This is a genomic window from Pseudoalteromonas sp. MMG012, assembly GCF_018100875.1.
Lineage (GTDB): Bacteria > Pseudomonadota > Gammaproteobacteria > Enterobacterales > Alteromonadaceae > Pseudoalteromonas > Pseudoalteromonas aurantia.
In genome coordinates, this window is sequence record NZ_JAGJEF010000025.1 from 1 (window position 1) to 57,671 (window position 57,671).

A 57,671-nucleotide genomic window follows, 5' to 3' on the forward strand; every position below is an offset into this window, starting at 1 on the left:
AGTTCGTGCAAAAATCAATCTCTAACCCTGATTTTCATATAAAAACGCTCTAATATCATACAGAAATACAAAGGTTCTCTATAAATAGAAGAAAGGTCAACTTTAAAAGCGAAAAAATTGACCTTATTTATACAATGCGACTATACGATTTACCGTTTAAAACGGTGCCAATAGATAAACATTGATATCTATATCCCTTATATTCGTATAATACTGCCGAGCGATACTGCCTACCTTGTCTAACCGTACGGTAACTTCTTGACAGCCAGCAGGGATATGAACAGAGCTTTTTACAATACTAGGCTTAACTCTGTAACTGACTCGCTCATATCTAACACCAAAAGTAGTGTCTTCCCCAATCTTTGTGTCATTGCAGTATAATGAAGCGGTCATACCAAAATTAGATGAATACCATGCAGACGTAACCGAGCCACTCAAATGGACATCCAATTGAGATATACCCGCTGTATGTACAAGCGGTAATTTAACTTGATACGCTACTTCTGCATACCTGTCTACGCCACCTTCAGAAACAAAAAGTTTCTTTTCATGAGTAAAATCTGACTTTGTAAGTGAAGTCGTTTCACCACTCACAATGATTGGTAAAGCTGAAGCTGTACATGTAAATAAGCTCAGCAACAGCAAAGGTGCATATTTCATTTTACATATCCTCAATAGAAGACTAGTTTGGCTGCTTCTCTATAATGTGCACATTAAATTGTAGATCAGTCACTCTAGTGTAAAACTGCCGACTCAAATGGCCCACTTTATCTAGTCTAACCGTCATAGTCTGGCACTCACCACCGGTATTCAGGTCATTAGAAAAACTCGGATTAGCTTCGTATGAAGTTCGGTCGTAGCGGAAGCCTGTTGCTAAATCTTCACCAAGAAATATTGGCGCTGCAAGGCCAGGTCCAGTGCATGTAGCCGATAGTGATACAGCCATAGAACCAACGAACCATCGTGTATGGTACTTGCCACCAACTTTATAAGTAAGGTCTTGCCCAAAATCACCATCCATCTCAAATGTCGCTTCATATGCCACAACAGCTTCCCGGCCTGCATATGGTTTTGTTATGGGTGTGAAGTCTTGAAAACGAAGCTCGACAACATTACCACCAACAGACACACTACCAGGGTCAGCAAACGCATTTACTGCACATAAAAGACTACCTATCGCTAATATTTTTTTCATAAATTTACATCATAATTTTTAAAAGTGGGAATTGACGTTGAATCTTTAAAGCGAACAACGCCTGTAATAATGGCATCATTAGCACCATTAACTGTACGTACATTGACATTAAGATCTGAGCACTCAATCCGATTAAGCTTTATTTCAGAGTGAACAAATGCAAGCTGACTTGCCGTCGTCACTATTTCTTCATTAGTAAACTCAATATTGTTTTTGGTTTTCTGATAAAGAGCTTGACCGTTGCATTCCACAGAAACGTCAACTTCGTGCAAGAACTCACTATGCAAAATATCTTTTGCTGCCCCAACACAAGTACTGCCTTGCCACTCAGTACAAGCTGGTAGCATTTGAAAAACTGAGTCTCCTTCACCTTGGATTCGAATATCAACTTCTAATACCGACGCATTAATCGTATTCATGGTCTCTAGCGCATAAGAATAAGTTGCACCGTTTTGCACCATATCTTTATTTGTAAATGAGACTTCCATTTCAGATGCGTTAATTGCTGCGCTAGTCGTCATAAACGCTAGTCCTATTGCGGCTACTTTAAACATAATCAAACTCCTCCCGATGTGTTGTTGAGCCCTTTAACTGACAATGAGAAATTGATGTCTTGGATTCGAGTGTAAAATTGGCGGCTAATACTGCCTTCTTTGTTAAACTCGATCTTCAGTTGAGTACATGCACCCACATTATGTCTAAGTTCTGATATCTCTGGGCTAGCTGGCGTTGACACTCTGTTAATACGGTAGCCATACACTTTATCCATACCGATGGGAATCCCACTGCATGATACTTTTGCGGTCATCCCAAAATTAGAAGCAAACCATCTAGCCGTTAGCTCACCTTTGCCCTGAAACACCAAACTTGACTCGGCTCCCACAACATCGATTAAAGCTTGATATCCCGTTGTCACTTCACGATTAGCCCAATTTGTTGTAATAGGCTGAAAATCTGCCATCGATAACGTAATTACATCTTGGTTTACGGTCACTACTTTTTGTTGTTCTAGTGCATATGCTTGGCTCATACATCCAATCATACCGACTAAAATACATAGTTTTTTCATAAATAATTTCCTTATACTTTCACTTATTTGAAAGACTTAAATACTTTCTAAATTCGTTAAAATCGGATCTTAATGATCTTTCCTCAATACCTCTGGCAACGAGGAAAAGACAAACTTTATTTATTAACAAATCAGTTAGCGCCACGCAATATGAATTATATAAAACAAGTTAAGCTAATTAACAAATAAAAAACAAAAGCACCACACATAACCATTTAAAAATAAATTGACATTCAAAGAAAAATTAAAAATAAATACAAATGATTTAAAAAATATAAAATCAGCACCTCGTACGTAGTAAGGTAGCTACGACGAGGAACAGAAATTAATTTATTATATTTCTTCTGAAATAGTAACATTAAGATTAATATAACTCGGTGCTGACCCCGTAAATCTAAATTTAACATGCATATTTTCACAGCTTCCACCGGTATTTTTACGAGTAGAAATGACATATTTACTACCTGAATCAGACCCTGAGAAACTTCCGCACGATGCCGATAGCGACATTGATTTATTTGAGCGACCTACCAGATCATAAATTAGGTCTTGACCAAAATCCCCATCAACTGGGAATGACACTTCATACCCAACAAGTTGGCGATAAGTGCGAGGTGGTTCAAAATAACAAGGATCGTAAATTACACGTGTTTCATAGACAGGGTTAAAATTAGACTTAGTCAATGTATAGCGAGCGCCTCCAATATAAATAGGGGCTGATAACATTGAAGGTTGTGCCGCAGCGAGCATTTCCGCATCTGATACAGAAGCAAATCCTGGCTGCCCTGGTTGCCCTTGACAACCTGGACGACCTGGACGACCTGGTTGTCCAGGTTGGCCTGGGTTTTCATAACAACAGTGAGGTCCGAACACAATATCGTTAAACTCAGCTTGCTCTGTATTGTTTAATTCTACTTGCGCGGAATGGTCAATTTTCGATAGTGCTAAATCACTCTCTTGCTCATTTGCAGCAGATTGAAAAGAGATGGCCCCTACCGAAAGTACAGCCAATGTAATAAGATTTTTCATAAAGTAGTCCTTTTATTTTTTATTTTAAATGTAACTGTTAAAAAACGCTCTGTTGATTTTATTTTTAACTTTAGTAGCCAAAGTAAACAATTAAATCAAAATTGAAATTATCAACATAAGCTTCTGTATCAGCAACTGAGCTGTGAATCTTTTCAATTTTAACATTCAAGTTTTTACAAACTCCATTTGTACGTAATCTATTGTAAATAGAGAAACGTGCATTTCTAACAACTCCTGCTCTTTTAATAATAATGTCAGCATCACGACCAATATCAACGCTTGATGCATCATCAGAACAAACAGCTGACATTTCGGCAAACATTGGGGCTGCCCCAATACTGCCTTTGACTTCAGATTTCATATCGAAAACCAGCTCTGGATAACCGTAGAACGGGTCTTCTAGATCCACATGTACTGGAATATTAGCTTCATAACCAATGACATGACCTCGTTCTATAATAGGGTCAAAGTCACTTTCATTATATTGAAACTTCTCACCACTCACATATATAGGTACTACGGCATTAGCTGAAATAGATATAAACAAAAAAAGCATAGATAGATATTTCACTTTTAATTTTCCTTATTGAAAAGTTAATTACAGATATTAATTATATTAACTGCCCCAAAATCAGGAGCGTAATATATAGTTTTAGTCGATTCCGATGGCGATATAGTTATATTGTCATCGGTCGTTACTTCGTATGTAGCTGTTGCTGGTAAAGAGATTTTTTTATTACCTTCAACAGTAAATAGAAATGATTTTTCAAACTGGGCTGTGAATTTGTCCATGGTAGGGAAAGTCTCTACCATTTTAAATTTAATGCTTACCTCTTGTGGCCCGGTATAGCCAGCACAACCCCAAATATAAGTATCTACAACCTGATTCACTGGCACAAATGACTCACCCACATTTACAATAAAGTCATTTTGACTGATATGAGTCGTAATATGCTTAGCACTGACCAAGCGCTCATCGTGTGTCTCAAGCGTTATTACTGCGCCATTTTCCACTTTTACTGGAAATTCATAAAACCCGTCGCTACCGGCTGTGTGTAACTCGTCATTTATCTTAAATACCGCATTTGGCACACCATTTAATACAGTATCAACTACACGACCTTTTACTGTCCCTGACAGGAGATCATCCATTTGCTCTGTGACCGTAACAGTGACTGTACTACTGGTCTGCAACCCGCCTGCGTCTGATACGGTTAAATTAACATCGTAAAGCCCTGCTATATCAGGTGTGAAGTTCAATAGCCCAGTACGACTATCATCCATGACGGTGTTTGAACCTGCTGGTGCAACAAGCTTCCATTGATAAACCAGTGCTTCGCCCTCTGGGTCATAGCTAGCTGTTGCATCAAGGGTAACTTGATCTCCAAGACGTGCACTTTGGCTATCTCCACCGTGAATATTAACCACTGGCGCTCTATCTTGTGTTACTAAAACAGTTTGTGTAACTGTATCGGAGTATTGTGTGCCATCGTGGGTTTTGAGTGAAAATACATAGGTGCCCGTATGACTGGCTTGCAACATTGCTTTACCCACTACAGATGTATCAAGCACCTCATTAGCTGGCTGCGAAACAACCTGCCATTCATAGGTAAGGTCTGCACCTTCAGGATCTGAACTGCCCGTCCCATCCAAAACTATCTGAGAGCCGAGAGCGACTGTAGATATAGGCGCTATTTGCGCGATTGGTTTTTGATTTGCCTTTACATCAAACATTTGAGTATTAGACGTTGTAGAGTGCAGTCCATCTGAAACTCGCACTGCAACTAAATATTCCCCATCAACGTCCGGAGTAAACTCTGTAACAGCTGACTGACTTGACACTATCTGCGCAGCGCTACTTTGCGGAGCACCTAATAATAACCACTCATAGCTGAGCTGTTCACCTTCTGGATCAAAGCAAGATACACAGGATAAAGACACGGTTTCAGATAGTTTAACCACTTTATCCGAACCTAAAACGGCAATCGGTACCTGATTTTCTGATTGAACTATAAATTGATGCACCACCTCATCCTGAGCTCCATGCTGATCGGTAACCGCTAATTGCACATCGTAAACACCGTCGATATTCGAGGAGAAAGATGCTCTCTTTGCGGATGCTTTACTCACAACCGGTTGACTATTCTCAGGAGCCGATAACACAGACCAGCGATAGCTCAAACGATCTAGGCGGTCCGGATCATGGCTTTTAGAACCATCTAATCTAATAATCTCATTAGGTGCTAATGTTGATTTTTCAACATTAATTATTGCCATTGGCGGCGAGTTTACATCAATGGCATCACTGGTGATCACAACCGAATCCTGTGCCGTCAACCCAGCTTTATCCGTCACCGATAATTGCACTATAAATGTACCTACAGCATCCGCGACAAAATTAGTTTTAGTACTTTGGTTTCTAAAGATCCGTGCACTACTATCCGCTGGTTTATCAAGAATTTTCCAGTGATATTCCGATATTGTTCCATTACTTGCTTTGCTATTTGCCCCGCTTAATGAAATCACCTGCCCTTTTTTAACAGTAAAGTCTCTGCCCGCATCAGCAACAAGTGCAGCTTGCTCTGGTACCAAAAACTCAAACTGAGCTGCAGTGCTATCTTCATGCCCATCATTCACATACAGTCGCAAAGAGTAATTACCTTGCTCCGCGACACTGACGGCTATTTCATTGCCGGTATTTTGTTCTAGGGGGATCACTTTCTGATCGATCACTCGCACTAAGCTCCAGTGATAAGTTAAGGCATCACCATCAGCATCGGAACTATCCGTGCCATTGAATTTCAATGGCGTTTGAATCGCTTTAATCGGAGTCATATCTACAATTTTCGCGACTGGCTTAATGTTACTTACAAGTACTGTGTTTCCGGTGTCACTGTGGCCTTCGCTGCTGCCACATGCTGACACAACAAAACAAAGGGGAACTAATATGCTTTCTGTCCATTTCATTTACTTCATCTCCTTAGTGGCTACTTATTGTAGGCCGCTTCTCTAATCGCTTGATTCAGCGCCATAGCTTGCTGTCCTAGTACTCTTGCTTGCGCCAACAAAATATCCTGTTGCTCCTTCAAGGCACTATCAGCACCACTATCAATATTTTTTGACAATGACACTTGTTTATTTCTTTCGCTCATATGTGCACTAAACACACTCACTTTTTGCCGCTGCTCTTTAATCGCATGTCGATATGTATTGACGTCTTCAGTCAACTCAGGGAAGTTTTCAATAATGAAGTCGTAATATTTGTCTTCTTCGCTGGTATCGATATCAATGGCGTTTTGTACTATATCCTGTACATTCGTCTCTTGTTCTACGCTGACTTGAGCACCTTTCTCTCTACTTTTAATACCAACAGGTTTAGCTATCTCTTTACTCGTAGTAAGTTCAATATCTTCTAAGGCCACTGCAGTTGTTGAAGTGGAAGTTACTGCCTCATTGGTTAAAGCAATCTCTTTACTGGAAAGCCCCACATAACCAATAATAGATACGGCGATAACAGCAGCAATTGCTTTGATTTTCATATCCAAATCCTAAAATTAAACATGATTAAAAGGGGGCAGAACCCCCTTTAAAAACGCAAATTAATTACATTGCGTGTTATCAACACATACCTTAACTTGTACTAATGCACTGCCTTCTTGTACATTCCATATTTTCTTATCAAAACGTTTATAAATTTTTCCGTATTGACGAGAAACATGTGACGTTGTACCCGTTGCTTTAGTACCACCGAGTGCATTCAATGCTTTAAGAACAATGTTGCTATAACGACAATATGTATTTCGACTGTTACATATCTCAGTTAACCCAGCTTCTTTCTTAGGATCTTGGAGCTCTGGCTTTTCTAGCTCAACATCATAAGATTTAGCATAGATCGACAAGAACATTTGCCACATATCGCTGTACATCTCTCTTTCGATTTCTTCTGCGATACGCGCAGCTTCATCAGGGTCATTTGTTTGTGGTTTAAGATCCAGCTTACATTCCATTCCCATATTGTCTCTTGCCGTCTCAACAGTGTTATCCCAGCTCGATGTTTTACGCTTAAACCAGCTCCAACCCGTAGATTTTCCTACACTTCTCCAGTAACTATTCATACGGTCAACATTAATAGAACACTCACCAGAAATTGGACCAGGATAGGCATAGTAGTTATACGACAACCCTAAATTAGCAACAAATACTGCGCGATTTGGTTGTGGTTCCCAAAGTTTACGTGTGACTTTCCAAGAAACAGATACATTGTTTTCTGTACCTGAATAATTCTCTTCTACTGTCTGGCTGTAATCACCACAACGTGCATCACGAGTAACAAAGAAATCAATTCCGCCTGATGCAAATGACCCTTCATCCATTGCATCAAAGTGGATAGTGTCACCTATTTCTTCACGCTCAAACGGCATTGCCCAATCATTCAAGATATCTTTATTGATCAGGGTATCCGCTGGGTAACTCCAAACATTACGTGAAAATAAACTCTCTCCAGATGCCGTCACATTAGGGTTATTTCGTGTGACCCCTGAGTTCACCCGCACATTAAACAAGTTCAACTGTTTAGCTGAGAATTGGTGGTTATTTGAATTTCTCAATGCAGTTGATAACAGGTCTCGTTCTTTATCCCAAATGTTATAACCCGCACTGGCTAATCCAACTAAAGCCTTACCATGTTCTTTGACAACGTCAGTTTCTAATGTCCAAGCATTTTTAGAAATAACAGATTGCGAGTTAATGATTAAACTATGGAAATTGACATTACTTTCAGCCAATACCAGCTTTTCTTTGTATGCGTCGTATGCCCCTTTCGCTGTTAGATAGCTCGTTCTGATATTGCCAACTTGCGTTTGCAAATCACTAATCGTCGAGGCTACAGCCGCTTCAAGAGGCTGGTACTTATTGGTCACTTTAGTAATACATTCAAAGTACTTGGCGAAATCACCACCGCTACTCGTAAAGCACCCTTGACCTTCCGATATTCTTGCTCGCTCTAACCTGTCACGCTCAGCAAAGGCTGCACTTAATTCAATGTTTAGCTGATTCCACTGTGCTTTCAATATATTGTATGTATCAATTAAACCTTGATTCGCTAGCGCTGCATCAGTAATCACCTTACGCGCCTTCTTGATCTCATTAAGACCTTCAAAGTTGGCGCGTGGAATACCATAAGTCAGCTGATACCAGTTACTAACAAAATCACCTTTTAAATACGCTTGCTCTTGTAATACCGGTGTTGCCAGCTGACGGTAGGCTTGAGTTTTAGTATTTACATAGTTATCACAACCAGGGCCTGCTCCTCCTAATTCTGCGTATAAACCATTGATTTGTTTCACAGGTACCGGTGCGACATGCAGCGTTAAAGGGTTCTCACTGTCAGACATAATATTGCCAACACCTGCTGGCGTTGACATGCCAAGTGCATCAAGTGGATTACCTGTCGTTAAATCCGGTAAAGCATTTGCTGCTGTACTTTGCAGTAACGCAGCGACAACCGAAGTTGTTATTAATTTTCCGTACATCTTTCATTTCCTTTATTACGGTTTGGGTGAATAAATCCTTACTCTTTAAAATCAGTTACAAGCGGCTACGTAATCTGTTAACCGCATTTGTAAGCACAAGCGCGTCTCTGCCGATTGATTGACCAGATAACCAACGCGTTTGCTCTGACAAATAAGTATGCAAACTTCTAATTCCAGCCTCGTTCCAACTTAAATTACCTTGTAAAACTTGACGCAAACGCGCAAGCTCTACTGTACATAGAGATGAAGAACTTCCGGCACGGCAGTTATTTGTAAAAACAGCCTTTGAACGCTCTAAATCGGCTTGGGCGGTTGTGATTTGATCAAGGAATATTGGATCTTCAATATCAAACGTTAAGTTGCTTAACAGATCTAACGTGTTATCGATTGAGCTGATTAATTGAACGCTGTTAGTGGATGGTTGTGCAATACTGACTAGCGATTTTATCACGCCATTATGTGTCACTAAGTGGGAGGCTAACTGGCCAAAATAGCTTGGCTCAGGATAAGTCAGCAACTGATTAACATTGAGTTGACAGCCGGGCTTTATTGCCTGAAAACCCAAAACACCATCTAATCCATTGAAAACTAAATCAGCATCATGGTTTCCATGCACCATAGATAAGGTATTAATTTCATCAATGCGTGAACCGGCAATTCTATTGGTCTCGGATGCATCGGAGCCAGCACTCAACGTATAACGTACAGACAGAGGTCGTAGAGACTCACAGACAAAGTTATAATTCAAAATAGTTTTAAAAGAACCATTCCTGACAAGTCCGTCACTCGAGTACGCTGTATTGCGGTCGGCTGTCATATTGTGTGAAGAGAACTGACAAGGAGGAACAAATCGTTCTCCCGTGCCCGTCATTCTTGACGCACACTGTGTGTCTGCATTAAAGACTTCTACTGGAGCTGCTTGAGCTAAGGTAGCACCTGTCAAAGACAAAGTGGCTAGCAGTAACATTTTCATAATATATCCTTTATTAATACTTATAGTTGATCGAAATTAGCGGTTAAAACTTGACGACTGACGGTGCCTTGTCCATCAGTCACTTTTACAACGGCATTTATCGTGGCATTATTTGCAGAACAAGCATGGAAAGCACTTTGGCTAAAGGTAATTTGCAAATTATTTAGTTGAGAATTTGCAGTTACTCCTGAAGGTAAAAGCGACCCTGACATTGTGCCGGCATGGTATATGGAAGGAAAAATTTCAGAGATCGTTCTTGACATGTTCGGTGTCCAAAACATGCCATTGTATTCAAGATACTCCAACTCAATAAACTCTCGTGAATGAGTTAACGCTGATGCTTCAAACAAATCCCAATCAATTGTTACTAATCGGTCTTTATCAAACATTTCGACATTGCTAATCACTTGACTTCGAGCAGCGAGTTGATTCAAACGAGCGATTATTGTCTCTAACTGAGTCAGTAACTCTGCCGTATACCCGTCACGAATCATAAGTGAAAGCAAACTTCTTGCTTCTATGGCTAACGTAAAGCCCTCATCCTGAATTGCTGCCATTTCAGGGTTTATTTTTCTAAACTCCTGACACAATAAAATAGGCTGTGTACCAAAAGCGCTTAAACTGGTGACACCCATATTATCTGTAACGTCACTGCGCTCAGTTAATGCAGCCAATACCGCTTTACCCGTTTGGTTTTTCGACAAATAAGCTATGTCTATTGCTGTTGCTAAACGTTCTAAATTAGCCTGAGAACGTAGAGCCTTATAATCCACTAACTTGCTACTCACAAAACCGGCAAAATCTGGCCGTCTCAATAACCTAGGTTCGATCACCTGATAATTGTCATTATAAATATTAGTTAATGCAGATGCTTCATTGTTAAGTGCAGTTAGTACTTGCTCAAACTTCAGCAAACGATAATCAAATTCAGGATAGAACGGCATCGCTTCAGGTGCTGTGATCTTCGTATAACAAATACCTGTGTCACATTTTTTCAATTCAATATCGATATGTGGTGTAAGTAATTGCGATTTTTCGAGCATTTTATCTTGTAGAGCAAGCGGCAAAACATTAATCAGCCTAGACAATGTTCTGACTCGTCTATTCAAATGACCCACACGACTACTGGCAATTTGAGCTGGTGTATAGCGCTTTAATAAATCCCAATAACGTAGTTTCACAGTTAATACAGAATCAATTTCTGCTTTTAACGATTGACGCTGAGCTGTATTAAAATAAGGGTACTTATCAATATTAAATTTAATATCTATGATTGATCTATTTAACTGTTCTTCCAATAATAGACCTAACGAATAGCGTCTATACAACCCAGCAAAACGTAAAGGAGCGGCTAAAGAGTCTAGTTTAGTAAGAACATCCAACCTAAAGTTTACCCGTCGGAATTCATCACTTGCTGGACTAAAGCCAAAATATTTTGGTTTATTGACAAACTCACCATATAACTCATCAAACAACTCTTGCTGAAAAATATGAAGTTCTGAAATAAGTTCTGGGTAAGTCAGTAAATCAGATACATGAAACCACGAATAATCATCACGACTTTGAAAGCCTTTGCCAGTGGAATGCAATCCTGAAATCACGTCACACGGTAAATCCAGTGATTTAAAACACTGTGGGCTATATTCCGGATCAGCTGCTGCACACACATCGGTACAATCTGACTCACTAAACTCCGAGTAACATTTTTGAGGTGAATAATTTACCAATTGAAAGCTTGCGCTACACATAGGCTCTTGTGCATAGGCAACCCCTAAGTTAAGTAACCCTATCGTGAGAATTTTCAACTTTAATCGACTTTTACTTTGCTTTTTCAACACAAAATCCTTCTTCATATTCATAAAAATACAATTTGATATTAAGGGAAAAATACTTATATGCGTTTAAGTTAGGGGTCCATCCTAATTGACAAAAACGGGAAAGTAAACATGCCGAAAACAACGAATTAACACCACATTAACCTTATTTTTGTATGCATACTATTGTATGCAATAAATAAAAACATCATGAAATTTGTAAGGAGAAGCGCTGTTTCTTTCAAGGAGCCGTATCTACCACGACTATGTTTAGTGTAATAATTAATCGAAAGGGAGTTGTTTTTACTACTTATTTTATTAAGTCAAAACCCCCACACCTTGGGGGTAACAAAACTATAGTAGTACTTACTCTAAGCCTGTATTCTTTAAAGAAACATGATTTAATTACTCGAAAAATGGAATTATTCATCTGAAAATAATAATGAAAATATTAATTTTTTATCGATAAAGCAAGATTAGAAACATTGGAGTAGCATAAAAAAGGCTGGTTATCATACTTCCTTAAATAAAAAGTGGCATAACGCATCTTTTAAATTAAAAGATTTAAAGAGATTAAATTGAATATAAATTTAGGCTGTTCTTTAAAAATCCGAACTAGATAAAATTAATGATGTACAATGAAGAAAACCAACATCGCAATTACGCTAATAACAAATCTAAACAGCTAATAATTAGTAACAAGGCATTGCATCACAGGTAAAAATAATCATACGATACGCTAAATAAAATCACACAATTAAACGGAACATTGCTGAATTTGAGATTGAATACAACTGCTTTGTAAAGGCTTAGAAGTGTTCCCCCTTCATTAAAACCTATCTTTATCAGTAACATTGTAGCGACTGTAATCCAGGGAAAATAGATTATAAACTAGATCCTCTGGTATATTCATTTAATCACACTGATGGCGACAAGGGTTCTAGAAACACTTACGGTATTGATAGTACCATTCGACTTATAGAAAATTACGGAAAATACACGAATGGCTCATAGTCGCAGATTCGAGTTCAAAGATGTTGCTGACAGCAAAAAAATAAACGTCTCTAAAACAAGGTAAATTGTTGGTCATACAAAATACGAGAACACCAATTATTACATTTTTATTAAAAATATAATTCAATGAAGGTACCTCTATAAAAAAATGTATTTCCTAAAAATAAAAACAGGCCCCTCGTAATTTCAAGGCTCTTACATAATTGATTTTTGTTACATAAATATTAAGAATAATATGAAACTTAGCTAGTAAATGGCATAAATAAGTAAAACTCTATTTATTCATAAGGTTTATTGATCAACGTCGCATTAAAATGTGCCTCTATGCCTAGCATATTAAGCTTAAGCAAGCTGCTTGTAAGGGAGTTAAATAGTTCAGCTACTTATGTATTACAATGAATTGAATCACTTAAGCTGTGATAGGAAACAATTATTGTCAGAAATTAACAGTGAGTCACTGCTAACCTCCGAAATAATATATTAGTCTTTATAACCCCATGGCGCTTTTGGTGGCGTAATAGGCTTCGTTAAATCAAAATCAACTCTAAACTCTCGACCTTGACGCACTAAGCGGTAAGTGAACTGCTCATCATATATATACATTTGCCATGTATTGCCCATCGACTGGGGAATGCCTTGACGAGCAAATGACTCTTTTGAATACTGATCAGCAGGGAACGACTGTACATTTGCAAAACCTGCATCTGTTGTGTGACCGCCATACATGGTTGAATCATCATCAGTACCATCTTGATGGCGATGGTCATGCTTAAGGCTCAAACCGCTGCCCGTTTTAGTGATCAACCAAGTACGTGACGCATCACTGCCTACATGAAAAGGCACTTGCAATTCGCGCTCATTACAACGACGTACGTGCATTACTAACTTTTTACCTGCAAATGAATTTGGTCCAGTTGCATTATCAACTGTGATTTTACCTTCATACGCTTTACCACAGTGCGCTGCTATATTATCAAAAAAAGCGTCATGGCTAGGGATAGAGACCAAAGGTGCTGGGCGAGCGATAGCGACACTGCCCATTAACGTCAGTGCGGTTGCAACCACAAATTTCATAGTAATGTTCCTAAAAATTAAAAACCAAAGGGTAACTAGCCCTTTGGTTGTTTGCAATTAAATGCGCTTAACCCACTGCTTGATATAGTGGACCGCTAAAGTCACATTATTGCCATGGTCGCTCAGATTCTAATTTGCTCTCAAAGGCACTAATCGCGTCATTGAGCTGTTCTGTTTCACCAATAAAGTCTAGCCCACTTAATAGCCGGGCTTTTATATCGGCCCGAACATCAAAGTTAATCGCATCAAAATAAGGACTGCGTAACTGTTGTTGTACTAAGTCTACTTCAACTTGCATATCATCATGCTGTTCAGCGAGTGAGAATAAAGATTCTAATGTGTCAGCCGCGAGCGCGATACACAGCATTTGATTGTTGCCACAATTATTAAAGAAAATATCGGCAAAACTTTCGGCTAGTATAATACTGAAACCATATTGCTTAAGCGCCCATGGTGCATGCTCTCGAGATGAACCACAACCAAAGTTATCACGGGTTAGTAAAATTGATGCACCTTTATAGCACGCTCGATTTAATACAAAGTCAGGATTAGACGCACCATCATCTAAATAGCGCCAATCATAAAAAAGGGCTTTATCAAAACCATCACGGCTCGTCGATGTCAGAAACTGTTTAGGAATAATCTGGTCGGTGTCCACATTATTTTTATCCAGCGGTGCTAATAGGCCTTGGTGATATGTACTCATGATGCCTCCCCTCTTATATCCGTGAAGTGACCGGCAATAGCCGCCGCTGCAGCCATCGCTGGACTAACTAAATGTGTCCGCCCACCGCGCCCTTGCCGCCCTTCGAAATTTCGATTTGATGTTGAGGCACACCGCTTACCGGCGCCAAGTTTGTCATCATTCATAGCTAAGCACATCGAGCAACCAGGCTCACGCCATTCAAAACCAGCAGCTTTAAATATATCTGCTAGGCCTTCTTGCTCAGCTTGCTGTTTCACCAAACCCGACCCTGGCACAATCAACGCTTCAACACCGTGCGCAACTGTTTTACCTTCGACCACTGATGCCGCAGCACGCAAATCTTCAATACGGCTATTGGTACAAGAACCAATAAATACAGTATCCACTTTTGCATCTGTTAATTTTTGCCCAGCTTCAAGTCCCATGTACTGCAAAGCACTGCGGATCGCATCAGCTTTAATTAAATCGCTTTCTTGCTCTGGGTTCGGCACAACCTCATCAATACCAATCACCTGTTCAGGGCTGGTGCCCCACGTCACTTGAGGCTGTATATCTTGCGCATTCAGCTCAACCACTCTGTCAAATTGCGCCCCTTCATCTGAATGAAGCGTGCGCCAGTATGAAACAGCCGCTTCAAACTCTTCCTCACTAGGTGCAAACGGGCGGCCTTTTAAATACGCATATGTGATGTCGTCTGGCGCAATCAAACCGGCTTTGGCACCCATTTCAATGCTCATATTGCACAGCGTCATTCTCGCTTCCATCGATAGTGCTTCAATACCAGCACCACAGAATTCAGCCACATAACCAGTACCACCAGCAGTACCAAGTACGCCAATCACTGCCATGATCAAATCTTTTGCTGTCACTGTTGGGCGAAGCACACCATTAATTTGTATTTTTAACGATTTGGCTTTTTTTTGCTGTAAAGTTTGTGTTGCTAATACATGTTCGACTTCAGAAGTACCAATACCATGTGCCAATGCACCAAAAGCACCATGGGTAGAGGTATGACTGTCACCGCATACAATCGTCGTGCCAGGCAGAGTGATCCCTTGCTCCGGCCCCATAACATGAACAATTCCTTGGTTTATTGAATTTAAGTCATACAACACAATGCCAAATTCTTTACAATTTTCAGCTAATGCCATCAACTGGTTTTTTGATACCTCACTGGCCGCATCTAAAGACCGGCTTTTAGTAGAGACATTATGATCCATTGTCGCAAAGGTTTTTTCAGGGCAACGTACTGGACGATTTTTTTCACGCAAGCCTGAAAATGCTTGAGGTGACGTCACTTCATGAACTAAATGTCTGTCTATATAGAGTAAGTCGGTTTGTTCATTGATCTGTGCAACCACATGTGATTGCCAAATTTTGTCATATAAGGTTTGAGCCACGTGCTACATCCTCAAATAGAGCGGTAACCTGACGGAAGTCACCGCATTCGTTGCAATTAAATTCGCGATACTATGGCTTGTGCCACATCTTGTGTGGTGTAACCACCTTCTGGGTATATATCTGGTGTACCGACACCTGCTGCAACCGCCTCAGCGACAGCCTTTTCTATGGCGCGTGCAGCTTCATCTTGACCCAGCGAATAACGTAACATTAGGGCTGCACTTAGAATTTGTGCTATTGGGTTAGCAATGCCTTTACCGGCAATATCAGGCGCAGAGCCGCCAGCAGGTTCATATAAGCCAAAACCTGATTGATTCAAACTCGCCGAAGGGAGTAATCCCATGGAGCCGGTGATCATGGCACACTCATCAGATAAAATATCGCCAAACAAGTTATCGCATAACAACACGTCAAACTGACTTGGTTGCTTTACGAGCTGCATTGCAGCATTATCAACATAGATGTAATCCAACTGAACTTCAGGGTAATCTTGACTCACCTCTGTGACCACTTCACGCCAAAGTACACTGGATGCCAATACATTAGCCTTATCAACCGACGTGACATGATTATTACGTAGTTTAGCTGCTTCAAACGCAAAGCGAGCAATTCGCTCTATTTCTTTTCGAGAATAACGCTGGGTATCAAAAGCAGCTTCTTGATCACCTTCCCCGTCACGACCTTTTTCACCAAAATAAATCCCGCCCGTTAACTCTCGTACACACAAAATATCGAAGCCTTGCTCGCTAATATCTGCACGTAATGGAGAAGCACCACTTAATGCAGGTAATAATTGTGCAGGACGTAAATTACAAAATAATCCGAAATGTTTACGTAGCGGTAATAAAGAAGCACGTTCAGGTTGCTCACTCGGTGGTAAGTGTTCCCACTTTGGGCCACCAACTGAACCAAATAGAATAGCATCCGCAGCTTCACACGCTTCCAATGTTGTCTCGGGTAATGCTTTACCAAACTCATCAATGGCTGCACCACCAATCGCGTGGGTTTGACGATTTAACTTGAACTCAAATTTTTCACTCACAGCATCTAGCACTCTATCTGCTGCTGCCATAACTTCTGGGCCAATGCCATCTCCGGCTAATACGGCAACTTGGTAACTTGCTTGGCTCATCCTGCTTTCCTTTGTTGTTTCAAATCAGAGACTTTTTGCGCTCTGTTAATAAGATTATAAACACGGACCATAGCCCGTACCGATGCTTCAACAACATCAGCAGCAAGACCTGCACCGTGATATTGCCGTCCGTTGTACTTTGCAATGATATCGACTTGGCCAAGCGAGCTTGCACCTTGCCCCGTCGCGTCTAAGTTGTATTCTATGACTTCAACAGACATACCGATAATTCGCTCAATGGCTAGAAAGGACGCTTCTACCGGACCATTACCCGTTGCGGCTTCTTGTTTAGATTGACCTGCGACTGTCATACCAATAGTAGAACTGGCAACCGACTGGGAATTCGAGGTTGAATTGACAAATTCAAGCTTAAATTGATCATCATCATCACCCATTTGGTTAAAGTGGATCATGGCCTCAAGATCATAGTCATACACGGTACCCTTTTGGTCTGCCAATGCTAAAAAGCTAGTATATAGACTGTCCATATCGTAATCCGACTTTTGATAACCCAATTCAGATAAGCGATGCTCTATGACATGGCGACCCGAACGAGAAGTCATATTGAGTTGATTGTTTGGTACACCAACACTTTCTGGTGCCATGATCTCATAGGTATTCTGCGCCTTTAAAACGCCGTCTTGGTGGATCCCAGAGCTATGAGCGAACGCATTTTCACCCACAATTGCTTTATTTGGCTGCACTGACATATTACAAATTTTTGCGACCTGTCGGGATGCTCGGTAAATTTCTTCACTGCGAATAGCAGTATGCACTTTTAAGTAGTCTTGACGCATCTTCATGATCATGGCCACTTCTTCTAATGAACAATTACCTGCGCGCTCTCCAATACCATTAATGGTACATTCGATTTGTCTCGCACCCGCTTGCACCGCGGCAACAGAATTGGCCACCGCCAAACCTAAATCATTGTGGCAATGCACACTTAAGCGTGCCTTATCTATATTCGACACGTTATTCATTAAATGACGGATCATGGCTGAATATTCATCAGGTGTAACGTACCCTACAGTATCTGGCAAATTAATGGTCGATGCACCGGCATTAATCGCAGACTCGACAATACGACATAAATCTGCATGTGGGGTGCGCCCAGCATCTTCACATGAGAACTCAACGTCATCAGTATAATTACGTGCTAATTTAATTGATTTAACAGCCATAGCAGTCGCATCATCCAAGCTCATACGTAGCTTGTGCTCTAGGTGCAAGGGGCTGGTTGCAATAAATGTATGGATACGACCACGCTCTGCAGGTCGCAGAGCTTCGCCACATGCTTCAATGTCTTTGCTTACCGCGCGTGCCAAACCACAAATGATTGGATTACGTACTTCAGTCGCAATACGCTGTACGGCTCTGAAGTCAGCGGGGCTAGATACAGGAAATCCAACTTCCATAACATCAACATTGAGGCGGCTTATCACATGCGCAAGTTGCAATTTATCATCTTCTGTTAAACTGGCTTTTAATGCTTGCTCGCCATCACGCAATGTCGTATCAAAAATCCAAACTTTATCCTGCATACCCTATTCCTCGGCCCAAAAAATAAAAAACCCCGCAATGTGCGGGGTTGAAAGTAGTTGCTCAGTTACGCGCACTACGCCCCGCTCTTACATTTAATGAGTAAGAGGTTAAGCAGTAATGACAAGCGCGTTGTTTTTTTCATTGAGCAAAGTTGTCCTGTTGATGGATTAATTATGTTTTATCATGCATTCAAAACCAAGATCAAGCATATTTTTTTCAAAAACAAATCTAATATTCTTTTTTTAAGAAAAATAAAACCAATAAAAAAACAAATAAAGACTATATTAACCACTTCGTGTATCTAAAAAGAATAAATCCTAATCTTTATTTTTGATCTGTAGTAGATTTATAAAGCAATTAAATATCTATAAAAAGCAATATGCCGTTGTCAGCTCTGCTAATTAACTCTACTCGCTTCATTTGTGAATAAATTAGCTACACTCCCCAAGCCATGGCCTCTGCTGACATGTTTCTCGCAGTACGCTTAATTCAGATAAATTCTGAGTTGCCATATCATATTCAATTTGCGCATCATCATACTCATTATCAGTCGCTATAGTAAGAAATGCTTCAGCACGTGTATGTCGTCGGACAGCATCTCCAAAACGCGCTTCAACTGAGCGCCATATGTGATCATATTGGTGGTCAACTCGTACCTGTGCAGCATCCATCAGCTCATAGTGACCAGAATCTTGATAAGAACGCGTCGCCACACTACGAGGGACTTTCTTTAACTTATTTAAATCACTCGTAAATCCAGTATCCCCAAATACATAATCGGATAAACGCTGTAACGTATTCAAACAAGGCGTGATATCACTTCCTCTGCAATGCTGTTTATTACTATTTAATAATTGTGTCAAACCTGCGGGGAGTGGAGCATTTGAATTCGCATCAATACTTAACACTGCATTTGCTGCATATTTTTCAATTAACTTCACTTTAGTGATGGTTTTCTTAAAAAATAATAGACGTATTTTAATTTTCGTGACAAAACGCTTAAAATCAGCTTCAGAGCGAAAGTGTAAACGTGTATTAATAAATATATCTCGGCCATAATTAAGTTGATAAATAAATGCACCCCCACATGCTTTTTTATCATAATCCGCCACCAGCGAGCGGTTTTCTAATGTGCTATACCCTTCATCAAGCTTAAGGTGTAGTTGAGACGTTAAACTCAAATTATCGGTTGAATTTCGGTGATTAATCGATGTTGAAACGCTACCTGCAACAATAAATAAGTTTACCCCTGCATGGATCTCACCGAACGTTCTACGACTTATTGCTACAGAGTTCTGATGCTGTAAGTAGTCAAGCTCGCCAGACATCGCACTATGAAATTTTAGATCCCCCGTAACACAACTGTCCTGCTCTTGGTGTAACTCTTGGTCAAACCCTTTCCCTAAATCAGATTGGCTATATCGTTCACTATAATAACGCTGGGCTACAACACCGCACGAAAAGCACAATATTAAAAAGCTAAATAATAGTCTCATGCTCAGTCCTTGTTAGAGCCAAAGTCTCTGACTTTAGCTCTATCATTACTTTAGTCTGTGCCAAATACCGTACCGTAAGTACTCAATGCACCCTCACATAATCGCCAGTTTAATATACCTACTGCAGGTGTCTTGGCATTTATGAACGTTGGCGCCCAGCGCATATTGCGATATTTAACACTCTCATCTTCACTGATCACCCCCGCACGAACGGCTTCCTGTCGAGCTAATTCACACTGTTTCCAATCCAAACGATCTGATGAAGGTAGCTGTAGTTGCGTAACATCGTAACTTGCAGGACAGGTTTTTCCACGACGCGTACAATCATCTTTCATTTTTTGCACTTCAACCTCACATGATGTACCAAACGGGTTATCTCGGCAAAACTGTGCGGCATTGAATAAAAACCATGCATTGTCATACGCCAATTTTTGGATTTGTTCCACTGCGTTACTTTGCGAATCCGGTAAATAGGCGTAATAACTGGTTAAAAGACTCGTAGCGCGCTGCTCATCTAGCACGGCTTGCTTAAAATCATCTTCCAACTCACTGATCATCCATTTCGTTGCATTACGTACTTTCTGATAATCAGCAACTAATGGTCGAATAGCTAATGAAGCACTGTCGTAACGTGTAGTGTAATAACGCACTACATTGTAATCACTCAATGAGTTAAGCTGTGTTCTAAAGCCATCTTTTGAATACTTCACGGCCTCATAAAACATATCAAAACACGGCTTAGGGTTATCCAAGGAGCACGTAATAATATTATTAGGTATAATACTCAGTAGCTGTTTTGGATCACCGCCATGTTGAATCGCTCTCACGGTGATTTTTACTGATGACTTTGTATCATCTTGCAAATATTTAAGCTGTCCGCCTACGTTAAATACACCGCCATATAAATCAACATCCAGATAACCACCAATTTCAGATTTATCGCGATTACTGCCATAATCTATTTTTAAGTTGACCATAATGTTAGCGCCATACTCTATTGCACTCACAAACTCGTCACCTGCTAACTGTTGAATGCGCGCTTGGTGCTTATTCGCTATTTCACTCCCTGCATCAGTAAGCGTATACCCCACATTACTATCCTCAGGCAAAAACAGTCGTTTTTTAGGCGTACTCGTTGCGCTAAATGTATATGAACTAGAATATGTGCTCGATGCCATTTCTTTCGCTAACGACGCACCGGCCGAAACTCGCACGACGGGAAAGTTAACATCAATATCAACACTGCCATTCAAGGTACTGAGCAAATCATCATAGCTCATGTCAATTCCGGTTTTGAATTTAACTTCTGTATTTCCAAACGTTTCGTCCACACGTCCAGATATTGGTTGCACATTCAAAAAACGCTTGGTCTGGCTATCATATGCAGTGCCGATTGACACATGATCATTGATTAACCCCGATATAGTTGAGCCTGCATTTGACTGCTGACTTGCTAGTGATGACTCTTTTGCTAATGCATACTGGCTAGTCAATCCTACCACCAGCATTGTAAAATATATTGATTTCATGGTTGCTCCTTAACGAATTGTCACTAGGTAATCTTCAACTTCACCATAATGGATACGGTTACACGCATTGTCAGAACCACCTCCAGAGTCAGTGGCTACACGCATTAACGTCACTCCTTCTGGCTGCTCAGTCGGAACACTAATTGCAAATTTAAACACTCCGTCTGACGCCGATTTATACACCATTTCTGAGTCTGAAAATTGACCGTCTTGGTCCCAATCAACCCACACTCTTGCCGCAACATAAGAAGGGTATTGCGGCTCTTTATTACCCGGTGTTATCGTCATAGAAGCCTCTCTTCCAGCTGATAACGTAATCACCTTACCTGACACAGCTGTGTAACTGTGGCGTGCCGAGTCATGACTAAAGTCATCAAGCGTTACCTTATCAATCCATTCCCACTCACTATCAAACGCAACATTGTCACAATATGAATTTTTTAAAATGGTCGTCTTTAAAGCAACTGGTACATATTCAGGTGGCATCGTGCTGCATGCATCTGCTACATTCGCCCCAGCATGCCAATTATATGGATTAGTAAAATCTGAATTAGCAAATGTGAGGTATTGCGCATGCCCTTGAGCAAGACGTTCCGGGGATAACCATAACGCCCTTAATTGCGCAAGCTTCTGCTCTTTGCTGATGATATCGGTTGTATCAAACGCACGTTCCCACACCTCAACAAGTAAACCGTCATAGCATTTCTCTAACCAAGCGAATCGACCTTGCGCCTGTTGAACCGTTAACAGATCTCCTAATTCATTATAATTTGCGCTTGTTTCTGATTCTGTGTTCGCTTGAACCGTTGCTGCAATGCACATCAATAATGATGCGGCTATAAGTTGTCTTATCATGATCATATCCTTATTTTAAAACCTGACTAAAGCTGCTGTAATCTCGGTAATAACTCAGGTTTTCAGCCTCGTAATCCAAACAATAACTCCCTTCAGGGTTTTGCTCACAATAATCCACCATATCTGCAAATAAGTTGGCATTACTGCGGCTTGAAGTCTCAATTTCGTGCAGCTGATTTAGCTCCAAAGTGGAAAATTGAGAAGCATAATAGCGTTGTAAGTTTTTGGCTCTACGATAAGTTAACCGTTCTGTTATCCAGCGATTTGTTAACTCTTTTACAACCAGCTTGGTTAAGTAATTTACGGCAACATAACCTTGAGCAGGTACCAGTTGCTGTAACATTGGGCCTGAGTCTTGATAATTCGCAACATATGTATCGGTAATATTGTAATCATCCAATGAATTAAATTGATTGATATAATCGGTTTTCAAATAATTCACTGCAGACTCAAATAATGCAAAACATGGCTCTGGATTTAGTAATGTACACCGCATAATGCCATTAGGAATAATCGTCAATAATCGATTCGGATCACCGCCACTTTGATAACCACTTACGGAGATTTTAATGGATTGCCGCTTACTATCATCGAGCTTTTGAAGCTCACCATTGACTTTCACTTTGCCAATCCAATCAACACTTAAATAGCCACCAATAGACCGTTTATCTTCTTCATTTCGGTAATCAATTTTCATGTTAATAACGACGTTAGACCCATATGCAAAACCGTGAACGAAGCCATCACCTAAGTTGCTTGCTTTATTACCTGGCTCAGCAATAGCCAAGTCTTGCGCGGCCAATGTAGGCTGGTAACCCATTGTTGATGCAGGCATTAACATACGTGATTTGGGCTTAACGGATGAATACACCGTGTAAGTCCCCGTATACTTATCCGCGCTAATATCTTTGGCATAATTGGCGCCAGCATCAATGCGAACAGCCGGAAACTTGAAGCCTGCGTCCACCTTCCCATCAATAAGTTTAAGCGCTTGCTCGTAACCCAAATCGACGCCCACTCTAAAATCAATTTTTGAATTACCTAAATCTTCGACTTCCGCCCCTGTTACTGACTGTAACCCTAGGAAAACCTGGCCCTTACTTTTATAAGCCGTGCCTAGTGGAACTGAGTCAATATTATCGCTACTGTTTGATAATATCTTAGGCTTAGCACCTTCTTCAAAAGAGGGCGTTATACTTGCGGCAAAACTCGCCGTACTGAACAAAGCCAGCAATACTGGGGTATAAACAAAATTTCTCATAATGTCTCTCCGTGTGTTCGGCCCCAAAAATCATCAGAGCCATTCCTTGATTAGCGTAAGCTATTCAAATAATCTTTATGCCAAGTTTCTGGTATGCGATTCAGTACATCTTGCGCTGTTTCAATCACATTTTTGAATTCGTTGTTACTTTGCATTGCTAAATCGCCAACCTGAATCCCATTTGCAAACATGCTAAAAGTTTCCCCTTCCAGCTCGACAGGATCTTTCTTGGTTCGCTTCAAACGCAGGTTATAAACATTGCCATCAAACTTTACCTGCTCAATTTTGCTAATAAATTGCATTGCCCCTTGAGTATGAATATGCTCACCTAGCTGCAAGTCTTTTGCCCATACCGACTCTCCTGATTGCGTAATGACAGGGTGAGACTCAGTTAATAGCAGTGTTTTTCCATCTTTGGTTGTTAGCTGGATCATGGGAATAGCCTCAACGCCAATTGAAATATCAGCAATTTCAAGATTCAACTTTTGAGTCGGATGATATTGACTTGCCCCTAGAACGGTATCGCCAACACTTAATGTTTCTATCGGTAATTGACTGCCATCTGGTAAGGTAATCAGGCTACCTTCAGCCAAGCAGCTATAAACGATTTGCATTTGTGGGTGGTCAGTATTTTCCCAAGACCCCGCTAACCCAGCGGATCCAATAACAATTGTTTCAGCGCGTGGCGTTTGGTTAGGTCGAGGCGCATTATCTACCGCTATATTCATCACCCAATTCGCATCTTGATAGCGACCATAAAGTGATGCGTCACCAAAAACCCCTTGGTTTCGAGGGATATTCCAAGATAACTTAGTCGTGGTACGTCGCCCGACGGTGATGTACTCAACATTGAGGTTGTCAGCAAAGAAGTTCTGTATATCGCTATACTGATCCCCTGAAATAGTCGTTGCCCCACCCCCCTCTTTCGTTTGAATAAAAATATTAGTACCAAAGTCAAGTACAGCTGGCTTTTCAACTTGTCCGCCCGGCACCAACTTGGTTGTACCATCTGGGTTTTCTATTACGTCTAACACACTCCAATCAGAGCGGTAAATACGTGACACTTTGCCAAGCATGGTGTATTCGCCCACAAATGGGATCTTTAACTTAAGCTGATCATTGGGTGTATTAGTTGGGTAAATATTCTCATAATCACAATCGCCGTAATTTCGATTGAGACACACGATAATTTTTTGATCTGGCGTTGTCGGGCCTGCAGCTGAGCGAACATCCCTCGGGTGAGACACATTCGCACCATATGCACCATTCGATGCTCTCAATATATCCATATCGAAGTTTTGCTGTTCAAGTTCAGCTGCTGAACTAACCAACATATCTGGTGCTACGTAACCCAACAGCGCTAATATGGTGTCTTTTGAATATTCTACTTTAGAGTTGCGGTCTTCAACGACTTCTTTACCACTGGCATCCGTATAGATTACAGTCACCCAGGCATCGGCATAAACACGTTCAACCGTTTTCAGTTTTTGTAAGGCATCAGCAACTTTCACTGAAGAGTAAATTGATTTTCGTTTTTTTTCTGGCCCATCCCCAAAATACTCAGCATAGCGCGGCAACGTAATTGAACTGCCCTTTTCATCCACTAATGTAATATCAATAAAAGTATAATCAGTGGTTTTATTCTCACTATTTAACGCAGAGATCACTAAATGCTCTTCATCTGTTCCTGGAAGCGTGAGAACTTCAACTCCCATATGCTTGAAAAATGAACATAAGCTGACACGATGTGCATCACATTCCTCAGCCGTACTTTCAAGACCCTGTGCACCGAAAAACGAAGAAGATGTATACCCTGATTCAAGCTGTTTGTTTATTAAAGAAAATAAGTGTGGGCGGTTGTGTTTATTCAACCCATATTTATTTAATCGATCTTTTAAAGCCTGATTGTTTTCTTTTGTTTTAAGGTTTGTACGTGCAAAACCATGTTCAACATTAAAATACGGCGCAGCGGCAGTCATGGCGATATCTGACTGCGAAGCGTGCGCAGAAATTGAAGCCCCACCTAACGCCAATGCAATAGATAAACTTAAGATTTTCATCTGTTTTCCTTATTATTTTATAACAAAACACATTGAATTTTGAGCTCACGCTCAGGGCCCTTACATCTATCTATGTAAGGACCTTACGGCTATATATGACGGGATAAAATGGTGGCGTTAACGACCTTTCACTGTAATTTCCATATCTTCAACCTCACCATAGTTGAAGTTATTACAGCCATCGTGACCAAATTCAGTCAAAGGATGTTCTTCAAGTCGGACTCGAAGTGTGAAGTTCTTTTTTTGCCACCAATACATGCTGGGTAAAAATATGGCTTGGCTAGCTTTTATTCGACATTGGCCGTTATTGCAGTCTTTGGTGTAGTTACCACTCATATCGAAACTATTAGATTCATCAGAACGAAATACTTTATCTTTGTCTTGGTCAACCCAAACAGTAAGACGTACATCACGATTGTCGCGGCTTAACAGCCTATCGATCGTTGCTTCATTTAATACATTAGATTTGATATCTACATTTAATTCTGCACGGCGTAAAAACTCGAGGTTAGTTGCATGCTTTTTATAACCAGTATTATTTGTACCTGACGCATTTGCGATGAGATTACGGTTGTGAATAGATGTCCATACATGCATTTCATCAATATATAACGCTTGCGCATTGTTTGACGTAGTGATTCTGCTTTTACACTCTGATGGGGCAGTCAGTATTATATCCTGAGTCACTTCATCTGTTTGCCCACTGCCATCTTGGTAAGTAACTCGCAGTGACACTCGATAAGTTCCATTTGTTAACGGATAGCTCACCGTTTCAGGCTGCTCATTATGGCTCGTTTGGTTATCATGCCCGAATTGCCAATAGTAACTCGGTTGACGAACCTTATTTACTTGAGAAGTATTGATAAACTTAATCTGGTTATTCGCCAACAACTGGTAGCTAAAACTTGCTTGTATCGGAAGTTCAGGCACATCAACGTCCGTTTTCACATCAATTACTTGAGATGCTTTTGCATATCCACACGTATCATAGAATGTATATTTCCCCCCAAATGATAATCGCATCAAGCCAATACCTGCGGTTGTTTTATCTTTTAGTTTAAAACGCACTTGTCCATTATTAATCACTTGATTCTCTATGATTAGTTCATTCGATGAAAACAAACCATCACGGTTATTATCAAATAATACCGACACGAGTTTACCATTGAGCGTATTGTCAAATTGCAATTGCTGTTCACTATGCTTATTCATAAGTAGAGTAGGCGTCAGGACACTTTGGTAAGGTTGATGCGCTAAGGGCACGCTCTGCGCGTTGATAGATAGTGAAGACAACGGAGAGTTTCCTTGTGCAAGCGTTGGTGCACATGCGGCTTTCACAGCTCGACTAAAATAATGCCTAAAGCCCACCAACTTTGTATTGTCTGTTTTTGTGACTGTGAGCTTAAACCGAATAAGTTCATCAATATTTAAAACGCGCGAGCGTTGTAAGAATGGGTGAATAGCTGAATTGTTACTTTTTTGCCAACGTTCATTAGTGCCATCACCCCACTCAACCTCGATCTCTTTTATATCCGTGGCAGCAATACTATTTAAAGTATAACTAACGGTGTCGTAATGCATCGCACTATCAAATTCTAATGACGAAAGTTGTGTGTTATTCGCAACAATTCCTACCGAGTGCAAAGTGTTATCTATTTGTGCTGTTACTTCACCCTCTGTGCCTATGTGACTAAAAAACCGCGCTTGGTCAATCAAACACATACCAGCATCTTGCACCGATGCGCCGGTAAAAAAACAATTTACGTTGGCTCGAAGAAATAACTTAAATCCATCTTGAATACTCCAACCTTGCGTTTTTACCAATTCATAAAAGGCTTTTCTAAAAACACCCGCTGTACTATATATCGACTGACTCGGTTCGTATGACTTAAAGTGGTCAATGCTCTTGCCATCCCAAGAAGGCATCTCAAAATACCGAGCTCCCGTGTCTTCATATAAGACATCCCAGCCGTACCACCATTTTCGATTACCATCATGACTTGTAACCTGATCCACTGATTTGTTTTTAAAAGCGGTTGATTGACGGTATGAACCCCGAACATATTGTGAAAAATAATCGAACACTGCCACGCTTGCAATATCTGAAAACGCTTCATTCAATGCACCATCTTGACCGCTGGCATTTAACTGGCTATTCCAAAATGTTACTGCATGACTGACCTCATGAGCCACTATATCTAAGGTTGTATGGTAGTAATGTGTTCCCCCATAATTCCCTGTGCCGTAATTCACATGGGAATCGTCCCAATTGGCTTGCGAGTTACCATACGTGTTGTTGCCTACATTCTGTAATAATTGCTTTAAACAAAAGCCCGTTGCCTCACAGGTAGACCCTTGATCAGGGAACATCTCTGTTAAAAGTTGGTGGTAATACTGCATCACTAGGCCAGCATTAAAGTGAGCATCATTTAAGCCTGAGTAGCTGTAGTAATCATAATACTGATTGTCTATTGTTTCCTTATCAAAATTCTCATTTGAGTTACTACATTGATAACTGGCTGCTTTTGTTTTGTCAGCGATATAATCGATGGTCTTTACGTAAGGGTTTTCTAGCGCACAATTTCCCTGCTCTTTAGTGACAATGAACGGGTATCCTGAGAATGCACTAAAAAGACTTACATTATTATCTGTAAACAATACCTCAGCAGCTGCGACATCGGTTGCTTGAAACTTGTAAGATAAGCAATTGTTCATACTCATTGGAGCTGGAGAATAACAAACCGCCCCTAATTTCTCATTACCGCCAATTCCTCCTCCAGCAATCAACTCTGCTTGAGGATTTAACCCATCAATATCATTATCTTTTCGGATCACTTTTAGAGTTTCTGCGTTTATAATGAAGTTTACTCGCCGCTCAGGTGTGTGCACTCGTGCAACAAAAACAGCTTGGAGTTCGTTCTCATCCAACATGAACGCCTTACTAAATGACAGTTCATTTGTGAACGGGATCCCATCCGCAATAAACTGCTTTGTTAAAGTATGCTTAATTTGAGTTTCGGTTAAACGAAATATATCCGGTATAGAGGTAGCGAATTCTTCTTCAGCAATAATAGCACTACCTAGACCTTGTTCGATATCGCCTAGTTTATCGACTAATAGAACAAAGCGACTGTCTAAAACGGGAATATTGCCAACATATACTTGATAGTGCTGATAACGATTATTGGCACCAACGGTCTTCATCGCTCGATAATTAATAGTGAGCTCTGACAGACTTTTCTCTGCTTTTAAAGCCATATTGGACTGAACAATTTTTTTCTGTACTTGTGCCCAAATATGACTTTGGTTCATTAAATTCTGCTGCTCTATTGCATGACTACCAAATGCAATACTCATCAAGCCACTAATAGCGGATATCGAAAGCGTATTCATCCTAACTCCTTTACACAGATGTGATAAATAAAGAAATACACACAGCAAACAATTGTGAATATTTTATTTAGAGTAATGGATCGAATTTAACATTAAAATAACAATAAAGTATGGGAGTAGCACAAATAACCAGCAAGAACTTGATCTAACTGGTTATTTAAAAAACAAAAAATTAACATTTTCGGGTTTATGAACGAGAATTTTGACGATTAGAATATAAATACCAAAAAAGTATTAAAAGAGTTTTTACTTCAACTATTTTCCTGAAGAGTGACTAGTGGCCACCATAATGTGCAGCGCCTCGAGCAATGTAGCGGAGCTGCCAAATCAAACGTTCTGTTAATTCACTAAGTTGTTGACTATCTTGATCTAATGCATCAGCTCCCGCATTAAAAACTAAAATAACCATTGCTTCTGCTTGCATGTACGCATGGTTTTTATTGCATGGCGTTTCAGATTCTAGATAGTGTGCAAGCTCTAACGTAAAATGCTTAATTTCTCTCGCAACTGCAGCTCGAAACGCTTTAGACGTGCCTGAGCGTTCTCTGAGCAATAATCTAAACTGGTTACTTGATGTATCAATAAATTCCATAAAGGTTTGCACTGAGGTATTTATGACACTGCCACCGTTTGCTATTCGTCGCCTAGCTTGACGCATCAACTGGCGCAATGTAAGACCAGCTTCATCCACCATGGTTAACCCTAGTTCATTCATATCCTTAAAATGGCGATAAAAAGAAGTGGGGGCAATACCTGCTTCACGTGCGACTTCACGTAAACTAATATTTGAAAAACTGTGTTCCGCACTTAACTGGTTAAAAGCGGCTTCTATCAGCGCTTGTCGAGTTTTTTGTTTTTGCTGCGCACGTACACCTGACATTTTTCATTCCATATATAATTAGTTCAAACATTGTAGAGTCTAATACTTGACGGCAGCAGAATGAAATACTATTTTAGCGTACAAGTGTACGCTGAGATTTAAATAATGAAAAAACCGCCGATTATTTGGACAAATGTGCTGTTCTTTAGCATCACCTTTTTGGCTGCCATCACATTGGTACCCTGGTATGGCTATGAATATGGCTATACCGCAACACATTGGGCTGTATTCACAGCTTGTATGTTCTATGCTGGACTATCTATTACTGCTGGGTACCATCGCTTATGGGCTCATAAGGCTTATGATGCACACCCCGTGATACAATGGATATTCGCAATAGGCGGAGCTTTTGCACTGCAAAACAGTGCCTTGCATTGGAGTAGTGATCATCGAGTCCACCATGGTCAAGTCGATGACCCAATCAAAGATCCCTATGCAGCAACCAATGGGTTTTGGTATAGCCATATAGGGTGGATGCTTCGTGATCATCAAGGTGAGAGTTATGGAAATTACAGTAATGCCCGTGATTTACAACGTAACAAAATCGTGATGTTCCAGCATCGCCATTATTTAAAGCTCGTACTCGCAACTAACCTAGGTATTCCATTGTTACTGGGTGTGCTTGTAGGTGATATTATTGCAATGCTACTATTGGCGGGAGTATTAAGGTTAGTGCTGAGTCAACACTTTACCTTCTTCATCAATTCACTGGCGCATATCTGGGGCTCTCGACCCTATACTGAGAAAAATACCGCGCGTGATAATGGATTTTTAGCGTTATTCACCTATGGAGAGGGTTATCATAACTTTCATCATATTTTTGCAAGTGATTATCGCAATGGCATTCGCTGGTATCATTACGATCCAACGAAATGGATGATCCGGACAATGGCTGCTTTGGGTCTAGCTTATAAACTTAAACGGACCCCTGTAGAGCGAATTGAAAAAGCCAAAGCGGAAACGTTACTACTTAAAACAAAAGTACGCTTAGCAAAATTGCCTTTGGCGCAAGATAAGCTTACATTGTTACAACAAGAGTATGACTTGCTTCTAAAAAAACTGCAGACATTTTGTGTCGCGCAAAAAGCACTATTAGAAGCCAAAAAAGATTCCATGCGCGTGCAGTGTGATAAATCACTGCTCGCAACGCAGTACCAAGAGCTCGAAGCTGCTTGGCACGAGCAAAAACAAGCATGGCTAGCATTAAATGCGAGGCTGCTAAAACCGTCATTCAACGTTTAGCGGAGTTTCACAGCCTCTTTAGTCTAACGTTGAGGAGAGGCTGTGACTAAACAACAAAGTTCCCCTAAAGAAAAAGAAGTAAAAAGCTACCAGTATGACGCAATCATCATTGGCACGGGGCCCGGTGGTGAAGGCGCAGCAATGAATCTATCTAAAAGCCAACAGCGCGTCGCCGTTATAGAGCGCCAGCAAGCTGTTGGTGGAGGCTGCGTGCACTGGGGAACAATACCTTCCAAAGCGCTACGTCATTCAGTAAGTCGCTTAATAGAATATAAAGCCAATCCTCTATATCGTTTCACAGAGAAACCACAACGCCATACATTTCAAGATATTTTGAATCATGCCAGTACCGTTATTTCAAAGCAATCTAACCTGCGCAGTAGCTTCTACGATAGAAATCGAATTCATTTATATCAAGGCGATGCCAGTTTTATCGATGCACACACGATAAAAGTACAACATGATGATGGCTCTCAAGAAGTATTAACAGCGCAAACAATTGTGATAGCTACAGGCTCTCGCCCCTATCGCCCTCCCGAAGTGGATTTTACACATTCTCGTGTTTATGACAGTGATACTATATTAAGCTTAAAGCACAATCCGCAACGTGTCATTATCTATGGTGCAGGTGTCATTGGCTGTGAGTATGCTTCTATTTTCAAAGGGCTCGGTGCAAAAGTAGACTTAATTAATACCCGAGATCGACTGCTTGCCTTTATGGATGCAGAGATATCTGATGCACTCAGTTACCACTTTTGGAATAGTGGTATCGTTATTCGTCACAACGAAGAATTTGCTACCGTAGAGGGAAGAGATGACGGCGTAATATTGCATTTGAAATCAGGAAAGCGTGTTAAAGCAGACTGTATTTTATTTGCCAATGGTCGTACCGGTAACACCAACGATTTAAATCTGGCTGCTGTAGGATTAAAAGCTGATGGAAGAGGCCAGCTCAAGGTAAATGGGAACTATCAAACTGACATTGATAATATTTATGCCGTTGGCGATGTAATCGGTTATCCGAGTCTAGCTAGCGCTGCTTTTGATCAAGGCCGAATTGCAGCCCATGCAATCGTGCAAGGCGATAGTGCCGATAAGTTGATTATTGATATCCCGGCTGGAATTTATACAATCCCTGAAATGAGCTCTGTCGGTAAAACTGAACAAGAGCTCACCGTGGCAAAAATACCCTATGAAGTTGGTAGAGCGCAATTTAAACACTTAGCGCGTGCGCAGATCACGGGCACCGAAGTCGGCAGTTTAAAGCTGCTATTCCATGCGGAAACCAAAGAATTATTAGGTGTACACTGCTTTGGTGAACGAGCGTCTGAAATTGTTCATATTGGACAGGCAATTATGGAACAAAAAGGCGCGGGTAATAATGTCGAATACTTTGTTAATACCACTTTTAACTACCCCACAATGGCAGAAGCCTATCGGGTGGCAGCCCTTAATGGATTAAATCGGTTATGTGATTAGCCCACCAGCGCCAGGGTATACCTGGCGCGCATTTTAATACACACGCTAAAACTGGTACTTTGCAGTCGCTCTATAAAGGGTTTCTTGCTGTTGTGCATCACGACCTACAGGCGGCCGGAATTCAGCGCGAGTATCTAAATATTGCCACTCAACTCCTAACTGCCATTGTTTACTCAGCTGTTTGCGAATATTGAAAGTAACAGCCTGTGTGTCACTATTATTGGGGTCAAATTCCCAGAAATCTTTATCGATTACTTTAGATTGTTCCAGCCTGCCACTCACTCTATAATTCTGCCATGTATGGCTGAGCATCACAAACCAGCTATTAAAATCATTATCTACGCCTCTGCGCGCGCCCATAGCCGTGTTACCAACCATAGCTTGCATAATGACTTGAGTCTGTTTTGATAGCTTACTACGCCACGCTAAACTCCAAAATTTAGTGTCCCACGCATATTGCTGTGTGTTGCGATTGAGCACAGATGGGTCACCATTGTTATCATACCAATACAACCGCAATGTGTGTTTTTTCAAATACCCAATATGCGTACCCAAGTAATAACCAAAGCGTCCATCCACTTCACTGAATGGCTCTACATACTGACCTTGGTGCGCCAATTGCGGTGCCATAAGTGCATACAAAGGAGCAAATTGGACCCGCTCATTAATCACTGACTGCCTGTCATGAGGCGTAAAACCACGCCAAGCTACTAGCGTACCCGCAGGATCATTACCTTTATAAAGCGCCCCTAAAAAACTGATATCATATTTGCTGCGAAACCGCCTAGCTGGACGCTTAATTTCAAACTCAGCACCAAACGTGCGTACTTCTTCCCCTATCCAAGCATTAATGGCGGAATACTGATAAGTATAAGGAGAAGACCAACCTAAACTGGGGTTTTCAAGCGACATACGAGGATAAAAGGCACCAATACGAGACCTAAACTGATATCGTTTTGAAAGAGGTTGATAATTGACATAAGCTTCAGTAAAACCAAGCTTATCATTTTGGTCAGGGACATATTGTGCAACAGCATGACCAGACCATGCAGAACTCAAATCAACGCGACCTTCGAGTACACCTCTGGAAATATTAAGTACCTTGCTTTGCGTACCAAAACGACTCATCCCCCAACCACCCGCGGTCCACGATTTTTGTTCACTGCGATCATGCGCACTTATTTCAACCAAGCCGTGTAGCTGCCCCTCAACTGCATAAGATTGATTAGCAAACAGAAAAAACAAGCTGCCAATCACTGTGACCCTTTTATTCATAGCCATCCGTTTCATCCGTTAAAAAGTCCAATTTATCAAGCAATGGTTGTTGTAATTGGTACTGTATTTTCTGATTAGTTTGCACAATGTTCAGCTGTTTTGACTCTGGTTTATCTAAATTCTCATAGCGTTCATGCCAAACTTGCAGCGTCGTTGTGCCTAACTGATTTTCCATCACTGGTAAGTTAACCTTGCCATTGATGTCAGTTAAACCAAATACCCCTGAGTTCACCACCAAAATGTAACCCAGCATCCAGTCATGAATATTACAGCCAAGCTCCACAACACCAGTCTGAGAAAAGGTGATCGGGGCTTGGGGCTTATCGCGATATAGCTTTAATTCAAATGCTTTGGGTTCTGAGAAAGAATATACATGATGTAAAATTGAATCAAAATTAGGAAAATCAACCTTGGCCCCTTGCGGCACAATTAAAGCGTGCGGCGTGAAGTTTCGATCTTTTTGTCCCATATTATATTGTTGTGAAAGTGAGATATCATTTACTGACCATTGCTTCCCCTCAAGCCACACTGCCGCACCGACTAAAGGTTGGCCTTGTGTATCCTTCACTGTCAACTCTAATGCTTGGCAAGAAAATCCTAGCCAACACAATAACCCTATAAATTTTTTCATCTTTTACCAATTTTTATGTGTGAAATCGCTGATATTTTAGTATAGGTTATCTATACACAAATTCGTATTTTTACACCCGAATATAAACAGACCGGTACAACCAAACTTATCATTCATTATGAATACGTATGCAAGCTATTCATCCTGAAATTGCAGCGCAGTATGCTAACCCTACCTCACCACTAACATGCTTAACTAGGAACCTGTTATGCGTTTACTCACGTCGTTATCATTAACTGTTAGCTTATTATCGTGTACTGCTTTTGCTACCGTACACTCTGTAAGTTCACCAAATAATAATATTGCTTTTTCTATCTCTGATGAGCAGGGGCCACCCACTTATAGCGTCTCCTTCAACAATAAAAAAATCATTAACGACTCCAAACTTGGTTTTGATTTTCAGCATCACCCAGCGATGCGCAGCAACCTAGCGATAGCTAAACATAACAAGAACAGTGCACACCATCAATGGCAGCAGCCGTGGGGAGAGGCACGTACAATCACTGACCATCATAACGAATTAAGCGTAGTGCTGAAGGATAAAACGACGCAAGATATTGCATACATACTGCGCGTGCGCGCATTCGATGATGGTATCGGCTTTCGATATGAAGTCAATAAACCCAATGCTCGCTATATTACTCGTGAATTAACAGAGTTTAATTTCGCAGATGCGCACAATAGCACGGCTTGGTGGATACCTGCACGCGGGTGGAATCGCTATGAGTATACCTATAACACCACCACGTTACCTAAAGCAAGCCATGTACACACACCATTTACCCTTAGAAATGCCGATGGCGTTCACGTCAGTGTTCATGAAGCAGCCCTTATTGACTATGCAGCCATGACACTGAATCAACGTCGTCCAGGGACATTCGTTACTGACTTAACTCCTTGGTCTGATGGTGTTGCAGTCAAAACCAATGGTCAATTTAAAACACCATGGCGTACTATTCAAATTAGTAATTCAGCGACTGGCCTCTTAAATTCACATTTAATTCTAAATCTAAATGAGCCAAACAAACTGGGAGACGTTTCATGGGTCAAACCAGGAAAATACCTTGGTATCTGGTGGGGCATGCATATTGGTAAAAACACCTGGGGCAGTGGCGCTAAGCATGGCGCGACAACTCAAAACACAAAAGCGTATCTCACCTTTGCAGCTGAGCATGGCTTTGATGGTGTGTTAGTCGAAGGGTGGAACCTAGGTTGGGATGGTGATTGGTTTTCTAATGGCGATGTATTCAGCTTTACCAAAGCTTATGATGACTTTGACATTAATGCCATAGCTGAGCATAGTCAAAAAGTGGGGGCTCGGCTTATTGGCCATCATGAGACCTCAGGGAGCGTCAGTAATTATCGAACACAAATGGAAGCGGCCTTCAAACTCTATCAACAAACAGGTGTTCATCAAGTAAAGACCGGTTACGTTGCGGATGGAGGCAACATCAAGCGTATAGACGAACGAGGTAATGCGCGTTTTGAATGGCATGACGGTCAATTCATGGTGAATGAGTATTTAGCTAATGTGACACTCGCAGCCAAGTATAAAATCAGCATAAACACACATGAACCGATAAAAGATACGGGGTTACGTCGTACCTACCCCAACTGGTTAGCGCGCGAAGGAGCCAGAGGGCAAGAGTTTAACGCTTGGGGAACACCTCCAAACCCGCCTGAACATACGACTTTGCTTGCTTATACCCGTATGCTCGCAGGGCCTATGGACTTTACGCCTGGCATTTTTGACATGAGTTTTAATGGTCTGGGTGAGAACACTAACCGACCTCAAACCACACTCGCTAAGCAACTCGCTCTGTACGTAGTTTTATATAGCCCCATTCAAATGGCGGCAGATTTACCTGTTAACTATCTCGCTAAGCCCGATGCTTTTCAGTTTATTAAAGATGTCCCAACCGATTGGGAGCAAAGTATTGCCTTAGCGGGTGAAGTGGGTGATTACGTTGTTTTTGCAAGGCAAGAAAGGAAACGAGGTAATTATAGTGGCAACGACTGGTACCTTGGTGCAATTACTGATGAGCAGGCCAGAACACACACGGTTAAATTGAACTTTCTAAGTGAAAACACCCAATATGAAGCTCATATTTATCAAGATGGAAAACAGGCCGAGTGGAAAAATAATCCATATGATATACAAATCAATAAGCAAATCGTTACCGCAAAAGACACGCTGACCTTAACGCTCGCCCCCAGTGGCGGTACCGCTATCCGTTTTAAAGCATTATAATCACGTTGTTATGCATGAGGTAACACCTCATGCATTTTGCTTGCTCCACACGCTACATTGAAGAAATACGCTCCAATAGCCTTCGCTGAACTCACTCTTCTATTATCGGCGCTTCTTTTAAATTTTATCCCTTCACTATCAAACAATAATAAGTCTCATAGAAGTGGTAGTATTGCTATAGTTACAATGTAAGCTCTCATCATTGTACGATGACATATTAAAACTAACAAAGGACGCTGATAATGGCAAAGAAGACCTTAAATTTCACCGTAGAACCGAAAGATAATGGCAAAAACTGGACGATTAGTGACGCTAACGAAAAACCAGCTGAAGAAACACGCATAAACGTACAAAACAACATTCAGACAATCGTACTTAAATACACACTGACTCAAGCAAGTACAGCTGACTGGAAATTCGCAGAAAACGGAACTTTGTTTGTTCATGCCCAAGATAACTTCAATTATCAATTAGATAGCGAAACACATTCCAACGGACATGAACTAACAGTTAACATTACTGCAATTCAAACCGGTGCAACGATTCCTGAAGAAGTCCTGCACCTCATGTTAGAGAATCCGAATACGGCGTTAAAAGTTGACCTGTCTGATAAAACAGAATATGCCGTAGATTTCAGGATTGTCGCCAAAAAAGCCGGAGATGCAGCGGAGGTGCGACACTTTTCACAAGACCCTAGAGTCGTGATCATTGATGTCGAAGTCCCTTAACTTACAATTACAGCAAGTGACACCTTTGAGCAAGTTGCTGCTCTCTATTGAGCAATGTAATAAACGCAGCTTCATCGCATAGTCGGTCAAACCAGCTAAGTTGATAAAAAATAGGGGCTAATCCAGCATTAATACTTTGTTCAATGGCAATAACTGCTGATTTAGGCTCATTAGCCAAAACAGACACAAGTGCTGACGAGAATAAATAGTCAGCCTTGTTTTTATGCCCTTCATACAGAGACTGCAATACCTTTAATGCGTCTATATGTTTCCCCAAATGTGCCAATGCTTGTGCGCGATCAAGTAACTTGGTGTACTCTTGAGTTGACGCAGTAATTACCAATATCTCTCTATAGTAACTATGCGCGGCTTCTTTTTTTCCTTGTAATAGTAATGTATCAGCAAGCCCTAAAAGGTATAAAGTATGTTCCGGTGCATGCTTAACCGCATGTCGAGCATAAGCTTCTGACTGCTGATATTGCTGTTGAAGTGTGGCAATGGTTGCCAAGTTAGAGTAACTTTCTAAGTCATTAGGAACAGCTTCAATCACTTGCTGGTACAAAAGCAATGCTCTACTTAATTGACCTGTGAGCAATGATAAATCAGCTCTTAAGCGTATGGCACGGCTATCTTCAGGTGCCAACTCAGCCACTTTATCCAAATGCACTAGCGCATTCTCATAGTCGCCTAAATACGTGTATAAAATAGAAATATTGCGCAACAGAGTTAATGTTGGTCGCAGTTTATTAGCCTGCAAAAAGTAATCGATAGATTTTTCAAACGCTTGGCTTCGCTTATAATAAACACCTTTCAATGTCAGCTTTTCATAGTTATCGAAATCATAATTATCGAGTTTTGTCAGTAATGCTTCGGCTTCTTTTACCTTACCCGAGGCTTGTAACAGCTCTAAAGAACCTGAAAGATAATTCAAGCTCTGTCTGTATTGCGCAGGTGCTGAGTCTAAAATGTTTATAGATAGCTTTAACACAGCCTGGTCATCTGTCTTTCTAAAATACTTAATAGTCGCAGACTTAAGTAAGTTATAAGCGGGATAAAAATCTGGTGAACGTAAGATGATCTTGCGTAATGCAGCTAAAATGTCTTCATTGCTTTTACCTTGCTGAGTAACCATCGTCATCAAAGAAAAGTACTCATTGTAATCCTCAGCCGCAATCGTATTACTTACACTCTTGTTCTGACTTGTAATAACCTGTTGCAAACTTTGCATCATAGCCGTTAGGAATTTAGAAGGGCTATCAACAGCCACAGAGAAATGATCACTCGCAACCGTGTTAAATGATTCAACATCAATCACATCAAACTCTACTTCACATGCATACACAGTACAGCGTGCATTGGGCAACAGTAATATTTCAGCCTGCAGTGCTTTGGCTATTGCTCGTAAATCATTATTTTTTGGATCTTGTCGATAAAGTTGCATAACATGACGAATTTCGCGAGCAGGAATGACGGAATATCGTTCATCCGTAATAAAAGTCTGTTCAATAGCGTTTTTTAAAGTTGATTCAACAACTTGTTTTTGCGCGCGTAATTCGCCGGTATTATCACTAAACTCTACAGGTAATGCGGCAACATACACTTTAGGTAAATGGGTATACCATAACCAAGTCCCTAACCCCAATATACCGCAGAGACAACATACCAACGAAGCTGTCTTCCACCGTCTGTTGATTGGTTGTTTTCTCCCAGACAAATCAGGTATCGGTTGAGTAACACCACTTTGCTCATAACTTACCGTACTCATAATTTGTTTAAGCTGTTGAATAATTTCAATACAGCCGCTGGGTCGTTCTGTTTTTTTAAATTGCAATAAATGATCTATCAGCTCAGCTAATTCAATAGGAATACCCAGCATATTGCGGGCATTAAAATTTAATGCCCGCGTTTTAACCTCTTCTGCAATGCCTTTATCATCACAGGTTTTAGCTTGTGTGGTGTAAGGGTGGCTTCCTGTCAGTAGTTGATAAGCCAGTAATCCAAAAGAAAACAAATCACTGCGCATATCTAAAGGCTCTTGCCTCAACTGTTCTGGAGACATGGCTGTTAAACTACCGAAGCTACTTGGGCTTGAACTTGACTCGGTACCCACTAACTGAGATATACCAAAATCAACTATTTTGGCCGTTTTCGATTCATTAATCAGAATATTGGAAGGTTTAAGATCTAAGTGTAAAATATTTTGTTGGTGAGCACTGTGAAGTCCTTCTGCAATATCAATGAGCAGGGAGAGTTTCTCTTCGAGTAAAACATTATTTTCCTGAACATAATTATTTAATGTCGCACCTTGTACGTACTCCATTTCAATTGCAAATTCATTTGAAAGTTTCCTGACATTATAAACCTGTACAATATTACTATGATTCAGCTTAGCGAGTAAGCGTGCTTCTGCCACTATATCTTCATAATTGTGCTCAACCTGCTTAATTACCTTAAGTGCAACACGTCTCCCCAAATTTTTATCTGTAGCTAAAAATACATGACTCATGCCCCCTTCACCAATAGGAACAATATCAGTATAGTATTCATTAAAATTCTTCACTACAAATCTTACCCAATCAATAAATGCAACAGTGTATCTTGATATAATTATGATGCCTAACTATTTAATCCTAGTAAAATATTATATCTCATTAACTTTTTAAGCTGTACACATGGTGTGGAATACCCTTCGTGCGTTACACGACCTCAAGTACCCACACATAAACAATCGGCTTACCATTTTTATAGCTCACTTTAATGTCAATCAAATCCCCACTGACAACTTGATTCACTGAAAATTGCGCTTCAGATAATAAATAGTGACCATTCTCAAAACTAATATTTACCTCAGAAGTCACTGTAACTCCTTTGACTTTAGCCAGTTCGATTAACGCATCTTTAATAGCATAATCAATGGCCGTACTGAGTAATGTATCTGCCGTCATCGTTCCCATTTCACCAAAGTTCCCCAAGGCGATAGCACGGCCTTGATAGTAAGGTTGCGATTTCCAATCAGCAGCTAGCTTAAAACGGTGAGGTATAAGTCGTTGTACCTCATATTGTGCAACGAAGGTGTTACCATACGTACATGATCGCGTGTGTAGAAGTGGAGTAGACAGACGCTCAGCTGTTACCTCTCCAGAACGAGAGCGCTTGATGCTATGCACAACCTCCCCAGACAAATCTTGATATAACTCTGTTTGAGTATCAATCACCTGAACATTAGCTGTATCGAGTAAACTGGCAATAATACCCGCATTTCTTTCACTTTCAGCTAGTTGTTCATGTGGTATGGCAGTAAAGTAACTGACTGAGGTAATCGTATTTTGGTCTGTACTACACAACCACTGAGGTGAACAAGTGTCAAAATTGCAATGCGTTTCAGAACAAGATAATGGTAATTCGACCGCCGAGCCTATAAACGCATAACTGTATATTACTGCCTTAGTTACGTAAACAGGAACAAACGTCACAGCGTGTCCACTACTAAGCGAAATTACCATATGGTCTTGCGCCGTTACATCCGAAAAATCTTGATCCGTTAGGCTAATTTTGTGGAAATGTGCAAGCTTACGCAACGCTGTTTTTCTGCTTGCTCTGATTGCAAGTTGACCATATGCATTCAATACTGCACTTGTTCCAATAAACCCCCGCACATTGTCCGACACAGGTGTCTGTAACCAACAAGGTAAGGTATCAGGTCCTAAGTCAGTCTCATTGTTTACGCGCTCAAGTCTGTCGTTACTAGTACCCGTCGTATTTTGACAACCAACCAATAAGCAAGTCACCCCTCCCCAAATAGCAGCATGCACCCTGATTAATTTCATCTATACTTTCCTTGTATTATCCATCTCAATCTCACTTTAAATACCATCTACCATATATGGACAATAAAATAGATTAACACGGTCGTATAACGGAGAATCACTGTTCAATAACGCTCTATAATATGTTTACACTGGTCAAGTAGTATACTAAGTGCATAGAAAACTAATCACCACCATGACTGATCTTATCTCAATAAAATATGATCTGATCAATTTAGCCGATGAGAAACGGCAAAAAATTCTTACTAAATTTTCGCTTCACGACTAATTTCAAAACTAGATACATAAAATATGAAATGTTAAAACTCGACAACATACAACCCACAACAGCAATAAACAACAACAAAACACACACCATATAAAAGAGCAAACCACTTCATTAACCAAAACCAAACAAATAAAGATCGTATTTTAAGCAGCTTAACAAAGTCGCGGTAAATTCATTCGAATGTTGCAAACCAATAAAAACCAATAGGTATCACAACAACATATAAAGTTATCTACGGAGTAAAAGGATCTTTGATCTTGTTCTTCTCATCATTAGTTCAAGAAGTCCAGCGAATCTCAGCAAGTAAAATTGATGAGTATTTAATCAAATCCGCTATACTTCAGATTTATGCTTTATCACCTTATTGACGCACCTATAGAGTGTTGTAATGCACCAAATCCAAACGAAAAATGGCATCGTGATTAGCTATCAAGATTTCGGACATAAAAAAGCTCCCGCTGTTATTTTGATTATGGGGCTAGGCGCACAAATGACCGTTTGGCCTAAAGAGTTTTATCTCGGGTTAGTTGATAACCATTTTCGGGTTATTTTATTTGATAATCGAGATGTCGGTTTATCTAGTCAATTTGATGAATATGGATGCCCGAGCCTCTTTGATACATGGATCAATAAATATTTTTCTCTCGGCAAGCCTGCGCCATATACATTAGAGTGCATGGCTGATGATGTATTAAATCTTATGAATGAATTAACCATCTCACGCGCCCACCTGGTTGGGGCGTCTATGGGTGGCATGATAGCGCAAATTATCGCGGCCAAGCATAAACAAAAAGTCATCAGTCTTACTTCTATTATGTCAACACCCGGTACCTTCCATTTGACGACAAAAAGCATCGTAGCTTTACTCAAGTTACTCCCCCAGCATCAAACTACATCAACACACGACAAAGCCATTGAATACAATGTTAAATTAAACCAAACTATTGGCAGCCAACGTTTTTTACCTGATAATGTTACGTTGCGTCACAATGCAACAACACAAGTAAACCGCGCATACAACCCCAACGGAATAAAGCGTCAATTACTCGCTATTGCCGCAACCGGCAATAGGTCTCAGCTATTGAAAAAAATAAAGGCACCAACACTTGTGATTCATGGCAGTGAAGACCCAATATTTCCCATCAAAGCGGCGCTACAGACAGCACAATTGATCCAAAAATCAAAATTAAAAATCGTAACTGGATTAGGTCATGACTTTCCGCCTGTTTTAATGGCACAAATTGTACAATGGATCACTAAGCATATTAATAAAGCAGAAAATAAACGTATAAAGAAACAGCTGAACAAACTCACTAAATAACCTCAGCTCTGGATAAGCGAATTTGCCCAATAAAGCTATTTTTCTCACTCTCGGCGTTGCTTTCATTTGTAATAGCCCGCTATTACTACATAAAAGCGCCTTGATATTGAACAAAATATCATCATTGGATTGGACGTAAGTTTGTTTTCAAAACATTTTCTATTCCAAAACCCTTATCCAAACCTGAGGTTAAATAAATAGATCTTACGCCGACGTTATACATTGCAATTAATAACGTCTGCCAATGTCATGCCAAGCATGATGTGCGAACAGTTAGTAATATTGACTAATAGTTCGCTAATTTGATTCAATTAATAAGAGAGGGTAAACAGCAAAGTATTGATTTTATTTAATTAAATAACTGGTGTTAATATTGCAGTACATAGGAATATCAGTGTAATTACAGCGCATCAGGGAGCAAGTCATGCCAGTGTCAGCAAGTGATCGACCATTAGAGAAAGTAAAAGAAGAAGTCATTGACCAATTAATTTTAAACTATAGCCATGGTGAAATCTCAGCTGATGCATTCGAGCGCCGCCTAGATCAAGCCTATGCCTGTAACGACCAAGTCGCACTGATGGCATTGGTGGCAGATCTCCCACTACAAACAGATCCGAGATATCACACAGAAAAAGCATCACGTATGCAACCTAAGTTTACTGCTTCAAGTAACAGTGATGCACCGTTAACCATTAGGTCTATTTTAAGTTCAGATCAACGTTCTGGTGAATGGATTGTCCCCAAAGAAATTACCATTAACAATTACTTCGGCAGTACAGAGCTGGATTTTAGAAATGCTATATTCACGCACCCTGATGTCATTATTAACGTGAACAGTGTTATGGGTAGTGATGAGTTTATCGTATCCGAAAATATTGATGTCATCACATGTACAACTAATATAATGGGCTCAGTGAGTAATAATAAACCGAACCTTGCCGCTACGAATTTAACCACGCAACGACCTCGACTTCATATTCAAGGCAAAGTGATCTTAGGCAGTATCGACATCCGAATCAAGCAATCGATAAAACAACAAGTCACGCAATTTGCCAATGGTTTAAAAGACCTATTTAACGACGAAAGAAATAACCGTAAATCCCATTAAAACCTCGTCAGATGTGTCCTGTTGATTCAGTGTACGGGACACATCAATTAAATTACTTATGTTTTGCATATACCATATGAATATGCATCCAAGCGTTCACTGCCAATCAAAAAGTGAGAGCGCAATAGACCTTCTCTTTGCATACCCAATTTTTCCATTAACCGCCAAGATGCGGTGTTATCAACCGCACAAACCGCCACGATCTTCATTACTTTTAGCTCTGAAAATAATGATTCGATAAGCATACTCACGGCCTCAAATGCATAACCAAAGCCGATAAAGTCTTTATTGAGTCGATACCCAATTTCCCCAACTAAGCTCGGTTTGTTAACATACTTGAACATCAACTCACCAATAAGCTGCTGCGTATCTTTTTTGGTAATTGCCAATGCTAAACGTTGATTTTCTTCACCCAACCAAGGCTCACAGTTTTCACGTAAACGCGCTTGTGCTTGTGCTAGTGTTAAAGGCTCACCAATGTAACGAGACGTTTCAGGACAACTTCGATGTGCATAACTCGCCTTTAAGTCTTCTAGAATCATGGGTCTCATCAATAACCTTGAGGTTTCGAACTTCATACTGTACTCCGTAATATTCTACCTGAAATGTCTTTTAATCTGCGGTATAAAACAAGCTCTCTTGGTAACAATTTCACCCAAGCTAGCACTAATAAACTCGCCACCGTTAACGTGATCCACGCTAGGTCATGTATAGAGTGAATAATATAAGCATTACAGCCCACAGCAAGCAGTGTAAATACCAATAACTCACAAGCCCCAACCAGTGCATTGACACTCCCAGCCTGCGCCAAATAGTGAAGCCCAATCAGTTGCATATAGGCCGCAAAATAGCCACCAAACACCACCATCGTAAAACCATATCCCAATAACGTGCTGAGCAAACCAAAAGGTAAGAGCAAATAACACAATGCGCTTAGCAAAAGTAATGGCCAAAATAGTGCAAATAAAACGACTTCGTTTAAATACTGGTGCAAGCACTTACTAATAAACGCACCGATTAACAAACCACTCATTGGCAACATCATCATTGTGCCAAACTGCTGCTCTGTTAATGCAAGATGTTGCTGTAATAAAAATGGAAAATACAATTGCGTAGTCAAATATATAAACGTGGGTAGCCACTTAAATGATGCTATAGCGATAAATTGAGCATCATTTAATAGCTGCCAGTAAGTTTTCACCATTTTATATGGGTGTACTGAACGACCGGTGACCCTTTGCTGATTTGCAGGTAAAATCCACCAGCCCAAAGTTGCCACCATAAAAAAATACGATGCTAGGATCCAAGCAAGACTCTGCCAGCTGATTAAAGTACTGAGCGTCCCTCCAAGCCAAGGTGCTAATACAGAAACACCGCTGGCGGCCAGCGCTAAAGTCGCCATGGCACTTTTTAAATGTGCACCACTTAATGTTGCTGCGAGCAGCGTACGACTTATCAATAATGGGGCAGCTGCGCCTATACCTTGTAAGACCCTGCCGAGCGAGAATATTTCCGCTGTAGTTGCTAATGCACAACAGACTGTGCCTATAATAAAAATACCTTGCCCAATTAAAAAAACGGGTCGGTCACCAAACCGGTCTCGTAAAGGGCCTACGACTAATTGTGCGATGCCCAAACAAATAAAATAGCCAGTGATCATCGCTTGGCTTTGGCTTTGACTTAACGATAAACTGTGCGCTATTTGTGGTAAAGCAGGCAAAAATATTTGGCTGGCTAACTGCGAACACGATAGTAATAAAATCGCCAATACAAGCATACATCCCCCACATTTCTTTTATGCTAAGTCCACTATAGGCTTTACTTTGATGACGAAAAACACTGTAATTGGCAAAACATTATTTCTTAATAGGAATTAATATGGATTGGCTCACTGCTACTCGCAGCTTTATCGCACTCGCCGAGCACGGGAGCTTTACACTGGCAGCCGAACACGAAGGTGTCTCCGCTTCAGCCATGAGTAAACGAATTGACTGGATAGAAAAACAACTAGGAATAAGCTTGTTCACACGTACTACTCGGTTAGTCAAACTCACTACAGCAGGTCATAGCTTCTTGCCTAAAGCCAACGCAGTACTCATACAATTTGACGCCATGATCAGTCACAGTGACGAAGCGACTAAAGTACCATCTGGCACGCTAAAAATAGCAGCAACACTCGCTGTCGGCAGTCATATTTTACTGCCACATATTCAAACTTTTTTGGCAAAATACTCACAAGTTACTATCCAACTTAATGTACTTAACCCAGGTGCATTACCCGACTTAAGAAATGATTTGGTGATCACTCGTCAATTTGAACAGTTTGACTCTGCAGCACATAAAGGCACGCGGTTACTCGATTATCAAATGCACTTATTTGCGTCACCTGACTATATTGAACACCATGCAGATGTTCAATCTATTGATGATTTGGCCCATCACAAAATGCTACTAAGTAACTATTATCAAAAAAAAGGCCATATAGAGCTAAGTTGTGGGTCACGATTTTTATTTAATAATTACAACTTTGTATCAGATAATCTAGATTCTATTTTAGAAGCTGCGATTCAGGGGATGGGGCTTATTTTTATTTCCCCTAGTTATATTCAAAAACAACTCCATGAAGGGACACTCGTACCATTGCTACCAAAGCTACGCTCTGCAACCAAACAATTGTGGGCCTATTACCCCAAGAGCACATTTGTTCCTCTTAATACTCGTTTATTTATCGATCACTTAAAACAACAACTAACACATTCTGTTTCATTTTAAATTGAATAAGTTATTTACATGTATTCGGTAGGTGCTAATTTTTAATGTGCCAATTGTGGCAACTTAAAAGGAATATAATAATGAAATTATCTTTAAATAAAAAAACAATTAAACGTCTTTTAGATAAAACAACAGAGATTGATCATAAATTAACACCACAAGCAGCCGGTGGCCGCCCTGAAGAAACGTTCTTTTGCCAAAATACACAAGTAATTTACTGGTGTACGCGACCAACATCTCCCAATGTAGGCTGCTCTAACGTAGAGCGCTGCTTATAACCGTTACGCATAGGGTCAATTGAAAAATTGGCCCTATTCTTACTGTACACGACATAGCTGCTAAGACGTTATCGTGCTGATTTTACGTAGGTGAGGGGATACAAACTGACTTAATATTAACGAACATCCCGCCAATACCGCGCCAAAGTAAAATACCAAAGATTGATCATATAACCACACCATACCAAATGCTGCTGGTATAATGACCGCAGCTATATGGTTAATTGTAAAACTCACACTGGCAGTTGCTGCGATGTCTTCAGGCTCCGCTATTTTTTGAAAATATGTCTTCAAAGCAATAGCCATTGCAAAAAACACATGATCAATAATATATAAAGCCGCCGCAAAAAGTGTAGAATCAACCAGAGCATACCCAATAAACACCAATACCAGCCCAGAATACTCAAGCGTCAGGGTACGCTGTTCACCTATTTTGCTGATCATACGACCTACTTTGGGGGCAACAAATATATTAATGATGTGATTTATCATGTACAAGGTGGTAATTTGCGCAACATCAAAACCAAACTTTTCAACCATCAAGAACCCAGCGAATACCATAAATATTTGCCTGCGTGCCCCTGAAAAAAAGAGCAATATATAGTACAAACTATACTTTTTTCGTAAAATTACTTTTTTATGCTGCGATGAAGACATCTTAAATTCTGGAAACGCGACGACTAAATACACGGTTAACAACAGCCCAGCCCCACCAATCACCAAATATAGTACTTGATAACCCGTCGCTAGAAACGTCACTGACAACCAAATGCCCGCGTAAGTCACTAAAGAAGCAATTGACTTAACAGACAATAGTCGCCCCAGTAGCTCTGGCGCTTCATCTTTATTGAACCACTGCAAGCTTAACGACTGGTTAATAGTCTCAAAATAGTGAAAGCCAATCGACATTAAAACTGTGGTTGCATATAGACCATAAATACTCGGAAAAAACCCAGTTATCGCTACACCAATTGAGAGTATGCATAAACTGACCAGTGCAAAGGTTTGCTCTTTCAACACCAGCAATACAAACACCGCAGTGAATGCCAAAAAGCCGGGAATTTCACGTAAAGATTGCAGCATACCCATGTTAGCCCCAGTGAATTGTGCCGCTTCAATGGCAAAGTTATTTAATAATGCCATCCAACCAGCAAAGGTAATGGCCATCACCGACGTTGCAATAGCTAAAAAGCCAAATGGAGAACGCAATTGTTTTAAATCCAATTTATTGATCATGTTTGTTCCTAAGCACACTTCTAATGACAGTTATTTCTTTAAATTGTTTAAACCCCCCAGCTATTGTATGCTCATAAAAAATGACCGAAATTACCAAAAATGACAGATAGCTTACCGGATCAGACACATCATAAGTGGAAAAGCGTAAAATCAGGCTTTAAATTAAACCGACTTAACAAACCGATTTTCCCTCGCGCCATGACGATGCCTCCGTGGCAGCATGTGTATACTCACCAACACAGCTGGGGGCAGCTTGCCTACACTAGCAATGGCGTAATGACGGTAGGCACCCCCGTCGGCCGGTTTGTTATTCCACCTAACCAAGCACTTTGGCTTCCTCCTAACTTACCTCATGAAATTTTTTGTCGCTATGGTGGGCACTTTCGTAGCGTCTATATTGATAAGAAATATGTCGATATTTTAGGCCTGCATGCCAAATTATTGCACGTAGATGAATTATTAAAAGCCATGATTTTAGATATATGTAGCTGGGGATCTGATTACTGCTTAGACGGCAAAACCCTTCGCTTTATACAAGTATTTATAGATCGGCTGGAAATGGCACAAACCAGTACATTTTTTATTCCTACCGCGCAAGACAAACGATTAATCCCTATCATTAGTGAACTTCATGCAAACCCAGGCAACCCACGTACTCTTGAACAATGGAGTGAACATGTAGGTGCATCTAGCCGCACCCTAAATCGCTTATTCAATAAGAGCTTTTCCATGAACTTTAGCCAATGGAAACAAAAACTCAGAGCATTACGCGCTGTCGAAATGCTCGAAGCCGGCCAAACGCAGCAATTTATTGCCGAACAACTCGGTTTTGAGTCCAGCTCCGCGTTTAATACCGCATTCAAAAAAGCCTTTAATTGCACACCTGGGCAATACTTAAAAAAATAACTTTTATTTATCTCATAAAAAACAATAATATCTGAAATAAATTACCGAAATCACTTAAAAACCTTGTGATTTTGGTGCATTAATACCTAAAAAATGTACAATACGCTCCGAAAAAATCTCCGTAAATTGAAATATAGGCAATTATGAATACATTAAAAACCACTAAGGGATTAGCGGTCTCGCTATTGACTTTGGCTTTGACTGCATGTGGCGGCGGTAGCTCTACCCCGTCAACTGAAACACCGCCAACAACAACGGCACCGGTCACACCGCCTGTCACACCGCCTGTCACACCACCAGAGCCAGAAAATGTAGCGCCTAGCATTGCAGACTTAACTGATTTGAGTGTGATGGAACGAGCAGAACTTACGGTTACAGCCACAGCAACAGATACCGACGGCACAATAGCAAGCTATGCATGGGAGCAGATTTCAGGTACAGCTCTTGAACTCTCAGGAACAGACACGGCCAGCATTCAGTTCACAGCACCGGATATAGATACGTCTGAAAATATTGTTTTGCGCCTTACTGTGACAGATGATAAAGCAGCGACTACAAGTAAAGACTTCTCAGTATCACTTGAAGCATATGACGCTATTTCTTCTGAAAACGTGACCGATCAAGCACTATTGAGTTGCGCACTCAGTACGAATATGGATATGGGTTCAGATTCCCTGACATGTATTAACAGCCCAGTATCAACATTGGATGATTTGAGCAAGTTTACAAACTTGAAATCGGTCCATTTAGAAGGTACTCACATTTCAGACGTTACGCCTTTGGCCAATATAAGCTCACTACAAAATCTCAGCTTAATAAATAACCCAATTAATGATATCACGGTTGTTGAGCAACTAGAGTCGTTAACGACATTATCAATTGTTCAAGGCGCCTACGGCTTTGAAAACCAAACTATCAGCCTAGATAAGTTTAGTAATTTAACCCAACTGACATTTAATGCAGAACAGCATAGGTCCTATAATACATTGCATATCGAGTTCAATACACTGCCAAATACTCTGACACACCTGAACTATGTGGACGGTCGTGACTTTGATGAAGCGCATTTAAGTACACTCACTAATCTAACCCATTTAAAGTTAGACTCTGTATATATGAATGAAACCCATATAAAGCCCCTTATCAACCTAGAAAGCTTAGCACTGCATAATATTAATAACCTCGAATCACTGTCATTTCTGACTGTAATGCCAGCAATGAAAGAGCTTTCATTTAAAAATATATCAGCTGCCGACTCGACTGCACTCTCTCTTTTAACAACCTTGACATCTCTGTCATTAGTAAATCACAACTTCACAGATTTAACCTTTCTTGGCGCAATGACTGACTTAGAAAAGTTAGAGCTCAACGCTCGATATTCCAGACCTGATTTTGATATTGCGCTTCTTGCAAACCTGACTAAATTAAATGAGTTGGTAATTACTAACTACACACTAGTGAGTCCAGAAAAGTTGGCAAACCTGACCCAAATGACATCTCTAACACTAAACGGTAATAATTTAAACTCAATCAGTTTTATAAAAAGTATGTCTGAGTTATTAAAATTTGATGTGCGCAACAATTCGGGCTTAAGTGACATTGACTGGTTGGAATTCACCCCTAAACTAGAGTACTTGAATATTGATGATATTGACGGTGAGAGTAACTTGTCAGTTATCAGTCAGCTATCAAACCTATTAGAGTTAACTCTTGGTTCTTACTACAGTACTCATTTAGACGCAACTATTTTTCAAAACTCAGCTCTGTTAAAAAAGCTAACAGCTAAAGCGAGTACAATTAAAAACATCGAAGTCATAGAAAAAATAGTCGCGTTAGAAGAATTACACCTAAACGTGTACACTCTGGAAGCATTACCAAAATTAGATACACTACCTAGCCTAAAAAATGTACTGATCCATACTAGTAGTAGCAATGAACTTACTGATATCTCTCAATTATCTCAAAATACCAGTCTAGAATCGCTGGAATTAAGCGGATTCAGTAACGTAACCGATATCACCGTATTATCTGGCTACTCTAACCTAAAAGAGCTCAAACTAACAAATTTTGAAGTATCAGATATAGCTCCACTCACTCAGTTAACCGGCCTGACGAGCCTCTCTCTACGGTATTTTGATGAGCTTTTATCAGCAAAAGCATTATCAAGCTTAACCAATTTAAATACATTAGATTTAGAGTATTCATATAACATTCTATGTGCTGACCTAAAGCACCTTAAAAATACGTTCGCGGATATCAATTACAAACAATCTTATAACTGTATTGAACAACCAATTAACCTTGAACTAATTACTGATCCGGCTATAGCTGAATGTCTAAAAGATGAAAGAGACGCGGCCAAAGTGACACAAATTAGGACATGTGGTTCTTCAGCAATCGAGTCGTTCGCGGGAATAGAGCAGTTTTCAAACCTTACCTCTCTAAGTTTCCGACATCTTAATTCTGGTGCAATACTCAACAGCCCTGTGCTCGCTCAACTCGCAAACTTGAATAGTATTGAACTGTATAATAGTACATTAACTAATTTAGAAGGGGTGACACTGCCTCAGCATGTCAAAAGCCTGACCATCAGAAGTACGCAAAAATTTAGCATTAGCACATTTGTTGCCCCCGCATTAACGTGGCTAAATTTAGAGTCTACAACCTTACTAGACCCTGCAAAGCTCAGCAGCTTTCCAGAGTTAATACACTTAGACTTAGACCGCACTGATATTAGAGATGTATCTGCCTTACATACATTGAGCAAGCTAGAATATCTATCATTAGACAGTAATCATAACCTGCCATGTGCTGATATCGAGGCCCTAAAGGCAGCTAAACCTAATTTAAACCTTAGTTTATGGAATACAAATTGCAGCTAGTAATTCAGCAGCTTGCATTATTTTGTGAGCGTCTTAAGTCATATTAATTGACACTCTTTTGGTGATAGTGCGCCAGCAACTTTGAAGGCGCACTATGACTTTTTTTCAAGATGGTGTTTCTTTGTTATATCTTTGAAATCTTTTCTTCAATAAAAAATATAACCCCCTAACTCTACAATTAGCATAAAAACCTCACAAATGAGTGAAAATTAAAATAATATCACCTGTTCCTATTTGTAATTACATGACATAAAACTGAAAACAATTCATTTACATTTAGTTTGCATTTAGATGTCAGTCCCCATATTCTCGTTGCCAGATACAACAACACAACATGGAAATAACAATGAACAAGCGAAATTCATTATTTAAAAAGGTGTCCCCACTCATTACCAGTAGCACGCTGCTGCTAAGTGCCACATCTTTAGCGTCAGAAATCACACCCAATATCGTCGGTGGCCAGCCTGCTGATACCAGCCAGTGGCAATTTTATACACAAATATTAAACTCAAATGGCTCAACCGCTTTCTGTGGCGGCAGCTATATTGGCGATGGTTATGTATTAACCGCCGCCCACTGCGTAAAAAACAAAGCAACACGGTTTTTACATGTAAAAGTCGCAGGATTTGTACTCGGCGGCAATGATGGCGATCGTATCCAAGTCGCTGAGAAATTTGTGCACCCACAATATAACTCAAACACATTAAATAATGACGTCGCTCTACTGAAATTGGAACGTACCCCCTCGACAGGCCGCCAAGTAACACTCGCGCAAACTGACATTAATCACTATGCACGCAATGGCGACTTACTAACCGTTGCTGGACTAGGTCGCTTAAGTGAAGGTGGTAGTCGTCCATCCAATTTGCATGAGGTCAGTGTGCCACTTGTCTCTGATCAAGTCTGTAATCAATCTGGCGGCAATTATGCAAACGTCGGCAGCGTCGCATTTTGTGCAGGCTATACCCAAGGCCAACAAGATTCTTGTAGTGGCGACAGTGGCGGTCCAATTGTGATCAATTCAGGCGGTCAAATTGTTCAATTGGGTATTGTAAGCTGGGGTATTGGTTGTGCGCGTCCTGCTAAATACGGTGTCTACTCTGACGTTGCAGCGTTAGGTAATTGGATCGATAGCGTCAAAGGTGGGGCTCAACCGGTTTCAGTTGCATACCAACAATCACAAACGTTACCTAACTTCACGCTCGGTGAGCAAGTTTCACACACCTATGCAATTAAAAACACAGGGACTAGCGCATTTACGTTTAACAGTATCAACTTAACCAATAGCGGTGTGGCTTCAACGCCGGTGACTGCTGTAGATAGTTGTAGTGCTAGCACATTACAAGCAAATCAAAGTTGCCAAGTCGGTGTTGAATTCACAGCGACAGCTCCGGGTACTGCGAATATTGCCTTGAATTTCAAACTTGACGAAAGCCCAAACACCTATGTTGCCAAAATAAGCGCTGTAGCGACAAGCTCTGACAGCAGCTGTAAAGGCTCCTGGAATGCCAGCGCGGTATACGACAAGCCAGATCAAGTGACTTATTACGGTAAGGTGTACAAAGCACTTTGGTGGACACAAGGAGATATGCCATCAGAGTCTGGTACTTGGGGTGTGTGGCAAGAAATAGGTACTGATAGCAGTTGCAAAAACTAGCAAGTAACATTTAAATATTCTAAGAGGCAGTGCATACTTGCGCATTTACTGCCTCTAATTTAATCATAATACTAGACTAGCGATGACCATGTATTATTCCTATAATGAAGTTGACAAAATGGATACACTCAACCTCAAGGATATATATGAAAAATCATTATATAACAACATTATTTAGTTTATTAATTATTACACTGTCTGGCTGCACCACAACACAGCCCAACAAACAGCACTTCAATAAAAACGAAATACTCCCCAATATCGTTGGTTACAACAGCAGTAAAACAGTCATAAAACTGGATGATCACCTTGCTGATACCACCATTTTGCTGTTTTGGGATCCAGCGCAACATACCGAATGGCTTCACAGCCTAGATAAGCTCTTATCGGCAGCACAAGCGAAAGAAGTAAACCTAGAAATAATAGCCGTGTCATTCAAGACCAGCGGCACAGGTCACTTGGTTAAAAGTCACAAAGCGGCAAAAGAAGTCAGTATGCTGTACCATACCAGTGATATTATCTTTTCATATGCCGATCATGAAATCCGCAAAAGCTATAAACATATTAAAGCGCCAACAATTATTGTTACCAATAACAAAGGTCAATATGTAGCCTCTTTTAATAAGCTGAGAGATTTAGGTAAATACTTCAGTAAACAAAAAACCTGATTGCTTTTCCATGCGGTATTGAATATAAACCGCATTTGTTTCCACCACTGAATTTTTATCTTTTGCTGTACAGACATTGAGATGACGCGTAATCTTGCCCCGTTTTCTATCAGGCAACACACTGTATAAGAATTATTTAATCTTACTTGAGGGTTTATGAGCAGCGCTTTTTCTCATCGTTTTAACGAACTTGTATTACAATTTTCTGGCGGCAATAAACGTCACTTCGCTGAGCTAACAGGAAAGTCTCAATCTCATATTTACCGTATATGCCGAGGCTTAAGCCGCCCTTCCATGGCATATTTAGAGCACCTTTACGAACTATTTAAAATAGACTTAAACTGGTTACTAACTGGACAGTACTCTATAGAACAACACCCAAACAATCAAAGTGCAGACCTGTTAATGGTGCCTAAGTTTGACATAGAAGCCAGTGCTGGCTTTGGTAGTGTAAACAACTCCGAAGATATTACTGAGCAATTTGCACTTAATAAGCATTGGCTAAGCACACAGTTAGGGGTCTATGGAGAGCAATTAGCATTTGTTTCTATTCGCGGTGATAGCATGCTGCCAACCTTGCACCATAATGACATGGTATTGGTTGACCTCAGCCACCAAACACCTCATCAAGAAGGTATTTATATTATTCAAACCAGCGATGGTTTAATGGCGAAACGATTAAAGCAGGGTAAGCAACATATTGATGTCATAAGTGACAATCATGATTACCCTAACTGGAAAATTGATCACAGTAATGCCGAGCAACATGCTATTGCAGGAAAAATTGTTTGGTGTGGTAGAAGTATATAGCTAATAACGAGTTAAAGTGAATATATCACTTTAACTCGTAGTAAAATATTTGCTTGATAAATACTTAACGTTTGACGATGAATACGCCTTCAAATTGCGCCACCACAATATCTTGATCATACACATTTACTGGCACAATATATTTTGCTTTCCCATGTGTTTCTAACTCTTCCAATTTGCCATCACACTCAGCAATACATACTGTTGCTCGAGGTGCAGTCGTTAAAGGCTTTAAATACTTAATATTCGCGTCAGCTAAAACAATGTCACCTTCTAGGTTAAGCTCTTTTAGCGCTAAGTAGGTTGCCCCCCACCCAGCCAAAGTTGCCATACTATATATTGACCCAGCAAACATTGAATTATGTAAATTTAAATTCGCTTTGAGATCTGCACGTGTTGAGAACTGCCAGTCGGTATAACTTTCAACTTTAATGCCCATTGCATCGCTAATTGGAATAGATTCACGCCACGTATCTTGTAAAATTTGCGTCCAATCAGGGTGACGAAACCACCCTGGTTCAGACGGGTTCTGCTTCACCATTTTCCAATGCTGTATATCTCCATAGGCTAAATGTGCTTTTTCTAACACTTTATATCCATGACGCTCATAAAATGCGAGTGCGCGTTCCCTTGCATACAGTACCAACTCGTCTGCATTTTGGTTCCATGCAAGTTTCTCCAATTCATGCAATAACCGCCCACCTAAACGGTGACCTCGATGTTGATCTGACACCGCCATATAGCGTACTTGCGCTTGCTGCTGAGTATTAAAGTGAAGCCTTGCTACAGCAAGAACATCGCCCTCATTATTCTTAATAAAGCGATGCTCTGATTCTTGCTCCAAATCATCTTGTTCCGAGCCTCTCGGCTGATCCCAAGGCGCTCGAAGCACTTGCCAACGCAACTGATAATAATCTTGCCAATCTTCACTGCTTTGTGGTGTCGTCACTTGAAACATACGAATTCCTGTTGTTGTGCATCTTAAAATGATTTTTTATAACACCCCACCTTACTAAAAATTGGCTCTACTTCAAGTAACATTTAAGTCTTACAGAGTTTCTTTCGTAAATATTACTTAACAAAGTGGAATTACAGGAACGCTCGACTATGATGATGTAATTATGGTTAATTTTATGACTGCCGAGGGCACGGTCGCTAACCAATTTGTTAAACAAAGTCATTTGCTGGGCCATTTACTTTATTGGCATAAGCATGGCAGTGTTAGCATACAAATAAGGCAAGATAAAACCTTTAGATGGTTATTGATCAACGATACCTTACAATCTGTTGTGGAGAGAGACCACCCAGAGAATTTACTATTTCCTCACTTACAGCAACTCGCTCGCCTCTGGGAGTTATATCCGGCCCCAAAAAAAGTTTTGGAATTAGGCCTGGGCGCAGGCGCTATAAGAGACTATTTACATGCAACTTACCCAGAATGTGATGTGTTGTCGGTCGATAATAACCCAGATATCATCCGTTGCTATAAACGCTATTTTAGTGGTGATCACACTTGTGCTGTTGCATGTATGGATGTTGATGACGCACTAACAGATAACAACATGTATGACTGGATCATCCTTGATTTATTTAGTGAGTTTGATGCCCCTATATTTTTATTTCAGCACCAATTCTACCGCCAGTTAAGAGCTCGACTGCGCCCTGGCGGAAAGCTATTTATAAATTTTTTAGCTGAACACGAATCACAGTTAAAGCAATTAACGCACTTACTCATTACTAATTTCGGAAGAAAGCCTCATATTGAGCAAGTACCCTTATATGCAAACCATGTCATTGTGATCAATCGCTAACTCTTAAGCATAAATGTTACTGGGCCATCATTACATAAGCTCACTTGCATATCGGCACCAAATTCTCCCGTAGATATAACTAAGCCAAGTTCACGGGCCTGCTCCACAAAATAATTATAAAGGTGCTCTGCTTGAGCCGGTGTCGCCGCACTTGAGAAACTGGGCCTCATCCCTTTTTTAGTATCTGCCGCAAGGGTGAATTGTGAAACTATCAATAAGTCACCCCGAATATCCTTTAAACTCAGATTCATTTTACCCTCTGAGTCAGTAAATATACGATAATGCGTGACTTTATGAAGTAACTTATCAACAGAGGTTTCATCATCCCCCTTTTCAACACCCAATAGTAATAAGATTCCCTGTTGAATCTCTCCTATCATAGCCCCATCAACCACCACATTTGCATGCGTCACTCTTTGGATTAGTCCTTGCATAAGCAGCTCTTTACATATTTAAATAAAACCAAATAATAACGTAAAGTGCAAATGAGTGGTATCAATGAGAGAGTTTACAAGCTAATAGATCTGCTGCCCGTCGTATAGCTTCAACGTAAACTTCATTTGC

General features: G+C 40.4%; 47 protein-coding genes (1 of these 47 running past the window's edge). 14 read left to right on the forward strand and 33 right to left on the reverse strand.

Going from position 1 to position 57,671, the window contains the following annotated elements:
• Positions 1 to 156 precede the first annotated feature (156 nt).
• From J8L97_RS10535 to fabR, 23 genes are all read right to left on the reverse strand, one after another.
• Positions 157 to 660 carry a hypothetical protein gene (locus J8L97_RS10535; RefSeq protein WP_211049474.1) on the reverse strand — a complete coding sequence of 168 codons (504 nt, stop codon included), beginning with the start codon at positions 658 to 660 and terminating at the stop codon, positions 157 to 159.
• A gap of 22 nt (positions 661 to 682) precedes the next feature.
• Complete coding sequence (locus J8L97_RS10540) at positions 683 to 1,195, reverse strand: hypothetical protein (protein WP_211049477.1); 513 nt, start codon at positions 1,193 to 1,195, stop codon at positions 683 to 685.
• Complete coding sequence (locus J8L97_RS10545; RefSeq protein WP_211049480.1) at positions 1,192 to 1,749, reverse strand: hypothetical protein; 558 nt, start codon at positions 1,747 to 1,749, stop codon at positions 1,192 to 1,194. The genes J8L97_RS10540 and J8L97_RS10545 overlap by 4 nt, the downstream gene beginning before the upstream one ends.
• A gap of 2 nt (positions 1,750 to 1,751) precedes the next feature.
• Positions 1,752 to 2,264 (reverse strand): hypothetical protein, encoded by a 513-nt coding sequence (locus J8L97_RS10550; protein ID WP_211049483.1) that lies wholly within the window; start codon positions 2,262 to 2,264, stop codon positions 1,752 to 1,754.
• A 333-nt stretch (positions 2,265 to 2,597) separates the two neighbouring features.
• The gene (locus J8L97_RS10555) at positions 2,598 to 3,293 is read right to left on the reverse strand and encodes a collagen-like protein (protein ID WP_211049486.1); all 696 of its coding nucleotides are present in this window, start codon (positions 3,291 to 3,293) and stop codon (positions 2,598 to 2,600) included.
• A gap of 70 nt (positions 3,294 to 3,363) precedes the next feature.
• Positions 3,364 to 3,864: a hypothetical protein gene (locus J8L97_RS10560; protein WP_211049489.1), complete on the reverse strand. Its 501-nt coding sequence runs from the start codon at positions 3,862 to 3,864 to the stop codon at positions 3,364 to 3,366.
• A gap of 23 nt (positions 3,865 to 3,887) precedes the next feature.
• The gene (locus J8L97_RS10565) at positions 3,888 to 6,260 is read right to left on the reverse strand and encodes a PKD domain-containing protein (protein WP_211049492.1); all 2,373 of its coding nucleotides are present in this window, start codon (positions 6,258 to 6,260) and stop codon (positions 3,888 to 3,890) included.
• Positions 6,261 to 6,280: 20 nt separating this feature from the next.
• Positions 6,281 to 6,832 (reverse strand): hypothetical protein, encoded by a 552-nt coding sequence (locus J8L97_RS10570; RefSeq protein WP_211049495.1) that lies wholly within the window; start codon positions 6,830 to 6,832, stop codon positions 6,281 to 6,283.
• A gap of 60 nt (positions 6,833 to 6,892) precedes the next feature.
• Positions 6,893 to 8,824 (reverse strand): hypothetical protein, encoded by a 1,932-nt coding sequence (locus J8L97_RS10575; protein WP_211049498.1) that lies wholly within the window; start codon positions 8,822 to 8,824, stop codon positions 6,893 to 6,895.
• 55 nt (positions 8,825 to 8,879) lie between these two features.
• Complete coding sequence (locus tag J8L97_RS10580) at positions 8,880 to 9,797, reverse strand: hypothetical protein (RefSeq protein ID WP_211049501.1); 918 nt, start codon at positions 9,795 to 9,797, stop codon at positions 8,880 to 8,882.
• Positions 9,798 to 9,817: 20 nt separating this feature from the next.
• Entirely contained in the window at positions 9,818 to 11,632 is a 1,815-nt protein-coding gene (locus tag J8L97_RS10585; protein WP_211049504.1) for a hypothetical protein, read from the reverse strand.
• Positions 11,633 to 13,105: 1,473 nt separating this feature from the next.
• A complete protein-coding gene (locus J8L97_RS10590) occupies positions 13,106 to 13,699 on the reverse strand; it encodes a hypothetical protein (protein ID WP_192506227.1) in 594 nt (197 codons plus the stop codon).
• 106 nt (positions 13,700 to 13,805) lie between these two features.
• Complete coding sequence (gene leuD, locus J8L97_RS10595; protein WP_211049507.1) at positions 13,806 to 14,405, reverse strand: 3-isopropylmalate dehydratase small subunit; 600 nt, start codon at positions 14,403 to 14,405, stop codon at positions 13,806 to 13,808.
• Complete coding sequence (gene leuC / locus J8L97_RS10600) at positions 14,402 to 15,805, reverse strand: 3-isopropylmalate dehydratase large subunit (RefSeq protein ID WP_210997862.1); 1,404 nt, start codon at positions 15,803 to 15,805, stop codon at positions 14,402 to 14,404. The genes leuD and leuC overlap by 4 nt, the downstream gene beginning before the upstream one ends.
• Before the next feature lie 56 nt (positions 15,806 to 15,861).
• On the reverse strand, positions 15,862 to 16,938 hold the full coding sequence (gene leuB, locus J8L97_RS10605; protein WP_192506230.1) for a 3-isopropylmalate dehydrogenase: 1,077 nt from the start codon (positions 16,936 to 16,938) through the stop codon (positions 15,862 to 15,864).
• Entirely contained in the window at positions 16,935 to 18,482 is a 1,548-nt protein-coding gene (gene leuA, locus J8L97_RS10610) for a 2-isopropylmalate synthase (protein WP_211049510.1), read from the reverse strand. The genes leuB and leuA overlap by 4 nt, the downstream gene beginning before the upstream one ends.
• A 432-nt stretch (positions 18,483 to 18,914) precedes the next feature.
• Positions 18,915 to 19,979, reverse strand: a complete 1,065-nt coding sequence (locus J8L97_RS10615) for a hypothetical protein (RefSeq protein ID WP_211049514.1) — start codon at positions 19,977 to 19,979, stop codon at positions 18,915 to 18,917.
• Between the two features lie 50 nt (positions 19,980 to 20,029).
• Positions 20,030 to 21,508: an internalin gene (locus J8L97_RS10620; protein WP_211049515.1), complete on the reverse strand. Its 1,479-nt coding sequence runs from the start codon at positions 21,506 to 21,508 to the stop codon at positions 20,030 to 20,032.
• Between the two features lie 9 nt (positions 21,509 to 21,517).
• Positions 21,518 to 22,363 (reverse strand): GEVED domain-containing protein, encoded by an 846-nt coding sequence (locus J8L97_RS10625; RefSeq protein WP_211049519.1) that lies wholly within the window; start codon positions 22,361 to 22,363, stop codon positions 21,518 to 21,520.
• Between the two features lie 10 nt (positions 22,364 to 22,373).
• A complete protein-coding gene (locus tag J8L97_RS10630) occupies positions 22,374 to 23,624 on the reverse strand; it encodes a hypothetical protein (RefSeq protein WP_211049522.1) in 1,251 nt (416 codons plus the stop codon).
• Between the two features lie 50 nt (positions 23,625 to 23,674).
• Entirely contained in the window at positions 23,675 to 25,684 is a 2,010-nt protein-coding gene (locus tag J8L97_RS10635) for a Hint domain-containing protein (RefSeq protein WP_211049525.1), read from the reverse strand.
• 117 nt (positions 25,685 to 25,801) lie between these two features.
• Positions 25,802 to 29,077: a M4 family metallopeptidase gene (locus J8L97_RS10640; protein ID WP_211049528.1), complete on the reverse strand. Its 3,276-nt coding sequence runs from the start codon at positions 29,075 to 29,077 to the stop codon at positions 25,802 to 25,804.
• Between the two features lie 274 nt (positions 29,078 to 29,351).
• Positions 29,352 to 29,957: an HTH-type transcriptional repressor FabR gene (gene fabR, locus J8L97_RS10645; RefSeq protein WP_192506238.1), complete on the reverse strand. Its 606-nt coding sequence runs from the start codon at positions 29,955 to 29,957 to the stop codon at positions 29,352 to 29,354.
• A gap of 105 nt (positions 29,958 to 30,062) precedes the next feature.
• Here fabR and J8L97_RS10650 point away from each other — a divergent pair, with 105 nt between their 5' ends.
• Both J8L97_RS10650 and sthA read left to right on the forward strand, forming a co-directional pair.
• The gene (locus J8L97_RS10650) at positions 30,063 to 31,199 is read left to right on the forward strand and encodes a fatty acid desaturase (protein WP_210997854.1); all 1,137 of its coding nucleotides are present in this window, start codon (positions 30,063 to 30,065) and stop codon (positions 31,197 to 31,199) included.
• 42 nt (positions 31,200 to 31,241) lie between these two features.
• A complete protein-coding gene (sthA, locus tag J8L97_RS10655) occupies positions 31,242 to 32,678 on the forward strand; it encodes a Si-specific NAD(P)(+) transhydrogenase (protein ID WP_211049531.1) in 1,437 nt (478 codons plus the stop codon).
• A 45-nt stretch (positions 32,679 to 32,723) separates the two neighbouring features.
• On the opposite strand, the gene J8L97_RS10660 is transcribed toward sthA, so the two are convergent.
• Together J8L97_RS10660 and J8L97_RS10665 are read right to left on the reverse strand one after the other, a co-directional pair.
• The gene (locus J8L97_RS10660) at positions 32,724 to 33,953 is read right to left on the reverse strand and encodes an OprO/OprP family phosphate-selective porin (protein ID WP_247688638.1); all 1,230 of its coding nucleotides are present in this window, start codon (positions 33,951 to 33,953) and stop codon (positions 32,724 to 32,726) included.
• Positions 33,946 to 34,584 carry a methylamine utilization protein gene (locus J8L97_RS10665; RefSeq protein WP_210997851.1) on the reverse strand — a complete coding sequence of 213 codons (639 nt, stop codon included), beginning with the start codon at positions 34,582 to 34,584 and terminating at the stop codon, positions 33,946 to 33,948. Before J8L97_RS10665 ends, J8L97_RS10660 begins: the two co-directional genes overlap by 8 nt.
• Before the next feature lie 208 nt (positions 34,585 to 34,792).
• Between J8L97_RS10665 and J8L97_RS10670 the strand changes: the two genes are divergently transcribed.
• Positions 34,793 to 36,835: a glycoside hydrolase family 97 protein gene (locus J8L97_RS10670; protein ID WP_211049536.1), complete on the forward strand. Its 2,043-nt coding sequence runs from the start codon at positions 34,793 to 34,795 to the stop codon at positions 36,833 to 36,835.
• Between the two features lie 242 nt (positions 36,836 to 37,077).
• The gene (locus J8L97_RS10675) at positions 37,078 to 37,563 is read left to right on the forward strand and encodes a hypothetical protein (RefSeq protein WP_211049538.1); all 486 of its coding nucleotides are present in this window, start codon (positions 37,078 to 37,080) and stop codon (positions 37,561 to 37,563) included.
• A 7-nt stretch (positions 37,564 to 37,570) separates the two neighbouring features.
• Here the strand turns inward: J8L97_RS10675 and J8L97_RS23960 are convergent, their stop codons facing one another.
• A complete protein-coding gene (locus J8L97_RS23960; protein ID WP_211049540.1) occupies positions 37,571 to 40,123 on the reverse strand; it encodes a serine/threonine-protein kinase in 2,553 nt (850 codons plus the stop codon).
• Between the two features lie 136 nt (positions 40,124 to 40,259).
• Positions 40,260 to 41,390 carry a hypothetical protein gene (locus J8L97_RS10685; RefSeq protein ID WP_211049542.1) on the reverse strand — a complete coding sequence of 377 codons (1,131 nt, stop codon included), beginning with the start codon at positions 41,388 to 41,390 and terminating at the stop codon, positions 40,260 to 40,262.
• A 656-nt stretch (positions 41,391 to 42,046) separates the two neighbouring features.
• Here J8L97_RS10685 and J8L97_RS10690 point away from each other — a divergent pair.
• Both J8L97_RS10690 and J8L97_RS10695 read left to right on the forward strand, forming a co-directional pair.
• Entirely contained in the window at positions 42,047 to 42,979 is a 933-nt protein-coding gene (locus tag J8L97_RS10690) for an alpha/beta fold hydrolase (RefSeq protein ID WP_211049544.1), read from the forward strand.
• A gap of 424 nt (positions 42,980 to 43,403) precedes the next feature.
• Positions 43,404 to 44,087 carry a LiaF domain-containing protein gene (locus J8L97_RS10695; protein WP_211049546.1) on the forward strand — a complete coding sequence of 228 codons (684 nt, stop codon included), beginning with the start codon at positions 43,404 to 43,406 and terminating at the stop codon, positions 44,085 to 44,087.
• A 56-nt stretch (positions 44,088 to 44,143) separates the two neighbouring features.
• Here the strand turns inward: J8L97_RS10695 and J8L97_RS10700 are convergent, their stop codons facing one another.
• Together J8L97_RS10700 and J8L97_RS10705 are read right to left on the reverse strand one after the other, a co-directional pair.
• Positions 44,144 to 44,665 carry a GNAT family N-acetyltransferase gene (locus tag J8L97_RS10700; protein WP_210997844.1) on the reverse strand — a complete coding sequence of 174 codons (522 nt, stop codon included), beginning with the start codon at positions 44,663 to 44,665 and terminating at the stop codon, positions 44,144 to 44,146.
• Positions 44,662 to 45,864, reverse strand: a complete 1,203-nt coding sequence (locus J8L97_RS10705; RefSeq protein WP_211049548.1) for an MFS transporter — start codon at positions 45,862 to 45,864, stop codon at positions 44,662 to 44,664. Before J8L97_RS10705 ends, J8L97_RS10700 begins: the two co-directional genes overlap by 4 nt.
• Positions 45,865 to 45,965: 101 nt before the next feature.
• Between J8L97_RS10705 and J8L97_RS10710 the strand changes: the two genes are divergently transcribed.
• Positions 45,966 to 46,859, forward strand: coding sequence for a LysR family transcriptional regulator (locus J8L97_RS10710; protein ID WP_211049550.1), 894 nt, complete (start codon positions 45,966 to 45,968; stop codon positions 46,857 to 46,859).
• An 80-nt stretch (positions 46,860 to 46,939) separates the two neighbouring features.
• Positions 46,940 to 47,137, forward strand: a complete 198-nt coding sequence (locus tag J8L97_RS10715) for a hypothetical protein (protein ID WP_192506252.1) — start codon at positions 46,940 to 46,942, stop codon at positions 47,135 to 47,137.
• Between the two features lie 60 nt (positions 47,138 to 47,197).
• On the opposite strand, the gene J8L97_RS10720 is transcribed toward J8L97_RS10715, so the two are convergent.
• The gene (locus J8L97_RS10720) at positions 47,198 to 48,373 is read right to left on the reverse strand and encodes an MFS transporter (protein ID WP_211049553.1); all 1,176 of its coding nucleotides are present in this window, start codon (positions 48,371 to 48,373) and stop codon (positions 47,198 to 47,200) included.
• A 99-nt stretch (positions 48,374 to 48,472) separates the two neighbouring features.
• Here J8L97_RS10720 and J8L97_RS10725 point away from each other — a divergent pair, with 99 nt between their 5' ends.
• The 5 genes from J8L97_RS10725 to J8L97_RS10745 all read left to right on the forward strand — a co-directional run bounded on the left by J8L97_RS10725 (position 48,473) and on the right by J8L97_RS10745 (position 55,296).
• Entirely contained in the window at positions 48,473 to 49,279 is an 807-nt protein-coding gene (locus J8L97_RS10725) for a helix-turn-helix domain-containing protein (RefSeq protein ID WP_211049556.1), read from the forward strand.
• Positions 49,280 to 49,422: 143 nt separating this feature from the next.
• Entirely contained in the window at positions 49,423 to 52,161 is a 2,739-nt protein-coding gene (locus tag J8L97_RS10730; protein ID WP_211049559.1) for a PKD domain-containing protein, read from the forward strand.
• Between the two features lie 346 nt (positions 52,162 to 52,507).
• The gene (locus tag J8L97_RS10735) at positions 52,508 to 53,818 is read left to right on the forward strand and encodes a trypsin-like serine protease (RefSeq protein WP_211049560.1); all 1,311 of its coding nucleotides are present in this window, start codon (positions 52,508 to 52,510) and stop codon (positions 53,816 to 53,818) included.
• 146 nt (positions 53,819 to 53,964) lie between these two features.
• The gene (locus tag J8L97_RS10740) at positions 53,965 to 54,486 is read left to right on the forward strand and encodes a hypothetical protein (protein WP_211049562.1); all 522 of its coding nucleotides are present in this window, start codon (positions 53,965 to 53,967) and stop codon (positions 54,484 to 54,486) included.
• A 156-nt stretch (positions 54,487 to 54,642) separates the two neighbouring features.
• Positions 54,643 to 55,296, forward strand: a complete 654-nt coding sequence (locus tag J8L97_RS10745) for an XRE family transcriptional regulator (RefSeq protein ID WP_211049564.1) — start codon at positions 54,643 to 54,645, stop codon at positions 55,294 to 55,296.
• Positions 55,297 to 55,360: 64 nt separating this feature from the next.
• Here the strand turns inward: J8L97_RS10745 and J8L97_RS10750 are convergent, their stop codons facing one another.
• Positions 55,361 to 56,254, reverse strand: coding sequence for a bifunctional GNAT family N-acetyltransferase/hotdog fold thioesterase (locus J8L97_RS10750; RefSeq protein ID WP_211049566.1), 894 nt, complete (start codon positions 56,252 to 56,254; stop codon positions 55,361 to 55,363).
• Between the two features lie 175 nt (positions 56,255 to 56,429).
• On the opposite strand from J8L97_RS10750, the gene J8L97_RS10755 reads away from it, so the two are divergent.
• Positions 56,430 to 57,107, forward strand: a complete 678-nt coding sequence (locus J8L97_RS10755; protein WP_247682631.1) for a spermidine synthase — start codon at positions 56,430 to 56,432, stop codon at positions 57,105 to 57,107.
• Here the strand turns inward: J8L97_RS10755 and dtd are convergent.
• Together dtd and J8L97_RS10765 are read right to left on the reverse strand one after the other, a co-directional pair.
• Positions 57,104 to 57,541 carry a D-aminoacyl-tRNA deacylase gene (dtd, locus tag J8L97_RS10760; RefSeq protein ID WP_210997835.1) on the reverse strand — a complete coding sequence of 146 codons (438 nt, stop codon included), beginning with the start codon at positions 57,539 to 57,541 and terminating at the stop codon, positions 57,104 to 57,106. The genes J8L97_RS10755 and dtd overlap by 4 nt on opposite strands.
• Before the next feature lie 61 nt (positions 57,542 to 57,602).
• A protein-coding gene (locus J8L97_RS10765; protein ID WP_211049568.1) for an alpha/beta fold hydrolase crosses the window boundary here: on the reverse strand, positions 57,603 to 57,671 show its 3' end. Its footprint extends 873 nt past the window's final position; the window shows 69 of its 942 coding nt (coding positions 874-942); its start codon lies beyond the right edge, outside the window; its stop codon occupies positions 57,603 to 57,605.

What these genes read in the sequence shown, in the direction of transcription:
- J8L97_RS10535 (WP_211049474.1), bottom strand. Translation starts at nt 660, where the DNA reads ATGAAATATGCACCTTTGCTGTTGCTGAGCTTATTTACATGTACAGCT.
- J8L97_RS10540 (WP_211049477.1), bottom strand. Translation starts at nt 1,195, where the DNA reads ATGAAAAAAATATTAGCGATAGGTAGTCTTTTATGTGCAGTAAATGCG.
- J8L97_RS10545 (WP_211049480.1), bottom strand. Translation starts at nt 1,749, where the DNA reads ATGTTTAAAGTAGCCGCAATAGGACTAGCGTTTATGACGACTAGCGCA.
- J8L97_RS10550 (WP_211049483.1), bottom strand. Translation starts at nt 2,264, where the DNA reads ATGAAAAAACTATGTATTTTAGTCGGTATGATTGGATGTATGAGCCAA.
- J8L97_RS10555 (WP_211049486.1), bottom strand. Translation starts at nt 3,293, where the DNA reads ATGAAAAATCTTATTACATTGGCTGTACTTTCGGTAGGGGCCATCTCT.
- J8L97_RS10565 (WP_211049492.1), bottom strand. Translation starts at nt 6,260, where the DNA reads ATGAAATGGACAGAAAGCATATTAGTTCCCCTTTGTTTTGTTGTGTCA.
- J8L97_RS10570 (WP_211049495.1), bottom strand. Translation starts at nt 6,832, where the DNA reads ATGAAAATCAAAGCAATTGCTGCTGTTATCGCCGTATCTATTATTGGT.
- J8L97_RS10575 (WP_211049498.1), bottom strand. Translation starts at nt 8,824, where the DNA reads ATGTACGGAAAATTAATAACAACTTCGGTTGTCGCTGCGTTACTGCAA.
- J8L97_RS10580 (WP_211049501.1), bottom strand. Translation starts at nt 9,797, where the DNA reads ATGAAAATGTTACTGCTAGCCACTTTGTCTTTGACAGGTGCTACCTTA.
- J8L97_RS10590 (WP_192506227.1), bottom strand. Translation starts at nt 13,699, where the DNA reads ATGAAATTTGTGGTTGCAACCGCACTGACGTTAATGGGCAGTGTCGCT.
- leuD (WP_211049507.1), bottom strand. Translation starts at nt 14,405, where the DNA reads ATGAGTACATATCACCAAGGCCTATTAGCACCGCTGGATAAAAATAAT.
- leuB (WP_192506230.1), bottom strand. Translation starts at nt 16,938, where the DNA reads ATGAGCCAAGCAAGTTACCAAGTTGCCGTATTAGCCGGAGATGGCATT.
- leuA (WP_211049510.1), bottom strand. Translation starts at nt 18,482, where the DNA reads ATGCAGGATAAAGTTTGGATTTTTGATACGACATTGCGTGATGGCGAG.
- J8L97_RS10615 (WP_211049514.1), bottom strand. Translation starts at nt 19,979, where the DNA reads ATGAGACTATTATTTAGCTTTTTAATATTGTGCTTTTCGTGCGGTGTT.
- J8L97_RS10620 (WP_211049515.1), bottom strand. Translation starts at nt 21,508, where the DNA reads ATGAAATCAATATATTTTACAATGCTGGTGGTAGGATTGACTAGCCAG.
- J8L97_RS10625 (WP_211049519.1), bottom strand. Translation starts at nt 22,363, where the DNA reads ATGATAAGACAACTTATAGCCGCATCATTATTGATGTGCATTGCAGCA.
- J8L97_RS10630 (WP_211049522.1), bottom strand. Translation starts at nt 23,624, where the DNA reads ATGAGAAATTTTGTTTATACCCCAGTATTGCTGGCTTTGTTCAGTACG.
- J8L97_RS10635 (WP_211049525.1), bottom strand. Translation starts at nt 25,684, where the DNA reads ATGAAAATCTTAAGTTTATCTATTGCATTGGCGTTAGGTGGGGCTTCA.
- J8L97_RS10640 (WP_211049528.1), bottom strand. Translation starts at nt 29,077, where the DNA reads ATGAATACGCTTTCGATATCCGCTATTAGTGGCTTGATGAGTATTGCA.
- fabR (WP_192506238.1), bottom strand. Translation starts at nt 29,957, where the DNA reads ATGTCAGGTGTACGTGCGCAGCAAAAACAAAAAACTCGACAAGCGCTG.
- J8L97_RS10650 (WP_210997854.1), top strand. Translation starts at nt 30,063, where the DNA reads ATGAAAAAACCGCCGATTATTTGGACAAATGTGCTGTTCTTTAGCATC.
- J8L97_RS10660 (WP_247688638.1), bottom strand. Translation starts at nt 33,953, where the DNA reads ATGAATAAAAGGGTCACAGTGATTGGCAGCTTGTTTTTTCTGTTTGCT.
- J8L97_RS10665 (WP_210997851.1), bottom strand. Translation starts at nt 34,584, where the DNA reads ATGAAAAAATTTATAGGGTTATTGTGTTGGCTAGGATTTTCTTGCCAA.
- J8L97_RS10670 (WP_211049536.1), top strand. Translation starts at nt 34,793, where the DNA reads ATGCGTTTACTCACGTCGTTATCATTAACTGTTAGCTTATTATCGTGT.
- J8L97_RS10675 (WP_211049538.1), top strand. Translation starts at nt 37,078, where the DNA reads ATGGCAAAGAAGACCTTAAATTTCACCGTAGAACCGAAAGATAATGGC.
- J8L97_RS10685 (WP_211049542.1), bottom strand. Translation starts at nt 41,390, where the DNA reads ATGAAATTAATCAGGGTGCATGCTGCTATTTGGGGAGGGGTGACTTGC.
- J8L97_RS10690 (WP_211049544.1), top strand. Translation starts at nt 42,047, where the DNA reads ATGCACCAAATCCAAACGAAAAATGGCATCGTGATTAGCTATCAAGAT.
- J8L97_RS10695 (WP_211049546.1), top strand. Translation starts at nt 43,404, where the DNA reads ATGCCAGTGTCAGCAAGTGATCGACCATTAGAGAAAGTAAAAGAAGAA.
- J8L97_RS10700 (WP_210997844.1), bottom strand. Translation starts at nt 44,665, where the DNA reads ATGAAGTTCGAAACCTCAAGGTTATTGATGAGACCCATGATTCTAGAA.
- J8L97_RS10705 (WP_211049548.1), bottom strand. Translation starts at nt 45,864, where the DNA reads ATGCTTGTATTGGCGATTTTATTACTATCGTGTTCGCAGTTAGCCAGC.
- J8L97_RS10710 (WP_211049550.1), top strand. Translation starts at nt 45,966, where the DNA reads ATGGATTGGCTCACTGCTACTCGCAGCTTTATCGCACTCGCCGAGCAC.
- J8L97_RS10715 (WP_192506252.1), top strand. Translation starts at nt 46,940, where the DNA reads ATGAAATTATCTTTAAATAAAAAAACAATTAAACGTCTTTTAGATAAA.
- J8L97_RS10720 (WP_211049553.1), bottom strand. Translation starts at nt 48,373, where the DNA reads ATGATCAATAAATTGGATTTAAAACAATTGCGTTCTCCATTTGGCTTT.
- J8L97_RS10725 (WP_211049556.1), top strand. Translation starts at nt 48,473, where the DNA reads ATGACAGATAGCTTACCGGATCAGACACATCATAAGTGGAAAAGCGTA.
- J8L97_RS10730 (WP_211049559.1), top strand. Translation starts at nt 49,423, where the DNA reads ATGAATACATTAAAAACCACTAAGGGATTAGCGGTCTCGCTATTGACT.
- J8L97_RS10735 (WP_211049560.1), top strand. Translation starts at nt 52,508, where the DNA reads ATGAACAAGCGAAATTCATTATTTAAAAAGGTGTCCCCACTCATTACC.
- J8L97_RS10740 (WP_211049562.1), top strand. Translation starts at nt 53,965, where the DNA reads ATGAAAAATCATTATATAACAACATTATTTAGTTTATTAATTATTACA.
- J8L97_RS10745 (WP_211049564.1), top strand. Translation starts at nt 54,643, where the DNA reads ATGAGCAGCGCTTTTTCTCATCGTTTTAACGAACTTGTATTACAATTT.
- J8L97_RS10750 (WP_211049566.1), bottom strand. Translation starts at nt 56,254, where the DNA reads ATGTTTCAAGTGACGACACCACAAAGCAGTGAAGATTGGCAAGATTAT.
- J8L97_RS10755 (WP_247682631.1), top strand. Translation starts at nt 56,430, where the DNA reads ATGACTGCCGAGGGCACGGTCGCTAACCAATTTGTTAAACAAAGTCAT.
- dtd (WP_210997835.1), bottom strand. Translation starts at nt 57,541, where the DNA reads ATGCAAGGACTAATCCAAAGAGTGACGCATGCAAATGTGGTGGTTGAT.